The 57,671-nt window shown below is 39.3% G+C and carries 54 protein-coding genes, 9 tRNA genes, 1 pseudogene and 1 riboswitch (1 of these 65 running past the window's edge); of the genes and pseudogenes, 28 read left to right on the top strand and 36 right to left on the bottom strand.

From position 1 onward, the window contains the following. Window positions 1-134 carry the end of a GNAT family N-acetyltransferase gene (locus ACOB82_RS13190; RefSeq protein ID WP_448213437.1) on the top strand. The gene continues 352 nt to the left of window position 1, outside the view, so 134 of the gene's 486 nt are visible here — the last part of the coding sequence; the start codon falls outside the window, past its left edge; its stop codon occupies window positions 132-134. 139 nt (window positions 135-273) lie between these two features. Here the strand turns inward: ACOB82_RS13190 and ACOB82_RS13185 are convergent, their stop codons facing one another. Further along, complete coding sequence (locus tag ACOB82_RS13185; protein WP_448213436.1) at window positions 274-747, bottom strand: RNA-binding S4 domain-containing protein; 474 nt, start codon at window positions 745-747, stop codon at window positions 274-276. Between the two features lie 191 nt (window positions 748-938). Continuing rightward, window positions 939-1,035, top strand: a riboswitch (cyclic di-GMP riboswitch). A gap of 72 nt (window positions 1,036-1,107) precedes the next feature. Here ACOB82_RS13185 and ACOB82_RS13180 point away from each other — a divergent pair. Next, complete coding sequence (locus ACOB82_RS13180; protein WP_448213434.1) at window positions 1,108-1,455, top strand: DUF3718 domain-containing protein; 348 nt, start codon at window positions 1,108-1,110, stop codon at window positions 1,453-1,455. A 540-nt stretch (window positions 1,456-1,995) separates the two neighbouring features. Here the strand turns inward: ACOB82_RS13180 and ACOB82_RS13175 are convergent. The 5 genes from ACOB82_RS13175 to ACOB82_RS13155 all read right to left on the bottom strand — a co-directional run bounded on the left by ACOB82_RS13175 (window position 1,996) and on the right by ACOB82_RS13155 (window position 2,969). Next, window positions 1,996-2,089: transfer RNA gene (locus ACOB82_RS13175), tRNA-OTHER, on the bottom strand. Window positions 2,090-2,510: 421 nt separating this feature from the next. Further along, window positions 2,511-2,586 (bottom strand) — tRNA-Val (locus ACOB82_RS13170). A 32-nt stretch (window positions 2,587-2,618) separates the two neighbouring features. Continuing rightward, window positions 2,619-2,694 (bottom strand) — tRNA-Val (locus tag ACOB82_RS13165). Between the two features lie 76 nt (window positions 2,695-2,770). Then, window positions 2,771-2,846, bottom strand: a tRNA-Val gene (locus ACOB82_RS13160). Window positions 2,847-2,893: 47 nt separating this feature from the next. Next, window positions 2,894-2,969 (bottom strand) — tRNA-Val (locus ACOB82_RS13155). A 267-nt stretch (window positions 2,970-3,236) separates the two neighbouring features. Between ACOB82_RS13155 and gltX the strand changes: the two genes are divergently transcribed. The 3 genes from gltX (at window position 3,237) to ACOB82_RS13140 (ending at window position 6,833) form a co-directional block, all read left to right on the top strand. Next, window positions 3,237-4,649: a glutamate--tRNA ligase gene (gltX, locus tag ACOB82_RS13150; protein WP_448213433.1), complete on the top strand. Its 1,413-nt coding sequence runs from the start codon at window positions 3,237-3,239 to the stop codon at window positions 4,647-4,649. A 163-nt stretch (window positions 4,650-4,812) separates the two neighbouring features. Then, entirely contained in the window at window positions 4,813-6,162 is a 1,350-nt protein-coding gene (locus tag ACOB82_RS13145) for a DEAD/DEAH box helicase (RefSeq protein ID WP_448213432.1), read from the top strand. Window positions 6,163-6,200: 38 nt separating this feature from the next. Beyond that, the gene (locus ACOB82_RS13140; RefSeq protein ID WP_448213431.1) at window positions 6,201-6,833 is read left to right on the top strand and encodes a hypothetical protein; all 633 of its coding nucleotides are present in this window, start codon (window positions 6,201-6,203) and stop codon (window positions 6,831-6,833) included. A 76-nt stretch (window positions 6,834-6,909) separates the two neighbouring features. On the opposite strand, the gene ACOB82_RS13135 is transcribed toward ACOB82_RS13140, so the two are convergent. The 11 genes from ACOB82_RS13135 to ACOB82_RS13085 form a co-directional block, all read right to left on the bottom strand. Further along, window positions 6,910-7,395 carry a nuclear transport factor 2 family protein gene (locus ACOB82_RS13135; RefSeq protein WP_448213430.1) on the bottom strand — a complete coding sequence of 162 codons (486 nt, stop codon included), beginning with the start codon at window positions 7,393-7,395 and terminating at the stop codon, window positions 6,910-6,912. A gap of 27 nt (window positions 7,396-7,422) precedes the next feature. Then, a complete protein-coding gene (locus tag ACOB82_RS13130) occupies window positions 7,423-7,857 on the bottom strand; it encodes a VOC family protein (protein ID WP_448213429.1) in 435 nt (144 codons plus the stop codon). A 31-nt stretch (window positions 7,858-7,888) separates the two neighbouring features. Then, entirely contained in the window at window positions 7,889-8,263 is a 375-nt protein-coding gene (locus ACOB82_RS13125) for a hypothetical protein (protein ID WP_448213428.1), read from the bottom strand. 152 nt (window positions 8,264-8,415) lie between these two features. Then, entirely contained in the window at window positions 8,416-9,282 is an 867-nt protein-coding gene (locus tag ACOB82_RS13120; protein WP_448213427.1) for a 23S rRNA (adenine(2030)-N(6))-methyltransferase RlmJ, read from the bottom strand. Window positions 9,283-9,292: 10 nt separating this feature from the next. After that, a complete protein-coding gene (locus ACOB82_RS13115) occupies window positions 9,293-9,832 on the bottom strand; it encodes an RNA methyltransferase (protein WP_448213426.1) in 540 nt (179 codons plus the stop codon). Between the two features lie 32 nt (window positions 9,833-9,864). Beyond that, window positions 9,865-10,437: a tRNA isopentenyl-2-thiomethyl-A-37 hydroxylase MiaE gene (gene miaE / locus ACOB82_RS13110; protein WP_448213425.1), complete on the bottom strand. Its 573-nt coding sequence runs from the start codon at window positions 10,435-10,437 to the stop codon at window positions 9,865-9,867. Window positions 10,438-10,506: 69 nt separating this feature from the next. Beyond that, window positions 10,507-11,136 carry a sulfotransferase gene (locus tag ACOB82_RS13105; RefSeq protein WP_448213424.1) on the bottom strand — a complete coding sequence of 210 codons (630 nt, stop codon included), beginning with the start codon at window positions 11,134-11,136 and terminating at the stop codon, window positions 10,507-10,509. Between the two features lie 10 nt (window positions 11,137-11,146). Continuing rightward, window positions 11,147-11,554 carry a methyltransferase family protein gene (locus ACOB82_RS13100; protein ID WP_448213423.1) on the bottom strand — a complete coding sequence of 136 codons (408 nt, stop codon included), beginning with the start codon at window positions 11,552-11,554 and terminating at the stop codon, window positions 11,147-11,149. A 59-nt stretch (window positions 11,555-11,613) separates the two neighbouring features. Continuing rightward, window positions 11,614-12,474 (bottom strand): substrate-binding periplasmic protein, encoded by an 861-nt coding sequence (locus ACOB82_RS13095; protein WP_448213422.1) that lies wholly within the window; start codon window positions 12,472-12,474, stop codon window positions 11,614-11,616. A 227-nt stretch (window positions 12,475-12,701) separates the two neighbouring features. Then, window positions 12,702-14,306: an ABC-F family ATPase gene (locus ACOB82_RS13090; RefSeq protein WP_448213421.1), complete on the bottom strand. Its 1,605-nt coding sequence runs from the start codon at window positions 14,304-14,306 to the stop codon at window positions 12,702-12,704. A gap of 163 nt (window positions 14,307-14,469) precedes the next feature. Further along, window positions 14,470-16,776 carry a YgiQ family radical SAM protein gene (locus ACOB82_RS13085; RefSeq protein WP_448213420.1) on the bottom strand — a complete coding sequence of 769 codons (2,307 nt, stop codon included), beginning with the start codon at window positions 16,774-16,776 and terminating at the stop codon, window positions 14,470-14,472. 233 nt (window positions 16,777-17,009) lie between these two features. Between ACOB82_RS13085 and ACOB82_RS13080 the strand changes: the two genes are divergently transcribed. From ACOB82_RS13080 to ACOB82_RS13065, 4 genes are all read left to right on the top strand, one after another. Next, a complete protein-coding gene (locus ACOB82_RS13080; RefSeq protein ID WP_448213419.1) occupies window positions 17,010-18,221 on the top strand; it encodes an EAL and HDOD domain-containing protein in 1,212 nt (403 codons plus the stop codon). Window positions 18,222-18,351: 130 nt separating this feature from the next. Then, window positions 18,352-20,826, top strand: a complete 2,475-nt coding sequence (locus tag ACOB82_RS13075; RefSeq protein WP_448213418.1) for a prolyl oligopeptidase family serine peptidase — start codon at window positions 18,352-18,354, stop codon at window positions 20,824-20,826. Between the two features lie 226 nt (window positions 20,827-21,052). Next, window positions 21,053-21,466, top strand: a complete 414-nt coding sequence (locus ACOB82_RS13070) for a CidA/LrgA family protein (RefSeq protein WP_448213417.1) — start codon at window positions 21,053-21,055, stop codon at window positions 21,464-21,466. Window positions 21,467-21,468: 2 nt separating this feature from the next. Continuing rightward, window positions 21,469-22,191: an LrgB family protein gene (locus ACOB82_RS13065; protein WP_448213416.1), complete on the top strand. Its 723-nt coding sequence runs from the start codon at window positions 21,469-21,471 to the stop codon at window positions 22,189-22,191. Here the strand turns inward: ACOB82_RS13065 and ACOB82_RS13060 are convergent. Both ACOB82_RS13060 and rrtA read right to left on the bottom strand, forming a co-directional pair. Then, complete coding sequence (locus ACOB82_RS13060; RefSeq protein ID WP_448213415.1) at window positions 22,145-22,918, bottom strand: substrate-binding periplasmic protein; 774 nt, start codon at window positions 22,916-22,918, stop codon at window positions 22,145-22,147. The genes ACOB82_RS13065 and ACOB82_RS13060 overlap by 47 nt on opposite strands. A gap of 11 nt (window positions 22,919-22,929) precedes the next feature. Then, window positions 22,930-23,493 carry a rhombosortase gene (rrtA, locus tag ACOB82_RS13055; protein WP_448213414.1) on the bottom strand — a complete coding sequence of 188 codons (564 nt, stop codon included), beginning with the start codon at window positions 23,491-23,493 and terminating at the stop codon, window positions 22,930-22,932. A gap of 119 nt (window positions 23,494-23,612) precedes the next feature. Here rrtA and ACOB82_RS13050 point away from each other — a divergent pair, with 119 nt between their 5' ends. Then, on the top strand, window positions 23,613-24,203 hold the full coding sequence (locus ACOB82_RS13050) for a tRNA-uridine aminocarboxypropyltransferase (RefSeq protein ID WP_448213413.1): 591 nt from the start codon (window positions 23,613-23,615) through the stop codon (window positions 24,201-24,203). A gap of 12 nt (window positions 24,204-24,215) precedes the next feature. Further along, window positions 24,216-25,994: a gamma-glutamyltransferase gene (gene ggt, locus ACOB82_RS13045; protein WP_448213412.1), complete on the top strand. Its 1,779-nt coding sequence runs from the start codon at window positions 24,216-24,218 to the stop codon at window positions 25,992-25,994. Between the two features lie 105 nt (window positions 25,995-26,099). Here ggt and ACOB82_RS13040 read toward each other — a convergent pair whose 3' ends face one another. Beyond that, on the bottom strand, window positions 26,100-26,528 hold the full coding sequence (locus tag ACOB82_RS13040; protein WP_448213411.1) for a hypothetical protein: 429 nt from the start codon (window positions 26,526-26,528) through the stop codon (window positions 26,100-26,102). Between the two features lie 115 nt (window positions 26,529-26,643). After that, window positions 26,644-27,612: a cysteine synthase A gene (cysK, locus tag ACOB82_RS13035; RefSeq protein WP_448213410.1), complete on the bottom strand. Its 969-nt coding sequence runs from the start codon at window positions 27,610-27,612 to the stop codon at window positions 26,644-26,646. Window positions 27,613-27,959: 347 nt separating this feature from the next. Here cysK and ACOB82_RS13030 point away from each other — a divergent pair, with 347 nt between their 5' ends. From ACOB82_RS13030 to ACOB82_RS13015, 4 genes are all read left to right on the top strand, one after another. Further along, on the top strand, window positions 27,960-28,805 hold the full coding sequence (locus ACOB82_RS13030; RefSeq protein ID WP_448213409.1) for an AAA family ATPase: 846 nt from the start codon (window positions 27,960-27,962) through the stop codon (window positions 28,803-28,805). Between the two features lie 5 nt (window positions 28,806-28,810). After that, window positions 28,811-29,983: a vWA domain-containing protein gene (locus ACOB82_RS13025; RefSeq protein WP_448213408.1), complete on the top strand. Its 1,173-nt coding sequence runs from the start codon at window positions 28,811-28,813 to the stop codon at window positions 29,981-29,983. Window positions 29,984-30,030: 47 nt separating this feature from the next. Beyond that, a complete protein-coding gene (locus ACOB82_RS13020; protein WP_448213407.1) occupies window positions 30,031-31,275 on the top strand; it encodes an RDD family protein in 1,245 nt (414 codons plus the stop codon). A gap of 190 nt (window positions 31,276-31,465) precedes the next feature. Next, window positions 31,466-32,020, top strand: a complete 555-nt coding sequence (locus ACOB82_RS13015) for a hypothetical protein (protein WP_448213406.1) — start codon at window positions 31,466-31,468, stop codon at window positions 32,018-32,020. Between the two features lie 19 nt (window positions 32,021-32,039). Here the strand turns inward: ACOB82_RS13015 and ACOB82_RS13010 are convergent, their stop codons facing one another. From ACOB82_RS13010 to ACOB82_RS13000, 3 genes are all read right to left on the bottom strand, one after another. Then, window positions 32,040-32,558 carry a prepilin-type N-terminal cleavage/methylation domain-containing protein gene (locus ACOB82_RS13010; protein ID WP_448213405.1) on the bottom strand — a complete coding sequence of 173 codons (519 nt, stop codon included), beginning with the start codon at window positions 32,556-32,558 and terminating at the stop codon, window positions 32,040-32,042. A 19-nt stretch (window positions 32,559-32,577) separates the two neighbouring features. After that, window positions 32,578-34,941, bottom strand: coding sequence for a carbohydrate binding family 9 domain-containing protein (locus ACOB82_RS13005; RefSeq protein WP_448213404.1), 2,364 nt, complete (start codon window positions 34,939-34,941; stop codon window positions 32,578-32,580). Window positions 34,942-35,115: 174 nt separating this feature from the next. Beyond that, window positions 35,116-37,476 carry a DUF5916 domain-containing protein gene (locus tag ACOB82_RS13000; RefSeq protein ID WP_448213403.1) on the bottom strand — a complete coding sequence of 787 codons (2,361 nt, stop codon included), beginning with the start codon at window positions 37,474-37,476 and terminating at the stop codon, window positions 35,116-35,118. A gap of 284 nt (window positions 37,477-37,760) precedes the next feature. On the opposite strand from ACOB82_RS13000, the gene ACOB82_RS12995 reads away from it, so the two are divergent. Further along, a complete protein-coding gene (locus ACOB82_RS12995; protein WP_448213402.1) occupies window positions 37,761-38,519 on the top strand; it encodes a DUF599 domain-containing protein in 759 nt (252 codons plus the stop codon). Between the two features lie 52 nt (window positions 38,520-38,571). Then, window positions 38,572-39,060, top strand: a complete 489-nt coding sequence (locus ACOB82_RS12990) for a DUF2919 family protein (RefSeq protein ID WP_448213401.1) — start codon at window positions 38,572-38,574, stop codon at window positions 39,058-39,060. 30 nt (window positions 39,061-39,090) lie between these two features. Here ACOB82_RS12990 and ACOB82_RS12985 read toward each other — a convergent pair whose 3' ends face one another. After that, entirely contained in the window at window positions 39,091-39,960 is an 870-nt protein-coding gene (locus tag ACOB82_RS12985) for an MBL fold metallo-hydrolase (protein ID WP_448213400.1), read from the bottom strand. A 122-nt stretch (window positions 39,961-40,082) separates the two neighbouring features. Next, window positions 40,083-40,547, bottom strand: coding sequence for a ribonuclease HI (gene rnhA, locus ACOB82_RS12980; protein ID WP_448213399.1), 465 nt, complete (start codon window positions 40,545-40,547; stop codon window positions 40,083-40,085). Window positions 40,548-40,720: 173 nt separating this feature from the next. Between rnhA and dnaQ the strand changes: the two genes are divergently transcribed. From dnaQ to ACOB82_RS12950, 6 genes are all read left to right on the top strand, one after another. Next, on the top strand, window positions 40,721-41,443 hold the full coding sequence (gene dnaQ, locus ACOB82_RS12975; RefSeq protein WP_448213398.1) for a DNA polymerase III subunit epsilon: 723 nt from the start codon (window positions 40,721-40,723) through the stop codon (window positions 41,441-41,443). Continuing rightward, on the top strand, window positions 41,431-42,813 hold the full coding sequence (locus ACOB82_RS12970) for a TIGR03503 family protein (RefSeq protein ID WP_448213397.1): 1,383 nt from the start codon (window positions 41,431-41,433) through the stop codon (window positions 42,811-42,813). The genes dnaQ and ACOB82_RS12970 overlap by 13 nt, the downstream gene beginning before the upstream one ends. A 163-nt stretch (window positions 42,814-42,976) precedes the next feature. Next, a tRNA-Asp gene (locus ACOB82_RS12965) sits at window positions 42,977-43,053 on the top strand. A 29-nt stretch (window positions 43,054-43,082) separates the two neighbouring features. Continuing rightward, window positions 43,083-43,159: transfer RNA gene (locus ACOB82_RS12960), tRNA-Asp, on the top strand. A 47-nt stretch (window positions 43,160-43,206) separates the two neighbouring features. Next, window positions 43,207-43,283 (top strand) — tRNA-Asp (locus ACOB82_RS12955). A gap of 44 nt (window positions 43,284-43,327) precedes the next feature. Next, window positions 43,328-43,404: transfer RNA gene (locus ACOB82_RS12950), tRNA-Asp, on the top strand. Window positions 43,405-43,835: 431 nt separating this feature from the next. On the opposite strand, the gene ACOB82_RS12945 is transcribed toward ACOB82_RS12950, so the two are convergent. Further along, on the bottom strand, window positions 43,836-44,780 hold the full coding sequence (locus ACOB82_RS12945; protein WP_448213396.1) for an acyltransferase: 945 nt from the start codon (window positions 44,778-44,780) through the stop codon (window positions 43,836-43,838). Between the two features lie 260 nt (window positions 44,781-45,040). Continuing rightward, window positions 45,041-47,503 (bottom strand): acyl-CoA dehydrogenase FadE, encoded by a 2,463-nt coding sequence (gene fadE, locus ACOB82_RS12940; RefSeq protein ID WP_448213395.1) that lies wholly within the window; start codon window positions 47,501-47,503, stop codon window positions 45,041-45,043. Window positions 47,504-47,684: 181 nt separating this feature from the next. On the opposite strand from fadE, the gene ACOB82_RS12935 reads away from it, so the two are divergent. After that, window positions 47,685-48,464, top strand: a complete 780-nt coding sequence (locus ACOB82_RS12935; RefSeq protein ID WP_448213394.1) for a class II glutamine amidotransferase — start codon at window positions 47,685-47,687, stop codon at window positions 48,462-48,464. 136 nt (window positions 48,465-48,600) lie between these two features. Here ACOB82_RS12935 and ACOB82_RS12930 read toward each other — a convergent pair whose 3' ends face one another. Genes ACOB82_RS12930 through purM form a run of 3 tightly spaced genes read right to left on the bottom strand, consistent with a single transcriptional unit; the run spans window position 48,601 to window position 51,126 of the window. Beyond that, window positions 48,601-49,389, bottom strand: coding sequence for a DUF3108 domain-containing protein (locus ACOB82_RS12930; protein ID WP_448213393.1), 789 nt, complete (start codon window positions 49,387-49,389; stop codon window positions 48,601-48,603). Window positions 49,390-49,425: 36 nt separating this feature from the next. Beyond that, entirely contained in the window at window positions 49,426-50,073 is a 648-nt protein-coding gene (gene purN / locus ACOB82_RS12925) for a phosphoribosylglycinamide formyltransferase (RefSeq protein WP_448213392.1), read from the bottom strand. A gap of 6 nt (window positions 50,074-50,079) precedes the next feature. Beyond that, window positions 50,080-51,126, bottom strand: coding sequence for a phosphoribosylformylglycinamidine cyclo-ligase (gene purM / locus ACOB82_RS12920; protein ID WP_448213391.1), 1,047 nt, complete (start codon window positions 51,124-51,126; stop codon window positions 50,080-50,082). 156 nt (window positions 51,127-51,282) lie between these two features. Between purM and ACOB82_RS12915 the strand changes: the two genes are divergently transcribed. Together ACOB82_RS12915 and hda are read left to right on the top strand one after the other, a co-directional pair. Continuing rightward, on the top strand, window positions 51,283-52,371 hold the full coding sequence (locus ACOB82_RS12915; protein ID WP_448213390.1) for a DUF2066 domain-containing protein: 1,089 nt from the start codon (window positions 51,283-51,285) through the stop codon (window positions 52,369-52,371). Beyond that, a complete protein-coding gene (hda, locus tag ACOB82_RS12910) occupies window positions 52,371-53,099 on the top strand; it encodes a DnaA regulatory inactivator Hda (RefSeq protein WP_448213389.1) in 729 nt (242 codons plus the stop codon). Before ACOB82_RS12915 ends, hda begins: the two co-directional genes overlap by 1 nt. Window positions 53,100-53,199: 100 nt before the next feature. Here the strand turns inward: hda and ACOB82_RS12905 are convergent, their stop codons facing one another. Genes ACOB82_RS12905 through ACOB82_RS12890 form a run of 4 tightly spaced genes read right to left on the bottom strand, consistent with a single transcriptional unit; the run spans window position 53,200 to window position 56,050 of the window. Further along, on the bottom strand, window positions 53,200-53,589 hold the full coding sequence (locus tag ACOB82_RS12905) for a DUF2069 domain-containing protein (RefSeq protein WP_448213388.1): 390 nt from the start codon (window positions 53,587-53,589) through the stop codon (window positions 53,200-53,202). Then, on the bottom strand, window positions 53,589-53,930 hold the full coding sequence (gene arsC, locus ACOB82_RS12900) for an arsenate reductase (glutaredoxin) (protein ID WP_448213387.1): 342 nt from the start codon (window positions 53,928-53,930) through the stop codon (window positions 53,589-53,591). Before arsC ends, ACOB82_RS12905 begins: the two co-directional genes overlap by 1 nt. A gap of 25 nt (window positions 53,931-53,955) precedes the next feature. Then, window positions 53,956-55,410: a beta-barrel assembly-enhancing protease gene (gene bepA / locus ACOB82_RS12895; protein WP_448213386.1), complete on the bottom strand. Its 1,455-nt coding sequence runs from the start codon at window positions 55,408-55,410 to the stop codon at window positions 53,956-53,958. Window positions 55,411-55,414: 4 nt separating this feature from the next. Then, window positions 55,415-56,050 (bottom strand): hypothetical protein, encoded by a 636-nt coding sequence (locus ACOB82_RS12890; RefSeq protein ID WP_448213385.1) that lies wholly within the window; start codon window positions 56,048-56,050, stop codon window positions 55,415-55,417. Between the two features lie 103 nt (window positions 56,051-56,153). Between ACOB82_RS12890 and ACOB82_RS12885 the strand changes: the two genes are divergently transcribed. Both ACOB82_RS12885 and ACOB82_RS12880 read left to right on the top strand, forming a co-directional pair. Continuing rightward, window positions 56,154-56,375 carry a sulfurtransferase TusA family protein gene (locus ACOB82_RS12885; RefSeq protein WP_448213384.1) on the top strand — a complete coding sequence of 74 codons (222 nt, stop codon included), beginning with the start codon at window positions 56,154-56,156 and terminating at the stop codon, window positions 56,373-56,375. A gap of 6 nt (window positions 56,376-56,381) precedes the next feature. Next, a complete protein-coding gene (locus ACOB82_RS12880; RefSeq protein WP_448213383.1) occupies window positions 56,382-57,455 on the top strand; it encodes an AI-2E family transporter in 1,074 nt (357 codons plus the stop codon). Between the two features lie 93 nt (window positions 57,456-57,548). Here the strand turns inward: ACOB82_RS12880 and ACOB82_RS12875 are convergent. Then, window positions 57,549-57,671 (bottom strand): annotated as a pseudogene (locus ACOB82_RS12875) (IS1595 family transposase); the annotation flags it as partial.

Raw genomic sequence — 57,671 nt, 5'->3', positions numbered from 1 at the left:
CCGCGAAAATCACGTTGGAAGTGTTAACGGGTAACACAGTAGCGATGAATGCTTATAAAAAGTTTGGTTTTAACGGCTATGAATTAGACCCAGCAATGGGTAAAGCCGAATTTTGGGAAAAGAAATGCCGTTAATCTACCGGCTTTAAATTACCGTTAATTACCTTTACTTAATTAACGGTAATGGAACAACCTAAAGGCACTAGATTGCAGTGCTAGGTTGAGGACTAGGTTAGTTGGACGCGCTGAATTTAAAAGCATTTAAAAACTTGTTCTAAAAATTAATTGCTCGGCGTTTACCTGTTGGCTTTTTAGTTTCTTGCTTTTTATTTTCTTGTTTATTCTTGGGCTGTTTTTTGGTTCTTTGACCGTGTTTAGACTTTCCTAGATTTTGCTGATTTTTACTGCTTCCTTGGTATTGATCGTTTACATTACTAGGTGATTTTTCTTTTATTTCTTGAGGTTCTAGGGGCGTTTTTATTGGGTTATGACTTTGATTGTCAGCATCTGTTGTAACTTCAAGCTGCTCAACAAATTGAACCTCGATAATGTAATCACCAAATTGAATGTAATCACCATCGTATACTTTTTTACGTTTTTGAAACTCCACTTCGTTATTTAATAAGACATAACCTTCGCTAATGGCAACTTTTGCTTCGCCACCACCAGAAACTAAGTCAGCAATTTTTAATAATTTATAAAGCTCGATGGGTTGTTGATCTATTTCTATTAACAAGACATTAGGCATGATTTGGATAATTCGAACAAAAAACTAATAAATTAGTAAAATATTATCATGAATTGTTTAAATCTGCATCGCTAATAAATACGCGGCTTAGCGCGTTTTTTAATCAATTTTAACGATGGGGATTTTATCAAAAATGTAATGTAAATGAAAAAAAGTGTTGTGTAACAATGTGTAATCTGTATAATTCGCCGCGCAAGAAACGGCAAGGTATCTGAAAGGGTATTACGCAAAGCTACCGGTCTAAGACTCGACTTAAAAAGTAAGGGTTATGACAGCGGAGCTACCTAATGCAGCAGGGACCTTTTGCGCGTTTCAAAAATTTAACTTAATTTATTGAATTGTTGTAAAGGATATATCTAAATGAAAAAATTACTTCTTGTTCCTGTTGTTGCATTATTAACTTCTGTTTCTGTAGCTCCTACTGCTAACGCTTCAGATATTGCACAAAGCTTATGTGAATATGTTGCAGCTGATAACAAAAAGCGTTTACGCTCTTTCCTAAAAAGCAATGATTTAAAAATCCGCTCTGTATTTGATTTAGTTCAATGTAATGGCCAAAACTTATTAGAGTTCGCATCAACAAATAACGCTGTAGATACTGGTTCATTAATGATCAGCAAATTACCTAAATCAACAGTTAAAGGTATGTTAGCGTCAATCACTTCAGTAGAGCTTGCAAAAGAAGCTAATGCTCGTGTAAACGGCTAGTAAAAAGAAATTCCATAAAAAGCGAGCCTAGTGCTCGCTTTTTTTATGCCGAAAATTTTATTATTTAAAATAAGAGCTGTTTTTATAACTCTGCCGCTTTAAGTAATCCTTACTAATGTAGTGAATATAGCACCCGAAAACGCTAGTAGCAGTTATTTCTAGGGGGGGTAGTCATACAGTAAAAATATTGGAATTAGTCGAAAATTTAAGTGTTAGTAAAAACAGAACTTTTAGAGAAGTTTGGATAAAGAGTGGTGGGCGATACTGGGCTTAAACCATTTAAATGGCACGGGTTGTAAAAAGTAGAAGGTGCTTGCTTGCACTGACAGCGCTTTATTCATCGTCCACATTGCAGCGTTTGTGAAGCAGATTAATGCTTTGCCTTAGGTCGTCCTCGAAGTCTTTTAGTCGAGGGGCTTCAAGAAAAATTAGGAGATTCCAGCTTAAGAGACCACTGGAATGACGAATATCGAGCCTATAATTCACTGCATTTAAACGCAAGAGTAAATATCACTTAGAAAGATAATCTAGAATGAGTAGTGGTGGACGATACTGGGCTTGAACCAGTGACTTAGTAAGGGTTGTAAAGAGTAGAAGGTGCTAGCCTGCACTGACAGCGCTTTATTCATCGCCCACGTTGCGGCGTTTGTGAAGCAGATTAATGCTTTGCCTTAGGTCGTCCTCGAAGTCTTTTAGTCGAGGATCTTCAAGAAAGATTAGGATATTCCAGCTTAAGAAACTGCTGGAATGACGAATATCGAGCCTATAACTCACCGCAGTTAAACTGCAATAGTAAATATCATTTAGAAAGACAAAATAGAATAAATAGTGGTGGACAATACTGGGCTTAAACCAGTGACTTGCCGCGGGTGGTAAAGAGTAGAAGGTGCTCGCACCTTAATAATTAGTGCAAATGAAATATAGAACAAATAGTGGTGGACGATACTGGGCTTGAACCAGTGACTTGGTGCGGGGTGTAAAGAGTAGAAGGTGCTTGCACCGTAATTAAAGCTGCATTAAAAAATATCACTTGGAAAAAACAATGAAACAAATAGTGGTGGACGATACTGGGCTTGAACCAGTGACCCCCGCCTTGTAAGGGCGGTGCTCTCCCAACTGAGCTAATCGTCCATATCTGGAAAGATAATGGCCGATTAAATGCGTGGTGGACGATACTGGGCTTGAACCAGTGACCCCCGCCTTGTAAGGGCGGTGCTCTCCCAACTGAGCTAATCGTCCATATCATTTAATCAACAGAGTGCTCTAGGTTAGCCATGTTTTCACACTTTGTACATTTGTTTATGCAAACATAAAGTGGTGGACGATACTGGGCTTGAACCAGTGACCCCCGCCTTGTAAGGGCGGTGCTCTCCCAACTGAGCTAATCGTCCAATTTTATGGTAACTAAGAGATGTGTAATCACTTCTAAAAACAGAAGTGGTGGACGATACTGGGCTTGAACCAGTGACCCCCGCCTTGTAAGGGCGGTGCTCTCCCAACTGAGCTAATCGTCCGTCTCTGTGGGGGCGTATTATAGGGAGAAGTAAAAAGCTGTCAACACAAATCACGCGATTTTTAGAAAATTTTAAAGATTTTAATTTAAGTGCAGAAATTTTAGACATCGTGATTATTTTCTAAGCTTTTCTTGGATATATCTCATATTAGTCACAGACAAAAGTGTATTAAAAAATGATTGCCTGATAAAATAGCCGGCAATTTTTTACAGTAATTTAGATTCGACCAAGTAATGGTCGAATGTTTGAAAATTTGGTGAGCTAAAAATGACATTAACAACCCGATTTGCCCCGAGTCCAACTGGTTACCTTCATGTAGGTGGAGCTCGTACCGCGTTATACAGTTGGTTATATGCCAAGAAAAATAATGGTGAGTTTATCTTACGTATTGAAGATACCGACTTAGAACGTTCTACGCAGGAGTCGGTTGATGCCATTATGGACGGTATGAATTGGCTGAATTTAGATTGGACGCAAGGCCCATTTTTTCAAACTCAACGTTTTGACCGTTATAAAGAAGTTATTGATCAGTTAATTGCATCGGGTAACGCTTATCGTTGTTACTGTACGCCTGAAGAAGTAGATGCCATGCGTGAAGAAGCACGCGCCAAAGGTGAAAAAGAAAAATATAACGGTATGTGGCGTGAGCGCACTGATTATCCAGAAGGTAAGCCTTTTGTTATTCGTTTTAAAAACCCGCTTGATGGTAACGTGGTTATTAACGATCAAGTTAAAGGCGAAATTGTTATTGCTAACAAAGAGCTTGATGATTTAATTATCGCCCGCTCTGACGGCAGCCCAACTTATAACTTAACGGTAGTGGTTGATGACTGGGATATGAAAGTGACTCACGTAGTTCGTGGTGATGATCATGTTAATAACACCCCGCGCCAAATTAATATTTTAAAAGCGTTAGGTGCACCAATTCCTGAATATGCTCATATTCCAATGATTCTAGGTGACGACGGTAAACGTTTATCAAAACGCCATGGTGCGGTATCGGTAATGCAATATCGTGATGATGGCTACTTACCAGAAGCATTACTTAATTATTTAGTGCGTTTAGGTTGGTCTCACGGCGATCAGGAAATTTTCTCTCGCGAGGAAATGATTGAGCTATTTGATTTAACTGGATGTAACCGTGCACCATCAGCATTTAATACTGATAAGCTAATTTGGGTAAATCAGCATTATATGAAAACGTTAGACCCTGCTTATGTTGCTGAACATTTAGCATGGCACATGGCAGATCAAGGTATCAATACCGAAAACGGCCCTGCGCTTGAAGAAGTGGTAAAAGTACAAGCAGATCGCGTTAAAACCTTAAAAGAAATGGCAGAAATCTCACGCTATTTTTATCAAGATTTTAGTGAGTTTGATGCAACAGCACTGAAAAAGCATTTACGTCCTGTAGCTGCTGAGCCATTAACTTTAGTGAAAGAAAAATTAACGGCACTTGATGATTGGTCAGCAGCGCCAATCCACGCAGCAATTAACGAAACCGCTGAGCAGTTAGAATTAGGTATGGGTAAAGTAGGTATGCCACTTCGTGTTGCAGCAACAGGTGCAGGTAACTCACCATCACTTGATGTGACATTAGCATTATTACCTAAAGATAAAGTATTAGCCCGAATTGATATGGCGTTGGCGGCAATCGCCGAGCGCGCAGCCAATAGCTAATTAACTATTTCGTTATTTGATGTTAAGAAAGCCAGCTTGTAATTGCTGGCTTTTTTATTTTGTTCTTTCTAAAGATAAATTTGTGTTAACCCGTATTACGTTACTGACCAAATAAAGGTTATAATAACGCGTTATTAGATATCACCGCTATTAGGAGCTTCGCTTGAATTTTAAAGACTTTGGATTAGATAAACGCTTAATGGAAACCATTGAACATAAAGGGTTTACTGAGCCAACTGAAATTCAAGCAAAGGCAATTCCTATTGCTATGGCCGGGCATGATTTAATTGCCTCATCAAAAACCGGTTCAGGTAAAACCTTAGCGTTTATTTTGCCTGCCTTACAGCGTTTAAGCACGCAGCGAGCATTATCGAAAAAAGATCCACGCGTGTTAATGCTAGCGCCCACACGTGAACTGGCAAAACAGCTTTATGCACAGCTAAGATTATTTACTGCCAATACTCAGTTTAAAGCGGTATTGATTTTAGGGGGCGAGAACTTTAATGATCAGGTCAAAACATTAGCAAAAGATCCGCATTTTATTGTCGCGACTCCAGGGCGTTTAGCTGATCATTTAGATCAAGGTCACTTTTATTTACAAGGGCTAGAGCTGCTAATTTTAGATGAAGCAGATCGCATGCTCGACTTAGGTTTTGCTGAACAGTTGGCAAAAATAAATAAGGCGGCCGATCATCGAAAACGCCAAACCTTGATGTTTTCAGCAACGCTAGATCACGCACAAGTAAATGAATTTGCTGCTGATTTATTAAAATCACCTAAACGCATTGCTATTGAGCATGGCCACAGTGAACATCAGGATATTACCAAGCGCTTTTATTTAGTTGATAATTTGGATCATAAAGAAGCGTTATTAAATCACTTCCTCGAACATGAAACTATTCAGCAACTCATTATCTTTACGGCAACTCGCAGCGACACCGAGCGATTAGCTAAAGCCTTATCAGAGCAGGGGCGTTCAGCCATTGCTTTATCTGGCGAGCTAAACCAAAGTCAGCGCAATCAAATTATGGACAGTTTTGCTAAAGGGCGCGAGCAAATCTTAATTACCACAGATCTAGCCTCTCGAGGTTTAGATTTAGCCAATGTCTCCCATGTTATTAATTTTGATATGCCAAAGCATACTGAAGAATTTGTTCATCGTATTGGTCGTACGGGGCGTGCGGGTAATAAAGGCGATGCAATTTCGTTTGTTGGTCCTAAAGACTGGCTAAGTTTTAAAAATGTTGAAGCGTTCTTACAGCAAACCATTAGTTTTGACAAAATTGATGGCCTTGAAGCGAAATTTACTGGGTTAAAACCTAAAAAACCGAAAGTAACGAAAAAGCCAGTGGCGAAAAAGGTTGCAACGAAGAAACCTGCCGCAGCCAAGGCAAAACGCATTAATAAGAAAACTCAGTTTACTCAACAAGACGTTGGCGATATGCCGGTCATGCGTAAAGGGCCAAAGTTAGCGCCGCAAGAAATAGATAGCTTTGATGAAGAGATTGATTAGCTTAAATACGTGACGCAGCTAATGGCAAGTTGATTCAAATGAAGTACTTGATAGCAACCGATATATTTGGTCATACGCAAGCGCTTGATGAATTTATTCAGGCGCTTAATTTATCTGGGCAAGTAGAAATATTTTGTCCTTACCAAGCTGTTACGCGTACCGTCATTAAGCCATGTTTTGAAAATGAGGCGACGGCTTATCAATACTTTACTCAACATATTGGCCTTGACGCATACGCTAATGCGCTATTTGATTATATTTCTAAACAATCTGAACCTGTAAGTTTACTTGGTTTTAGCGTTGGTGCTTCGGTAATTTGGCAAATAGCTGATAAATTGAGTACTGATGGGATTTGTGTTGATGCAAAGTCTGTAGTGCCTACAGTTACTGGCGCATTGTGCTTTTACAGTAGTCAAGTTCGACACATGTTAACGCAAAATACATCAGTACCAATTACCTTTGTTTTTCCCAAAGCTGAACAACATTTTGATGTCCATGCTGTGATGGCGACGTTAGCTGAAAAGCCGCTGGTTAAATGCGGACAAGTGGCATTTAACCATGGATATATTAATCAGCTTTCGGCAAATTTTGATATTGATGGCTATCAACAAGTTATTGTCGCGATTAATCAACTTGCCGATAATGCATCACTGCACCTTGTTAAGTATTAGTATGCTTGGTTTTAGTATATTAGGTTTAAAAACGTCTTAGTTTTAACATACAGGGATAAATTAGAGCCAAATACGCTTATTTTGTCGCTTGTGGAATTTTAGTTGCTTGCCAAGCGACAACTTGCCATTTGCCGTTTCGTTTAACCATAGTGCCGGTATTAAAGTAAGTTTGTTTAATTTCATCGGTATCAGCATTTTCTTTATGCATTAGCTTAAATGCAACTATTGCGGTATTACCATAAACGCGAACATCTGTATTTTCTGCCCAATATACTGGTGGCTTTTCGTTTGTTTCATTTGACTCACTTGCTTGCTGATTAAAGCTTTTCATAATATCGGCTTTACCGAAGCGAAGACCCGCTGAACTCGTATAAATTAAATCATCAGCCCAGAAACTGTCATGGTTAAGCTTGTCATTTTGCACTGAGTTGGCAAGAAAATTATCAAGCAAGGTGTTTACTTCTATGATGGCCGGATCTGGTGTTGTTTCATTGGCATGAATTGCAGTACCAATCAAAGCGGTTAAAAGTAAGACGGTTTTTAGCCATTGTTTGATGTTCATGATGTTACCTTTTTATATTTTTATTTGTTATTTGAACAATTGCTTTGAGCTGTTGTTGTTAAATAGCGGTAAATAGGGCTTTTCTTCCATAATGCCAATTAGATTATCATCAGGATCGCGAATAAAGCCAATCCAAAGTTCGTGATCGGGCATTTTTGCCGCAAGTTGTGGTGGGCGCTCAATATCAATATTTTGCTGGTTTAGGTAGTCAAAATATTGTTCGATATCATTGGTTTGATAGTAAATTACTGAGGTGTGATGATCGTCTGTCTTACCTTGCAACGTGGTGATCATTAGACGAATACCTGCCAACTCAACAAAAACCAGATTAGGCGGCACGTCAAAAAGCAAAGGTAACCCTAAAACATTGCAATAAAAATGCTTGGCGGCATCGATATTATTAGTGGCAATGGCAATTTGTTTAATGGCTGATAGGGCTGGTTGTGCTGATGCATTTGGCATAATGACGCTGTTATATATTAATTTGGCTTCACTACACTTTAGATTGATTTTTAACTAACCACCACATAAACACCAAAATCATACTTAGCCCAATAGCAAATGTTGCTGGGTAGGCTAAGTTGATATGCTCACCAAAAAATAACGCAATGCCCGTTGGCCACCAATAGTCTGCGCCGCCCACCTGTATGGAGGCAGAGATTATCGTAATTGATAATATTCTTAAGAATAATTTTAGCCAATAGTTGTTGATATTAGCGGATAATGCATAGGTTATGGCAAAACTGCCAACTAAGATAAAGACAAAGCCGGGAATAAACAGCACCATAAGGGCATCGGGATTTGCGGCAAAGGCAAACGGTGCAAATAATAAAATGCTGCAAGCAACCAAATAAAGCAAAATATTCATGAGATTCACTCATTGTTATCCTGCTTTAATGCTAGCTAAAATTTAATCAGCGCTAAGTAACAAGTTGTAAGCTAATTTTGCGAATGTTACATGGCAATGCATATTCAGTATTTTAAACTAGCAAGTGTATGCCGTATGCTTATTTAACATGCTTATTCGGCAATCAATTGGCGTAATACTATTGTCGAGAGCTCGTTGCCTAGTAGCTTAACGAGTTCCGGCAAAGATTCAGCTAATAAGTCATTTAATTGCCAAGGAGGATTAACGATAAATAATCCGGTGCCTGTCATACCATAGCCGTCTGAATCAGGCTGAATAAGCAGCTCTACTTGCAATACATTTTTCACGGTACTTGCTTTAAATTGTTGCTCCATGGCATCAATATAATGACGATTAACTACCGGATACCACAAAATATAAGTGCCAGTAGCAAACTTCTTATAGCCGTTAATGATGGCGTCAACCGCATTAGGGTAGTCAGTTTTAATTTCATACGGAGGATCAATTAATACGACTGCACGTCGGGTTGGTGGTGGTAATTGCTTCTGCAAGCCTTTGTATCCGTCTTGATGAAGTACGGTGGCTTGGCGCCAGTTTTGGCAATACTCTTCAAGCAATTTTACATCAGTGTTATGTAGCTCAAATAACTTAGCATTATCTTGTTTACGCAGTATTGCTTTGGCAATGCCCGGCGAGCCAGGATAAACGGCTAGCTCACTTGTGGAATGCTCTAGCGCATGTTGTTCAAGCTGGTTAAGCTGTGTTATTTGTAAAACGTAGTCATTGAGAAGTTCAGGTAATTGAGCTTGGTTGGTAAGTAAGGCAATACCTTGCTTATATTCTCCGGTTTTTTGAGCGTATTCGCTGTATAGCTGATACATGCCAGCGCCAGAATGGGTATCTATATAACTAAAGCCTTTGTCTTTTTTCGTCATATACTCAAGCACATAGCGCAATACACTGTGCTTTAATACATCAGCAAAATTTCCGGCGTGGAATGCGTGGCGATAACTTAACACGTTGTATCCTTTATTCAGCGCTTATGGAAGCGGAGTTATCAGACACTAAAGTCGCTTTCACTTTAGTGCGATTATTAGTGTCTCGGCTAGTTAAAATTAAATGATTTGTGCTTGATAGTGTCGGTAATTTAACTTGTCTATCGTATAACACCACATTTACCGACGCCGCAAGGTTTAAGCAACCTATAGTTGGAATATAGACTACAGCATCTGCTTGATTAATGACTTCTTGAGTTATAGTGCCGTCTTCTGGGCCAAAAATATACAGCGCATTTTCTGGGTGCTGAAAATCAGGTAAAGGTATTGCACCTTCGACTAAATCAACGCAGATCACCTGACAATTACTAGGTTTAGCGCTAATTAAATCATCAACGGCAGTAAGGTTAACACTTGATTTGGCATTGTTAGTATCGGTTTGATACTTAGCGGCACGATCATATCGGCTACCAGTATAAAATACACCCGTTGCATCAAAACAGCCGGCGGCACGCAATACCGAACCAACATTTGTTGGGCCTTTAGGGTTAGTTAAACCGATATAACATGTCATTTGATTATGCTTAGTCGCCAGAATATTAATAGCTAGTGAAGAGCAGCACGATGCGGCAAATCAGCACAAATATTTGCTTCAGCAATTAGAATTTCTTCTAAGCGAGTATCAACATCGGCTTTTTCAAAATATTCATATGCTAGTTCAACAAATAAGTTTTTATGCTTTTCTTCAGACTTAGCAATAGCGACATAGAAGTCTTTATCTTTACCTTCTGGTAGCGCTTGTGCCACTAATGAAAAGCGTTCATGACCGCGAGCTTCAATGACACCTGCAACCAATAAGCGATCCATTAAAAACTCATCTCGACCATTACGAAATAGTTTGCGAATTTTGATGATATATTGATCTTTTTTATCGTCAGCTAAAATAACGTCTCTGGCCATTAGTAACTTTAAAACCTGTTTAAAGTGGATCAACTCTTCCAGTGCTAAGTCAGTCATCGCTTTAACTAACTTAATGCGATCTGGGTAGTGCGATAGCATCGACATGGCCATGCCTGAGGCTTTTTTTTCTGCCGCAGCGTGATCTTGCAAGAAGGCATCAAAGTCAGCTAAAACTGCTTCGGTCCATTCAAAAGGTGTGTGGTATTTTAATTCAAACATCAGGAGATAAAATTACAGAAAAATTTGCCGGCGATTTTACCAGCCTAAGCGCAAGTTACAAAGACCAAGTTACAAAGTTTTATCGATTTTTCCATCGCGAGTCGATGCTATTTTTAACGGGTGTTTTATTTCATTCCATGCGGTAACTTTTCCACCCATATTTATCGGCAGAAAACCTGCGTGATTTATTGGTGGGCTAATTTCTAAAAATTTCAATAATTGGTTAAAACTGCCGTCGTCACTAACATCTATTGTGAGTAAATCATTAGGTCTGTTTGTAAAATACAGTTGAACAGCATCTTGATGGCGCTGATAACAATGCTTAAGAAAGTCATCGCTTTGAATATTAGCTAAAGTTAGCGGTTTAAAAACCTCGTTAAAGCAGCGCTTTAAATAGGGGTTAAAGCCGCCATCTTCGCGTTGAAGGTTAGTGTGCATACGTAAAAGCAACTGACGAATTGAAGGCAGCCAGTTTGTTAATTCACGGGTAAGATTAATAAATTTGCTACCAGCAAAGCGTTGGTCGAATATCGGATAATCATAAAATATCGGTGTGTCGGCAATAACTTGAGCTTGGTTTAAGCAAGTTTGCGTATAACACGTGTGGGCGGTTTTATAGCCTAAGCCAAGCATTGCTTGGCAAACACTGGTAGTTGCCGTTCGTGGGAGGCCGATAATCCAAATTTTCTTGTGGTTCAAATGTATATCCTTATAACCAACGTCTAACTGATTGGCAGTAGCTGTGATATTCATCACCAAATAATTCGGCGAGCATTTGCTCTTCGGGTTTTATTTGAAAGCGGTTCATATAAGCAACAAATAGGGCTAAATACGGTAACGATAAATAGTGTTGGAAAAAGATAACCTCAGCAGTAAGTAATCCTAAAAAACCCAGATACATCGGGTTACGTGTAACCTTGTAAATGTTTGAAATAACTAATGAACTTGATTTTTGAGGCTGGGTTGGATCAACTGTAGTTTTAGCTCGTCTAAACGCAATGACACCCATTAAAATTACAACTATGCTTATTACAAAAGTTGTGGCTGCAATGTAAGTTAGTAATGTTATTTCTATTTTAAATAATGGGAAGGAACGTTGCGTTAGAAAAATTATCATCGCAAAGACCGCAGTAAGTACTAGTGGTGGTATTTTTAGTGACAGCAATCGATAATCCTTTATTTATCGTCCAAATAATATTCTGGGTGTTCGGTTTGAAAATTAAGGATAATTTGTGCAAATTCTCCGGATTCAAACATTGAATTAGCTACTGCTTTCAAGCGATCTATGCTGGTTATTAACGGAGATTTTTTTGAAATTGCAATATACGTTTGGGTGTCTTTGGTAATATGAAAGTCTGCTTTAACTATGCCTGACGCAAATTCTGGCGACTGTGCTAACCATTGTTCACCATAAAAGTCAGTGGTGATAACTGCGTCAACGCGTCCTTTGGCTAGCATAATAAATGCTGCGTTCGTCGAGCTGACTTCTACTTTAGAAAAGAGTTTATCTTCTTCATCAAACGCTTTAAATTGCTTAACGCCCCTTAGTGTGGCAATAGTTAACTGTTTCAGATCACTAAACTTATTGATGGTGGGACCGTCTTTATGAACAAAAAATCGTTTATGGGTCAAATCATCATAAAGTAGCATTTCAAAGTCTTCACGACGCTGCTTAGATTCAAGTAAGCCCACCATAACATCAACTTTGCCTAGTTTGAGCATTTGTATACAGCGACTAAATGGCGTGTCGACAGTAAACGTTAAATTAATATCCAGTTTAGAAAAAAATTGTTTAGCAATCTCAACATTCTCACCGGTTACATTGCCGTTTGGCGTAAAAATTTGGAGAGGTGGGTAATGATCGACACACATAGTCACAGGCTGAGTTTGAACGCCGTGTTTAGCAGCAGCATTTGCTTGATCGACCGTGTTACTAGCAACGGTATTGGTCGCGCTAGTGCTAGTGTATTGAGCTACATTCTGGTTAACATTATTGATTTGTGTTTCACCAAAGCAGGTAACACTGCTTATTAGCATAATGCTAGCTAGGATATATCGCTGACTAAGAAGGTATCTTTTTAACACTTGTATTAATTTTTATAGATAAACAGTTGATAGTTATCAAAACAAATTTTGCCTAATAATACTAGGTCTGTTGAGCTTTGCTGCTTCAATGTCGAAAGCTCAACAGACTCTTTTTTGCGGCCACTATTACTACTAGTGGCGGCTTTGTCTTCATTACTTTTACTTGTACAGAGTGACTTTTACTTGCCTTGAGATGCTAAGTATTCGTCATAAGTACCTGCAAAGTCATTGTAGCCGTCTGCAGTTAATTCAATAACGCGAGTGGCCAAACTTGAAACAAACTCTCGGTCATGTGAAACAAACACTAATGAGCCTTCAAATTGTTCTAATGCCATGTTTAATGATTCGATTGATTCCATATCTAAATGGTTTGTAGGTTCATCCATGACTAAAATATTTGGTTTTTGCATCATTAATTTACCAAATAACATCCGGCCTTGTTCACCACCTGATAATACTTTTACTGATTTTTTAATATCATCAGCTGAGAACAACATACGACCAAGAAAACCGCGCACGACTTGTTCATCGTCATCGGGCTGGCGCCATTGGCTCATCCAGTCAAACAGATTCATGTCTTGTTCAAACTCATGGGCATGATCTTGAGCGTAATAACCAATGTTGTGGTTTTCTGACCACTTGATTTCACCAGAGTCTGGGGTTAACTCACCCATTAAGGCACGGAGAAATGTGGTTTTACCAATACCATTTTCACCAATAACTGCGATACGTTCACCTACTTCTGCCATTAGGTTAATGTTTTTAAGTACGTGTTGTTTACCACCATTTTGATCGTCAAAACTTTTATTTAAGTTCTCAATTTCTAATACGTTTCTAAAGAGTTTTTTCTCTTGTTCAAAGCGAATAAACGGGTTAACACGGCTAGACGCTTTCACTTCTTCCAGTTGAATTTTATCAATTTGCTTAGCACGAGAAGTTGCTTGTTTCGCTTTCGACGCATTAGCTGAGAAGCGGGCAACAAATGATTGTAATTCTGCAATTTGCGCTTTTTTCTTAGCGTTGTCAGACATCAAACGGGCGCGGGCTTGTGTAGCTGCCAGCATATATTCATCATAATTGCCCGGATAAACGCGTAACTCACCATAATCAAGGTCAGCCATGTGAGTACAAACACTGTTTAAAAAGTGGCGATCGTGGGAAATAATGATCATAGTTGAGTCACGTTCATTTAATGTTTCTTCTAACCACTTAATGGTATGAATATCCAAGTTGTTGGTAGGCTCGTCCAGCAACAAAATATCTGGATCAGAAAATAGCGCCTGCGCTAGTAATACACGCAGTTTCCAGCCAGGAGCAACTTCGCTCATTAAACCATAATGTTGTTCAACTGGAATACCAACGCCCATTAATAATTCACCAGCGCGGCTTTCTGCACTATAGCCATCCATTTCAGCGTATTGTGACTCTAAGTCGCCTACACGCATACCATCTTCTTCACTCATTTCTGGTAACGCGTAGATGCGATCTCGCTCAGCTTTAACTTCCCAAAGCTCAGCATGGCCCATAATTACTGTGTCGATTACGGTGTAATTTTCAAAGGCAAATTGGTCTTGTTTTAACTTACCAATACGGTCGTTAGGATCTAAGCTGACATTGCCAGATGTTGGCTCTAAATCACTACCTAAAATCTTCATAAAGGTTGATTTACCACAGCCATTCGCGCCGATTAAACCATAACGGTTGCCATTGCCAAATTTTTGCGAAATATTTTCAAAAAGTGGCTTGGCGCCAAACTGTTGAGTAATGTTATTTGCTGCTAGCATAGTATCCCTTGGATTTCTTTATATCTTTGATTAAATCTTATCTATTTCGTTGCTGACATTTTGATGAGTGTCAGTAACGTATTAAATATCGAGTAGTTATCACGCTTAGTTGAGCTAAAAGTTGAGGTAAAATTAGTCAACCAACTAGCGTGTGTATTTGCGTTTATCTGGGCTTCGCTGGTCTTTTTTTCGGTTTACCGTTGGTAAACTGGTTATCTGAAAAGCGCGTGAGCCCTTGTTTACCATTCCTACCGCTATTATTCGTGCTATGGCTGTTGCGGTTAACACCTTCGCCTTTTTTAAAGCCCTGAGCATTGTTTTTACCTTTGCCCGCTTTTTTGTAATGCTGATAATTGCCGTCACGCACACCTTCTGGTGGTACTAAACAACCGGGTTTAGTGCCAATAAGCTTTCGTGCTAAGCCCATTTTGGTGAGTGCTTCACGAATTAATGGCCAGTTATTAGGATCGTGATAACGCAGTATTGCTTTATGCAATCGACGTTGGCGGCCACCTTTAGGCACCACCACGCTTTCACTGTTCTTGCGGACATTTTTCAGTGAATCAATTTCGGTATGATAAAGCGTTGTCGCGTTTGCCAGTGGCGACGGGTAAAAGTTTTGTACCTGATCAAGCTTAAAGTCATTTTCTTTTAGCCATAGTGCTAGGTTGATCATATCCATATCTGTGGTGCCCGGATGGGCAGAGATAAAGTAGGGGATCAAGTACTGTTTTTTACCAGCAGCTTTTGAGTACTTATCAAATAACTCTTTAAATTTGTCATAGCTGCCCATGCCCGGTTTCATCATTTTATTGAGCGGGCCTTCTTCGGTATGTTCAGGGGCTATTTTTAAATAACCGCCGACATGGTGCTCAGCCAATTCTTTAACATAAGCGGGGTCTTCAATAGCTAAATCGTAACGTACGCCAGAAGCAATCAATACTTTTTTGATGCCTTTAACTTTACGAGCTTTTCGATAAAGATTAATGGTTGGCGTATGATCAGTATCTAAATGACCACAAATGGTTGGCCACACACAACTTGGTTTACGACAAGTTGCTTCGGCCTTTGGACTTTTACAACGCAGCTGATACATATTGGCAGTCGGTCCACCAAGATCAGAGATTACGCCGGTAAAGCCAGGCACTTTTGCTTTAATATCTTCAATTTCTTGTAAAATAGAATGCTCAGAGCGCGATTGAATAATGCGACCTTCGTGTTCGGTGATTGAGCAGAAGGTACAGCCACCAAAACAGCCGCGCATAATATTGATCGACGTTTTTATCATGTCATACGCTGGGATTTTTGCATCGCCGTAAACCGGATGTGGTACTCGTTGGTAAGGTAATCCAAATACGCCATCCATTTCTTGTTCTGATAAAGGATAGGCGGGTGGGTTTAACCATATAATTCTATCGCCATGGCGTTGTACTAGTGGTTTAGCACTGCCAGGGTTAACTTCTTGGTGAAATATCCGTGAGGCATGAGCATATAATACTTTGTTGTCTTTAACCTGCTCATAGGTCGGCAAGTTTATATAAGTTGTTTCCCATGGCTTGTTTTTATCAGCCCAACTTTTATTACGAAACTGGCTATTACGATACTGTGATATTTCAATAGGCTGCGCGGTTTGGGTGATGTCGTTTTCTGGCGTTATGGTTTGTACAGCGTCAGCGCTTTGTTCACTAGCGCAATTTTCACTGGCAGTCGTATCAATGTATGGGTTAGGGATGGGATCAATTTTCCCGGGTTTGTCTATTGAGCGAGAGTCAATACCTTTCCACAACGGCAGCGCTTGCTTAGCAAGAAATGCTGTACCTCGAACATCGGTAATTTCACTGATATCTTGACCTTGAGCAATACGATGGCTCACTTCCACTAGTGGTCGTTCGGCATTGCCGTAAATTAATAAATCAGCTTTAGCGTCAAATAAAATAGAACGTCTAATTTTTTCTGACCAATAATCGTAATGGGCAATTCGGCGTAAGCTTGCTTCAATGCCTCCTAAAATAACAGGTACATCTTTATAGGCTTCTTTACAGCGCTGAGAATATACTAAGCTGGCACGATCGGGTCGCTTACCACCTTCATTATTTGGCGTATAGGCATCGTCATGACGTAAACGCTTTTCGGCCGTATAACGATTAATCATTGAATCCATATTGCCGGCGGTTACGCCAAAATAAAGATTAGGTTTGCCTAAAGACATAAATGCATCTTTCGACTGCCAGTCTGGCTGGGCAATAATACCAACACGAAAGCCTTGTGCTTCTAACATCCGTCCAATTACTGCCATACCAAAGCTTGGGTGATCAACATAGGCATCACCTGTAACTAAAATAATGTCGCAGTTATCCCATCCTAACTCATCCATTTCTTTGCGCGACATTGGTAAAAATGGCGCAGTGCCATAGCACTCAGCCCAATATCTTGGGTAGTCAAATAAAGTGGTTTTAGGTAAAGGGATCATGCATTGAGCCTATATGGTTAGTTGTCGCGCAGTTCACGCTTATTTACCTACTTTATCTCGAATAAAGCGGGCGCGCGATTATAGCAAAACTTGATCACATTTTTAATGTTTATTGTAATTTTACACTGTTTACACCGCGGTAAGTATGAACAGCCTAGTAACAAGTATTGATATCGTTGGAAATTCAGGTATGTTAAACCGTCTAAATTATAAAAATTATTTAATTCAACTTTATGTACAGTACCTATATCGCTAGGCAAGCCATTTTAGATCGCAACTCAAAAACGCTGGGTTATGAACTACTATTTCGAGATAGCCCGAAAAATGAGTTTCCGATGATAGATCCTGATATAGCGAGCTCTAAGATTATTATTCAAAATCACTTACAAGGTGATATTGAAGCTATTACTATGGGCAAACTGGCATTTATTAACTTTACCGAACAATGTTTAGTGAATAAGTTCCCAATGTTGTTTGATCCTAAAACCATAGTAATTGAATTGGTTGGACATAAAGTTGTCAGCGAGCGTTTAATTAAAATCGTCAAGTATTATCATGAACATGGATATAAATTAGCGCTTACCGAATATGATACTGCTGAAAAATGGGATGTATTATTTCCTTATTTGAGCTTTATTAAAGTTGATATTGAAGCGATAAACTCTAAACGGCTATTGGCGGTAAAAACCCGTATTAAACCGTTTAATATTCAATTGATTGCAGAAAAAGTTGAAACAAACCTTCAGTTACTTTCTTTGGTTGAAGTTGGTTTTAATTATTATCAAGGTTATTTTTATCACGAACCGGAAATTATAGAAGGTCAAACCTTAGCGCCAATGAAAACTCAGATGTTGAGTTTAATGGCGGAAACATTTAAGTCGCCACTAGAGTTTGATGTTATTGCCGAAATTATTAGCCACGACGTTCAACTCAGTGTTGGTCTGTTAAAAATGGTGAACAATGTCGCCACCGGAACCCGAGTTGAAATTACTTCATTAAAGCAAGCTGCCTCGTATTTAGGCGAAGATAAATTAAGGCAGTTTGTTTCTATATTGGCATTGTCGAAATTAACCAGTGACAAAACTGAAGAAGCAGCCAAACAGGCATTAATAACCGCTAAGCTAATGGACGCTATTGCAACGCACGGTATATTTACCGAAGTTAAAGACTTTGCCTTTATTACCGGATTATTAAGTGCAATTGAAGTCCTGTTAGGACAGCCAATTTCCGAAATTGTTAAGCACTTGCCATTAGCCAGCCAAATAGAGCTGGCATTGTTAGGTAAAGATGGCTTACTTGGCGAGTTATTATCGCTTGCTCGAGGTTATATTTTGGGTAACGACGAGCAGGTAAATATTTTAATTGATACGTATATGCTTGATTCTCATGATTTACATCAGGAGTTTGTTGCGGCCAGCAAATGGTGTAAAGATATCGTCGGTTAGTGAGCGTAGCAGACAAGTTTAATTGGTCTTAGTTATTGGTTAATTAGTCGTGTAGTTGAGTTTTAGTGGTTAATTTTTTGTAAACTAAAACTTCGATTTATTGTGATTAACGAAACTATTCTACCAGATCATGAAAAAACTTATAATTTCCGCGTCCATCGCGATAGCCATTACTTCATGCGCATCGACAACTCAACAAACAAGCGCTCACAATAGTGCACAACCTGCTGCGGTTGTGCCATTAGCGATTACTTCCCCAAACACTCAAGTTAATAACCCTGAACAGCCAATCACGCTAGAAAAAATCATGAGTGATCCCGATTGGATGGGCAACGCTCCTCAGCAGTGGTATTGGGGTGCAGACAGCCAACATATTTATTACCATCAAAAGCAGCAGGGCAGCCCGTTACGTGATTTATTTCAAGTTTCATTAGCGGCTATTGATAGTGCTGAGCAAGTAAATAATGCTCACTTACATGTGGCTGCTGATCAAAATGGTCAAACGAATGCATCAGGTACTCACCGAGTTTATGTATTTAAGGGCAATGTTTTTGTTAAAGAAATAGCGTCGGGTGTGGTGTCGCAGCTGACGTATACATCGGATGCTGAAACCGATGTGATGTTTTTAAATAACGGTGACGTTGCATATCGCGTAGGTCATAAGTTTTATCGTCATCAGCTAAATGGCAACCGCATCATAGAGCTGGCTAGCTTAAAATTTATTGCCGATCCTAACGCTAAACAAGACAACGAAAGTTATATTGCTAAAGAACAACAAACACTAATTGACTATATTGCGTTAACTAAACGCAATCGTCAGTTGAAAAATGATCAAGCTGAACGATTAAAAGCACAAAATAGTACGATTACCCAAACTGAGTTTTATTTGGGGGATAAAAAACGATTAGTTCATTCAAGTTTATCGCCAAATGGTGACAAACTGTTGATCAGCATAACAGACGATAAACCGAGCCGAGCTGATAGCGATATCATGCCTAACTATATTTCTGAAGACGCTATGGTTAAAGCGGAGAAAGTTAGGGCGCGAGTTGCTGATGAACGTCAATATCAAGAGCAGTTATTGCTTCTGGATTTAACCTCAGGTCAGCAGTTCCCATTAAGCTATGATCAGCTACAAGGGTTTGATCAAGATGTATTGGCGTCAGTAAAAAAAGAAAACGCAGAGCGTGAAGGCAAAAGCTATCAATCAACTTCTTCGTCAAGAAATATTCATGTAATGCGTATGAACCAGCCAATTAAATGGCAAGCAGACGGTAAAAACGTAGCGGTAATGCTAGAAGCTTGGGACAACAAAGACCGTTGGCTTGCATCAGTAAATTTATTGGAAAATAAGTTAGTTCAACAACATCGCTTACATGATGATGCCTGGATTAATTACACATTCAATGAATATGATTGGTTAGGTACAAACGGGCAACTTTACTATTTGTCAGAAGAGTCGGGTTATTCACAGCTATATATCAAAACCATTAAAGGTAAAGCAAAAGCGCTTACTTCTGGCAAATTTGTTGTTAGTAATGTTAGCAAAACATTAGATGGTTCAACGCTTTACTTTAAAGCCAATATAAAACATCCAGGCATTTATGAAATTTATTCTGTCAATGTAACTGATGGCAAAATTACTCAACATACAAACTTTGAAGGGGTAACTGATTACGCATTAAGCCCAGATGAAAGCAAATTACTGTTAGCGTCATCGACAGTAACTATGCCAGCGGAGCTTTTTGTTAAAGAGCTTGGTAGTAATGGGCAGTCTAAGCAAATTACCAATACGGTTTCAGAAGAATTCAAAGCTATGCCTTGGGTTGCGCCTACTGTAGTTGCTATTCCTTCAAGTCATCAGCAAGAGCCAATTTATGCTCGTGTATACTTGCCAAAAGATTTTGATAAAAAGTCGGAAAAGTTACGTGCAGTAATGTTTAGTCACGGTGCTGGCTATTTACAAAATGCCCATTTAGGCTGGTCAGGTTACTTTAGAGAATTTATGTTCCATTCAATGTTAGTTCAGCAAGGTTATGCGGTAATTGATATGGATTATCGAGCATCTAAAGGCTATGGCCGTGATTGGCGTACGGCAATTTACCGTCATATGGGTAAACCTGAAGTGCAAGATATGCTTGATGGTGTTGAATGGCTAGTGGAAAATGCCAATGTAGATCGTAATCGCATTGGTACTTATGGTGGCTCTTATGGTGGTTTTCTTACACTTATGGCATTGTTTACTGAACCTGAAACTTTCCAATCAGGTGCGGCACTTCGTCTAGTAAGTGATTGGGCATATTATAACCATGGTTATACTTCCAATATTTTGAACACACCAGGTGTCGATCCAATCGCTTATGAGCGTAGTTCACCAATTTATTTTGCTGAAGGTCTAAATAAGCCATTACTGATTAATGCGCCTATGGTTGATGACAATGTCTTTTTCCAAGACACGGTACGATTGGTGCAAAGGTTAATAGAGCTTGAAAAGCAAGACTTTGAAACAGCTATTTACCCTGTAGAACCTCACGGCTTCGTTCAGCCAAGCTCTTGGTTAAATGAATATCGTCGAATCTATAAATTGTTCGAGCAAACACTATAAGTAGCCGTTAGCTTTTCAAACATATGAATGTAAAGAAAAGCTATTTAACTTTCGAATAATAGAAGTAAAAACGCGCTATATATTGGCGCGTTTTTGTTTTTAGCAGTTAATAATATCGAGAGGTAAATATTCGCTACAGCGTTTGTGAAAGTCAGTTTAAAGCAATGACTTTTCGCTGGTTTATGATTAAGATGACCTTACAATTTTCCGTTAATTTCAAATCACTTTGTCCCATATTTACAGTGTTTTCGTTATCTTTTTGTGTTTAGCGCTTGGCTATATTACTCAGCATATTGTACCAATAATACCGGCTAGTCTTTATGGTATGTTTTATTTTGCAATTGGTTTAAATACTGAAGTGTTTAAAGCAGACCAGATCAAACAAACAATTGAATGGATAATTAAGTATACAGGGGTTTGTTTTGTGCCAGCAGGTGTTGGCATTATGAACTACTTTGATTTGTTGAAGGCCAATGGACTAGGGTTATTACTGTTTACCATAGTGACGACAATATTGCTGATGGTATTAGTGGGTAAGGCTTACCAATTTAGCTTAGCTAAACAGGAAAAAGCTATTCAAGAAAACACTATTCAAGAAAACACTGAGCAAGAAAAATCAGTAACTAGAGGGAGTGACTAAGTATGCTTTCTTTTAGTGTGACCGCCTTTATTATTTATTGCTTAGCAACAGTTTGTATCTATCAACTGTTCTATATCATTCAACAAAAAAGTCAGCTAATTTGGCTAAACCCAATGCTACTTAGTATGTTGGTGATTATTCCTATGTTAATGAACTTTAATGTGTCGTTTGAACAATATTATCAACAGACTAAAATTTTTAGCTATTTGCTAGAACCAGCAATTGTCGCGCTGGGTTATCCGTTATATCAACAATTGCAGATTATTAGGTCGCAAATAAAACAAGTGCTGATAGTACTAGCATCTACCATAGCTATTACTTTAGTGGCTAATTGCATTTTGGCTGTTTGGCTGTTTAGGCAAACTGATATTGCCGTTTCGTTATCGCTTAAATCTGTAACAACACCCATTGGTTTAGCACTGACACAACAACTAAACGGTGTTGCTGCTATTACTGCTGTCGCTATTATTGTTGCTGGCTTTGTTGGCGGAGCGTTAGGGCCTAAAATATTGAGTGTTTGTGGCGTGCATTGTAAAAAGTCACAAGGCTTAGCAATAGGTTGTGCTAGTCATGCCTTAGGAACCGCTAGTATTACGCCATTAAGCTACGAACATGGCGCATTTTCTTCGCTGGCGCTAATATTGTCGGCATTAATAACGGCAATATTAAGCCCTGTGCTTATTCCTTTGGCTTTTCAAGTGCTTGGCGTTTCCAACGTTGGATAATGGCCTGTTGCTGATCTGATGTAATAAGCTCTGTCAGGGCATTATTGATGGTTGAAACTGTTTCATCAGGTGTTGATAAACTGCACGCGAGATAAAAGTCTAGCGGCTTTTCATTAAGTTTATAGTAAGGTTTAAATAAATCAGGGGATAGCCCATCAAATGCTGCACGGTATTGTACAGTCATGATATCGGCCAAAATCAAATCAATACCTTTACGCTGAACTAATAATTTAAGCAAAGAGTAGGTGTTGTTTACGACGAATAAGTTAACTCCTTCTTCAAAGCCTTTTTTAAGTAATATTTGATGGGTCGCATCATCTCGTATTACCGCAATTTTGTAGCGTTTGGCATCTTCTATAGAATTTATCTTGATATGTTTATCGTCGCTAAGCCCGATAAAGGTCGAGTCTGAATGGGCTATCACCTGTAGCCACTTAAATAATGGTTCACGCTCCGGCGTTCGGGCGATTGAATAGATACAGGTATTTTTGAGCTTTTGCGCCATATTGTAAGCGCGAGTCCAAGGGTAGACGGTAAACTTATAGTTTAGCGATGTCGTTTTTAACGCCGTATCAATTATTTCAGTGGTAAAACCGCCAACTTCCCCTTTATCGTAAATTTGAAATGGTGGTAAATGTTCGGTAAGAAACCGGATCGTGTCGGGCTGCTGCGCAATTGCAGTGTTTGACACAAAAAATAAAATTAAGGTGGCGAGTGTTTTTCTCATTCAACTGCTTTTTAATTATTGTTAGTGCTTGACGAGCTCACATCATTATTAACTGGCGTTAAAAAATAGACAACTAAAAAATAGAGTGTGCCGGCTAGCGCTCCCCATAAATGAGCATCAATGGCGACACTGGCTTCAATTAAATCGGCTAACGCTTGGTTTTCATCATTAAGTTGTTCAAAAACTACTTTTACCCAAAGCCCTAAATATAAAAATATCCCAGTTTTTTCTTTCGCTAAAATATCTTTTAATGCACCCCAGGCAAAAATGCCATGAAGTACGCCTGATAAACCTACATACCGAGAAAGCTCTGAAAATTCTAATAACGCAATACTGATAAAAAGCGAACAAAATATGAATAAACCTAGATAAGTTTTTGTGTGATAAAAATGCCAATGTAAAAATGTTAGCAGTGTTAAACCTGCAAGGTTTAATAGCAAATGAAAGCCATTGGTATGAAAAAAGTGCCCAGTAAGTAAACGCCAGTATTCTCCGGCGAGTATCGCTGTTTTGTCGTATTCAAAGACACCGACAAATTGGTTGAAAACAAAAGTGAGTAGTGCAATAAAAGCCACAAGTGCAGCAGGGAAACAATGATTGACAATTTTGGTTGTTTTTTTCGAAAGCAAAGTGGCTTAGCCTTGTGTATGATCAGGTCTAAAAGAACTAATAAGTGTAAAGAGAAGTAATAGCGATGGCTAGAGCCTATTGCACAAAATGCCAACGACCAGCATCAGTGTGTATTTGCCATTTATTTACTGCGGTGGCGAACGACGTGGAATTAGTTGTACTTCAGCATCCTAAGGAAGTAAATCACCCCAAAGGTACGGTCAACCTATTAACTAATTCACTTAAGAATACCCAGACTTTTGTTGGTGAAAATTTTGATCAGCACCAAGAGTTTCAGGACTTTTTAAATAATACTTCGCGGCAATTATGCGTGTTATACCCAGACCCAAAAGCACTTGATATAACGACATTTGTTAATAGTGGCTCGGTACAATCGTTAGAAAATATCACACTGATTGTACTCGATGGTACTTGGAAAAAAGTCTACAAAATGTATCAATTATCGAGTGGTTTACAGCAACTTAAGTGCTTACGTTTGCCTGAAGGAGTTGAGGGAAAATACTTGATCAGAAAAACGACCAAAAAGGCGGCATTATCAACTTTAGAAGCCAGTTGTTTGGCTTTAGGCTTGTTAGAAAACTCGCCGAACAAATATGATGAATTAGTAAAAAGTTTTGCGCAGTTAAACCAAATTCAGTTATCGTTTAGGAAATAATCTGGAAATTTAATGTTAATGAAATCAAATATTTTACCTTTAGCCGTGCTGATATCAGCATTAAGTGGCTCACTATTATTTTCTGATAATAGTTATGCAACAAGCGCGGGGAAAGTACAGGAAACTCGTGAACCAGAAGCCGCAACGGGTATAACCGAAAAGCAAGTGGTGGTTGGCAGTGAATATATGGTGGCAGCTGCCAATCCTTATGCCAGCCGAGCAGGTTTTAATATCCTAGCAAAAGGTGGTAGTGCTATTGACGCTGCCATTGCCGTGCAGCTGGTGTTAACGTTAGTGGAACCTCAGTCGTCAGGAATTGGCGGTGGCGCCTTTATTTTGCACTGGAATGAGAAAGATCAAACGCTTGAAACGATCGACAGCCGTGAAACGGCGCCTGAAAAAGCCAGTGCTGATATGTTTGTTGAAAAGTCAGGTAAAGCCATTCGCTGGATAGACGCAGTAGTGGGTGGCCGTTCAGTGGGCGTGCCAGGGGTTTTACATGGTTTAAAAACCGCCCATGACAAATATGGCAAGTTACCGTGGAAATCACTATTTGATGAAGCTATCACTCTTGCAGAACAAGGTTTTATTGTTTCGCTTCGTTTAGAAAAGTTGGTGGCGATGCAATTAAATCCAGGTATGAGCAAATTAGATGAAATAAATCGCTATTTTTACCCTGATGGCAAAGCAATCAAAGCAGGTGACATTTTAATTAATAAGCCACTTGCCAAGGCTTATCGTCAAATTGCTGAGCAAGGAATTTCAGCCTTTTACCAAGGTGAAATCGCCCAAGACATTGTTAATGCGGTAAATCACTCAGCTATTGCGCCAGGTGTTTTGTCGTTATCAGATATGGCGAATTACCAGTCAAAATGGCGTAAACCGGTGTGTGGTGAATATCGGGACTACAAACTTTGCGGCATGGCGCCACCAAGTTCAGGTGGCATTGCGGTGATTCAGATTCTTGGGCAATTAGCGCCGTTTAATTTAGCGGATATGCCTGCCAATTCTCTTGATGCCATTCATTTATTTACTCAAAGTTCAAGACTAGCCTTTGCTGATCGCGAGAAGTACGTCGCTGATAGCGATTTTGTCACAGTGCCTACTCAAGCGTTAGTTAGCGGTGAATATCTAGCCTCGCGCTCGGCACTAATTAACCCTAAAAAAGATATGGGGTTGGCAGAAGCAGGGCAACCAGTTAAAGAATTGGTTTACGCCAGTGATGATAGCTTCGAGCGTCCTTCAACTAGCCATATTGCTATTATTGATGGTGATGGTAACGCCATTTCAATGACGACCAGTGTCGAAATGGCGTTTGGCTCAGCGGTGATGGTTAATGGCTTTATTTTAAATAATCAGCTAACAGATTTTGCGTTATCGCCAAATAAAAATGGTCAGCCGGTAGCAAACCGCGTAGAACCATTTAAGCGACCACGTAGTTCGATGGCGCCTATGTTGGTGTTTAATAAAGATGATAGTTTAAAACTTATTGTTGGCTCGCCGGGTGGCAGTCGAATTATTAACTATGTCGCACAAACAATTGTTGGGGTATTAGATTGGCAACTCGATCCACAACAAGCGATTAACTTACCTAAAGTGACTAACCGCAATAAAGTGACAACGCTAGAAAAAGGTACTGCTATTACTGAATTGGCGCCAATGTTGGAAGCTAAAGGGCATAAGGTTCAGATCAGAGACTTAAACAGTGGCATACAAGCAATAGAACTAAATAACGGTCAATTGCGAGGCGGTGCGGATCCAAGGCGAGAAGGGCTAGTGCTGGCGAAATAACCAAATATTTCTTTCATTAAAAAAGCGGCCAAAGCCGCTTTTTCTATTTTCAGATGTCTACAGCGTGCCCCAATAAAACATGAGTGCCCTTATAAAACATGCTTTTTAAAATGGATCTTTTAAAATTTTATCGATAACCCAGCGATCATCAATTTGAACTAAGCTCAGTCTTTTTACTTCTTTTAAGCGCTCGTCATGGTAATAGCCATCGAAGTATAAGGTAACGGTGGCGCTATCTTTAAACTGCTCTCGTACTTTTACGCCGCTGTCATCTGCTTTAATTTCGACTTTGTCATATGACATATTGAATAAGTGACGGCCAACCGCGGTCGGTGACTTATAGTGTAATAAAATACGAGAGAGTTTTGGTGAGCATACAGACGCGGCTTTTTTAACGTCTTTTTGGTTATAAAGCGCATCAAAAAATGCGATGGCAACCAGTTCAGGATTAGGTATTTCAGTGATTTCTTCTTCTGTACTACAGCCAGTTAAAAATAAGGAAAGAGCTGTAACTATACTTATAATAAATTTCATACGGTTAATTCAGTGAAAGTACTTGTTTGTTATATTTTAAGCATAACTACCAATAACTTGCACGAAAAAAGGCGCTAACAGCGCCTTTTTTAAATAAATTAGTCAGTTATTTAAACTACTGTACTAATTCTTTTTCAGTAAAACTATCACCAAACAAGGGGCTTGATAAGTAACGCTCAGCTGAACTTGGTAGAATCACAACAATATTTTTATCAGCATACTCTGGTCGCTCTGCTAAGCGACTAGCCGCTACTACGGCAGCGCCTGAAGAAATACCGGCTAAAATACCTTCTTCCTTCATTAAACGGTGGGCCATCGCCATAGCATCGTCATTCGATACCTGTTCAACAGCGTCGACTAAAGCTAAATCTAAATTACCAGGGATAAAACCAGCGCCAATGCCTTGAATTTTATGAGGACCTGGCGTTAATTTTTCGCCTGCTTTAGCTTGAGTAATAACAGGTGAGTCAACTGGTTCTACCGCAACTGTGGTAATGGCTTTACCTTGAGTATTTTTAATGTAGCGACTTACACCTGTAATCGTACCGCCGGTGCCTACACCTGCAACAAATACGTCAATGTTACCGTCGGTGTCTTGCCAAATTTCAGGGCCAGTAGTTTCTTCATGGATTTTCGGGTTGGCAGGGTTATCAAACTGACCAAGTAATACATAACGCTCTGGATCAGAGTCACGAATTTCTTGCGCTTTTTCAATTGCGCCTTTCATGCCTTTGGCACCTTCGGTTAACTCTAATTTCGCACCAAGTGCCGCAAGTAATTTACGACGTTCTAAGCTCATGGTATTTGGCATGGTTAATGTAATTGGGTAGCCTCTCGCCGCCGCAACGAACGCAAGGGCAATACCGGTATTACCACTGGTTGGTTCGATAATTTCTTTACCTTCGCCAAGTAAATTCTTTTCTTCTGCATCCCAAACCATGCTGGCACCGATACGACACTTGACACTGAAGCTTGGGTTGCGTGCTTCGATTTTAGCAAATACGTTTCCGCTCGTTACTCGGTTTAACTTAACCAGTGGTGTGTTGCCAATGCTAGTTGAGTTGTCTTGAAAAATATTAGTCATGATTAGGTCCTGTTGTTTCTTTGTAAACGGCGCATTTTTAACAGCTCGTCTTAAACACTGTTGATAATAATATAGCATCGTTTCTCTACCTGCCTAGATTAGCGGGTATTGGTAAAAATCAAAGTGCTTTTTCGTTATATCTTATATGCAAAAAAGGAATAAGAAGCTCAATTAAAAACAAAACTAGGTGATAGTAAACAAGGTTTTTATGGCAAAAATTGTCTGGAATAAGCTAATTGGCTGGTTAATGGAAATTATTCAGTTGCTGTTGATGCATTAAATAATTGAATTGTTATAGAATTTAGTCATTACAATTAACTTATTTTTAAAAGGTTTTGGAATTAAACATGTCTCAATTTACCGGTACCGATGAATATATTGCATCAAAAGAATTACAACTTGCTGTTAATGCTGCAATAGCTTTAGAAAGGCCGTTGTTAATCAAAGGGGAGCCGGGCACTGGTAAAACTATGTTGGCAGAACAGCTTGCTGCCAGTTTACAGACCGAGCTTATTCCTTGGCATATAAAATCAACCACCAAAGCGCAACAGGGCTTATATGAATATGATGCAGTATCACGTTTACGTGACAGCCAACTGGGTGATGAAAAAGTAAAAGATATTAGTAACTACATTGTCAAAGGTAAGCTTTGGCAGGCATTTACCCATGAACAACGTCCGATTTTGCTAATTGATGAAATTGATAAGGCAGATATTGAATTTCCAAACGATTTATTACTTGAACTCGATAAAATGGAATTCTTTGTTTATGAAACCCAAGAGCGTGTAGTTGCGAAACAGCGACCAATCGTGATTATCACCTCTAATAATGAGAAAGAGCTACCGGACGCCTTTTTACGCCGCTGTTTCTTCCATTACATTAATTTCCCAGAAGCGGATGAAATGCAAGCCATTGTTGATGTGCATTTCCCAAATATTAAAAAGGCCTTATTAGACCTAGCGCTAGCGGTATTTTTTGATTTGCGAGAAATACCTGGCTTAAAGAAAAAACCGTCAACTTCAGAACTTATTGATTGGTTAAAACTACTGTTAGCTGAAGATATTTCACCTGAAGTATTACGAGAAACTCAGCAAACTAAAGCGATCCCTCCATTACATGGCGCGCTATTAAAAAATGAGCAAGATGTTCATTTATTTGAAAAGCTAGCCTTTATGAATCGTTCAGGTCGCTAAAAGCTATGTTAATTGGCTTCTTCTTAAAGGTAAGAGAATACCGTGTACCTTGTACCATTCGAGAGTTGCTCGACTTAATTCGCGCGCTAGAAAAAAATGTAGTGTTTGCTGATATCGATAGTTTTTATACCGTTAGTCGGGCAATTTTAGTTAAAGATGAAAGTTATTTTGATCGCTATGATCGGGCTTTTGCTGATTATTTTAAAGGTGTTGAATCTCTTGACCTTGATTTATCGAATATTCCAGATGAGTGGTTACGTAAACAGCTGGAAAAAACGCTAAGCGAAGAAGAGAAAGCGGCGATTGATGCATTAGGTGGCTTTGAAAAGTTGATGGAAACGTTAGCTGAGCGCCTAAAAGAGCAGGAAAAACGTCATCAAGGTGGTAATAAATGGATCGGTACAGGCGGTACGTCACCATTTGGTGCCTATGGTTATAATCCTGAAGGTGTGCGTATTGGTCAAAAAGAATCGCGTCATCGGAAAGCAGTTAAAGTGTGGGATAAGCGCCAATATCGCAATTTAGATAATCAAGTTGAAATCGGCACGCGCAATATAAAAGTGGCATTAAGAAAACTTAGACAATTCGCCCGAACCGGTGCCAGTGATGAGTTAGCGCTTGATGATACTATTGCCGCCACCGCAAAAAATGCAGGCTATCTTGATATAAAAATGAAACCAGAACGTCATAACGCGGTAAAAGTATTGATGTTCTTTGATGTTGGCGGCTCGATGGATGATCACATCAAAGTGTGTGAGCAACTGTTTTCAGCAGTGCATACCGAATTTAAGCACTTAGAATTCTTTTATTTCCACAATTGCCTTTATGAGCAAGTATGGCACGATAATGCTAGGCGCTATAACGAAGGTATGGATGTACTTGATGTACTTCACAAATTTAGTCGTGATTATAAAGTGATTTTTGTTGGCGATGCTACTATGGGGCCTTATGAAATTACTTATCCTGGTGGTAGTGTTGAGCATTGGAATCAAGAGCCGGGTAGTGTTTGGATGGAGCGAGTAACCGATCATTTTGATAAAGTTATCTGGCTTAACCCTCAACCTGAACAGGCGTGGCGTTATTATCCATCGATACAAATTATGCAGCAGTTGGTAAATAAGGAAATGTACCCAATGACCATTGCTGGGCTAACACAAGGGATTAAAGCGCTATTGTAGGATTAAAAAAACCGGCGTTAAGAGCATAATTACACATGGACAAAGAGATGAACGATAAAATTCCCGCTAGATCAGTTACTGATAGTTCGTTAAATAAGTCAGTCGATCATAACAAAGGAAGTAAAGCGGCAAGGCCTTCAGATCCGACTGAAGCGCATGCTATGTCCAATGAAGAAACGCGTCAAATCTTAACGCCGTTCGCGTTTGAAATTGATAAAACCCTATTTGGCGTGCCGCTAGCAAAACCTTGGCGTCGCGCTATTGCAATTACCTTTGATATGTTTTTAATTGCTATGTTAAGTGGCGCTCCAGGCGAATTACTGGCGTTAACCTTTGCGATTGTTGCGTATCGTTTAGGGAATAATAAGCGCGCGGAAAAAATGGGCAAGGTCAAGGGCCGACGCAGACGCACAATAATGAGAGCTATTGGTGCCTTTATTTTATTCGTCATGCTGCTAGATGTATTACCTAAAATTATTGCTGAATTTGATCAATCTGCTTCAACTAACGATAGCGCTAATGTTGTAACAGCCGAAGATTTGAGTTTAAGTTCAACCATTAAAATAGCAGCGATTGTCGCTAAGGTTGCTAGCATTAAAAAGCAAAGTGCTTGTCAGTCAATTGATTGTTGGCATGGTGAATTTAACCCATTGTTAACACAAATTGCCGAGGTAGCAGTTAAAGAAAAAATTGATGATCTTGATGATGTTATTGAAGGCATGACTGAGCAAACGAATTTAGAGGCGCCGGAACGCCAAAAGTTACACCAGCTATTGGCCGATGATCTTGGTCAGCAAATAATGGCAGAAGAGTCAGCATCAAATTCAGGGCTAAATAAAAAGAGTAGCAATACGAAGTTAAATAAAGAAAACCTTGGGCAAGCAATCACAAATGATGTCCAACAACAAATTGCTAAAAATGGAATTGAGCCAACTGTTGAACAAGATAATTCTTCCCATTCAATTATTGAGTGGTTTAAAGGCATTATTAACGATCTTGGTTTAGGCTTTGGCTGGGCGGCATTATATTTCACTGCGTTTACCGCTTTATGGCAGGGGCAAACACCTGGAAAGAAATTAATGGGCATTCGCGTTATTCAACTGGATGGAACGCCATTAAGCGTTTGGGACAGTTTTGGCCGATACGGCGGTTATGGCGCAGGTTTAGCTACAGGTTTGTTAGGGTTTCTACAAATTATCTGGGATCCTAATCGCCAAGCAATACAAGATAAAATTTCGTCAACGGTAGTAATAACCAGTACCGGTAATTCAGAAAATCAGGCTAAGCTTTAACTGTTATTGTAATTAAAGTTATTCTGAACCTGTTTAACTAGCTTGGCTTACAGGGTATATATACTTGTGATAATTATTATGGCAATAGTAATTGGTGCAAAAAGCAGTAACAAATAAACTTTTACACGTTAACTTTAACCACGTTAATTTTTATCACGTTAATTTTTACCACAAAAGTAAGGCGGAACTTATGAAGAGATTTGTTAAATTAGCATTTCAATGCACTGTATTTTTGTTTGCTGTTGGCATTTTTAGTTCGCAAGCCAATGATCAAATCGCTAAACCAACATCGTTAGTTGAACCACTCAAAGTCTTTGAACCTTATCTCGGCACATGGGAGTCAAACTTTGCCGTTCAGCCAGGGCAGGAGAAAGTACTTGATGTCTCTAAGTGGGAGCGGGCACTTAATGGCACAACAATACGGACTTTGCACTCTATTAATGAAGGCGCCTATGGTGGTGAGTCATTAATATTTTTTGATAAAAAGCAAAATAAAATCGTGTTTTATTATTTTACTACTGCTGGCTTTTATACCCAAGGCTGGATGGAAATGACAGGCGTGAATAGCTTTATTGCTTATGAGCAAGTTACTGGCAATAAAGATGGCATTACTCAGGTGAAATCAACCAGCTCACTTAACGGAAATACGATGAATATTGCCACCAGTTATTTAAAAAATGGTGAGTGGACTACACCAGAGCAACGCACGTATCAACGCTCAAATAAAACGGTTAAATTTAAATAAACTTATTTAAAAATTGTAATTAACAACCGTCACTCACTATGTCATAGCTTGGTTGAACACTGGCAGATTGAGCTTGGGTATAAAGAAAGTAACAGCCATCGTCTTTTACTTCACCATTGCTGTTAACGTCGTAACCTATGTAAGTGAAATCTATGCCTTGCTCTTCAAAAATAAACGGATCAGATAGCTCTATACGTTTATAGACATCGGTATTATCAAGGTAATGCCACTTTAAACGCACATCGACACCTTTAGCCAAATCGATAATGCCATCGTTATCTAAGTCAATATCGATTAAATCATTGCGACCAGGTACCGGTTGAGTAGTATAGCTGGGCATCTTTGACTTTAACGTTAATAGTTGATTTGCCGCTTTAACCGTCGCTTTAATTTGAGTGAGTACGCTGGCTTTTGCATCGTTTGACAAGTTAATAAATTTAGGTAGGGCCGTTGCCGCTAATACCCCTAAAATCACGATAACAACGACTAGTTCAATTAGGGTAAATCCTTGAGCAGTTGTTTTGCAATACGACTTCACTTTTTAGTAGCCTCTATTATTAGCGCCAAGCGTAACTAATTTTTGAAAAAATAGTACGTTGTGATTGTTTTAATTTACCTAAATAATCGTCTTCAAAACTGTTGTCTGAATAACCTAGGAAAAACACCGTTTGTGGATTGACTTTATAGGAGTAAATTAATTGCGTAGCTAAACTGCGCTCGGTTTCACTAAAGAAATAATACGGATTATTTTCTGGGTTATAGGCAATGTCTTGATACACCATGCTGAGTTTAATTGAGCTGGCAACATCAAAATAATAGCGTATTCGTGCATCGGTTAGGTTTGCGGTAAATACTTCATCATTGGTGCCACTTAAGCTATCCGCATCTAATCGGCTATAGGTATGATAAATATCTATTTCCAAATGTTGATTGGGGTGCCAAGTAAAATTCCCAGTGATTTCGAAGGTTTCACCTAAACGATTGTTATCATAGTCAATTTTGTCGCCAATCGTACTATCAATTGAATAATAGGTGGTATTGGTTGGTCTGATTTGGGCAAACAAATGTAATTGCTGTTCGTTAAAACGCTGGGTGTTTCCGAGAATAGCTAACAAACTACCGTCGACGCGAAGACCAGTTTTATCTGCATCAATCAATGACAGCTCTACACGAGAGAGCATAGGGCCATCGGCATAGAAATAAAGCGTATTGTCGCGATTAATTAATTCGCCATTGTCATTGTGCTGAATACTATATTTTCCACCGAGTTCAAACGTTGACCATAAAGCGTCAGTATCTTGGTAAAATGTTCGTTTAATATTAATGCTATCGTCTAGGTAGTCGATGCGGTTAACAAAGCCAAGATCTGCGCGAAAGTCATCACTAAAGCTCGAGCGCTCAGCAGTTATTTGCCAGTATTCAGATTGGTGGTAATAGCCTAGCTTGTAGCTGTTGCCACTAAAATCGCCATCTTTTTTAGCTCGCAACACTTGTTCATTAAATGCGCAGTCACCGAACTCACAACGTTCAGGTAGTTGATTGCAATCACCCCAACAAAAGTCATTAAACAGCTCGTCAGGATACTCGGTATTACTGACTAATGCTTGGGCGGCAAATAAATTGGCACCATCTAATCGATAACTGCCATCAACGCCAGCGACATAATTATGATAATCATCCGCTTTACGTAACGTAGAAGTTAGACCTATGGTCATATCTTGATTGACATCATATAAATAACGGAATGCAGCAGAATGACTTTCTGTATTGAGTGACGCTATTTGCGCACTTAAGTTACCTGATAAAATAAAGTTGGTTTCAGCGTCATGACTAATAAACGCGCCGTAATTGTGTGCATCTTGGCTACCGGTAATTTTTACCCCGTAGTCAGGATCGGCAATGTTACGGGTGTAGACTAAATTAGTAATCCCTTCAAAAAAGTTGTTGTTCTCTAGAAAGAAAGCACGTTTTTCATCATAAAACAGTGAGAACTTTTTATTAACGCTGAGTTGCCCCGCATCAGCTTCAACGGTAGAGAAATCAGGGTTTATTGTGGCATTAAATAGGGTTTTAGGGTTGATACCCCAACGTAAGTCTAAGCTTGGCTCTACACTGGTATCATCTTGCCAAACAGGCGTTTCACTAAATAAATCGCGTGATTCTTCGTAGCTGGCAACTAGCGCTGGCGTAAGTTGAATATTGCTGCCAATTTTTGCTTGCTCAAAACCTTGTGCCATTGGATATTGGCAAACCCAACAAGCGTTATCACGATCGAGTTTGATATTGGAAAGGCGCAAACGCTTATCACGTGGATATACACGAACTAGTTCAAATGGCCATTGTTTTATCGTTTGGGATTCATCGAAGTTTAAAATATGGTAGGGGATCGCCATTTCAACTTGATAGCCAGTTTGGGTCACCTTGCCAAATGATTGCCAAATACCGTCCCATAACTCATTAAGCTGATCGGTAATTTCGTTGTAAGTTTCATCGTTTTGAACGCCATACGGGTTTACGAAAAAACTGTAGGTGATTCTACGGTTATTTAAGGTATCGATTTTGATGCCGACGACATCATCAAACCATTTGGTGTCACGCTCACCTATCGAAGCAATAATTTGCTCAGGGTTAGGATCATCAGCAATAAACGACAATATGAGCTCTTTACCATTATCGACAATTCGTGCTTCAGTTTTAACTGGGCTTGGGGTGTTGTCATAAGGGCTAGTGACGGTGTCGAGCATGATCACTTTGGCATGTCGCCAAATTTCATCATCTAGTTCACCATCAATGGTTACTGGTAAATCAACATAGGGAATAGAGAGCTGTTGTTGCGCTTGTTGGTCAAACTGGTTAGCAAGTGTTAATGACGATAACCCGAGTAAACTGACAAGTAATCCTTTACAAATTTTGGCGTACATCTTTGAATGCCTTGATTAATTTTTTTTATTATTGATAAAAAGCAGAATGAATAAATATTCTTCAATAATTGTGACAAATTCTTAACCATTAAACAATTGTTAATTAAAAAAGGCCTGATAATCAGACCTTTGTTAGATATTGCTCATGTGCAATTATGCTTAAGTGCAAAAATGTTAGCTAAGCCAGGCATAACTAAACTTCATAAAGGCACTACGCAGGTCTTTTTCCATCTCATTAAATGCATCTTCGCCATACTGATGTTCAGAATAACCGAGATAAAATACTGTTTGTGGATTGATTTTATAGGCATAAAGTAGCTGAGCTGAAAGATCGCGACTATGAGCTGTAATATCTGCAGGATCAACTAGTGGGTTGTTGTCAGCGTTACGGGTTGTGTTGTTGTAGATTAAACTTAAGCGTAGAAAACTTTGCACGTTAAATTGATAAGTTGTTCTAAAGTCAGTCAAACGCGCTGTAAACACATTCGCACCATCGGCATTAAGCTCTCGAAACGTATGGCGTAATTTTAATTCTAAGTGTCGATTAACATTCCAATTAATGGTTGGCCGAACTTCTTTTTTATAACCAAGTCGATTATTTAATAAATCAACTTTATCACCCCAACCGAAACGGGTATTGAGGTACAGCCCAGAAATGGGTTTTACTTCACCAAAAAATGCAAACTCATTTTCTGTAAATAAGGTCGTATTGTTATCAATGGTTAAACGAGAGCCATCTATGCGATTGCCGACTCGATCTCGGTTGCTGTAGGAAAAGTTAAAGTGAGATTCATACATGGCGTTTAGCTGAAAGCTTAGGTCAAATTCTTTTTCTAAAAGCTCACCATTATCATTGTGAGAAATATCCCAGTCGGAATAAATTTTGATTTTATTCCACCATGTGCCCGGTTTTGCATACCACTTGCGATCACCGCCAATGAGAAAACGATTAAAATCTACCTGTGTTATAAAGCCTAGATCACCACGAAAGCCCTTATTTTGCTTATCGTAAGTCACTTTATAGTGCCAATCTCTGTCGTTATGATAATAGCCAAAACGAAATGCATTACCACTAAAGGCATCGTCTTGCTGTGCTCGCAGTACCTTTTCGTTTACATCACAGTTGTTAATAGTACAGGGCTTGATATTTTCCGGTGCACATTGGCTTACATCGTCAGCATCACAAAACTGTTGGTATAAATCTTCTGGGTATTCGGTATTTGAGTATAAGCTTTGAAATTTAACCACATCGAATTGGCTAGCACGATAACGAGCATCAACACCATGCACCATGTTTTGGTAATTTTCGCCACTACGCAGTGTAGATATCCAGCCTAAAGTTAAATCTTGGCTATAACTGTTGCGGTAACGAAAAGCAGCAGCTTGAGACTCTGCTTCTATTTCTGCAACACTTGCTGCTCGGTTACCTGGAATTAAAATATTGGTTGTTTCGTCATCGGTAACGAACAAACCAAATGAATGATTATCTTTTCTGCCGGTTAACTTTGCTCCAGCGTTGGGGGCATTAATATTGCGGGTGTAAACTAAGTTGTAATTCGAATCAAAATAATCGGCATTATCGAGGAAAAAGGCGCGCTTTTCTTCATTGAACAATGCAAAATTATTGTTAATGTTGAGCTGTGCGGTATCAGATTCTACCGTTGAAAAGTCAGGGTTAATGGTGGCGTTTAGCAGAATATCAGGTGTTATACCCCAGCGCACATCAAGGCTAGGTTCAGTTGTATTATCTTTTTGCCAGATACCATCATCATCAAGTTTTTCTGTTTTACCAACAACCAGCGCTGGGGTGATGGTTAGGTTTGCACCTTGTTTAGCGCCAGCAAAGCCAGTAGCGGGGTGCATTTGACAGATTTCACAATCGTTATCGCGATCAAGTTCAATATTGGAAATACGAAGGCGTTCATTACGAGGGTAAAAACGTACTAATTCAATGCCCCAAGTTTGTTGCTCAAGCGCTTCGTTAAAGTTAAGCATACGCAGTGGTAGAGCCATTTCTACAACATAGCCATTTTCGGTTATTTTACCTTTACTGCGCCAAATACCGTCCCATGAATCACTTTCTTTTTTAGTCACTTCACTTTCAATGCCGTCAATTTGCACGCCTAGTGCGTTGACCACAAAACGGTATGCAGAGCGCTGATCGTTGTATGTGTCGATTTTTACGCCAACGATATCATCGCCCCAGCTTCGATCGCGATCTTTAAGGTATGCTCTAATTTGCTCAGGGTTTGGATCTTCTGCAATAAATGCTAAATAAAATTTACCGCCATCTTCCATTAATAATGCTTCAGTGTTGACTGGGCTAGGAATATTCTCGTAGGGGCGGGTGACATTATTGACTAGTACTTTTTTAGCATTTTGCCATTGGGGTTCATTTAGCTCCGCATCGATAATGATTTCACCATTAACTCGTGGAATTTGAAGCGGGGCAGGAGTAAAGGCCAAGCTTTGAAATGACACCATTACTGACATGCTAGTAACGACAATCTGCGCCATTTTCTTTATTAGCTGCATAAGTCTTCCATTGTTAGAGCAAGTTACAAAATTAAACTCGTTACCATAATGAAGTTACAACTTGAGTCAAAGCTAATTCGATAAATAACCAATATCTTAAGACAAGTGCCGTAAGATAAAGAACATAAGCTTATGATGTTACTAACTTGTATCAATTATTGAGTGAGCCAAAAATATAAAATTAGAAAATTTAACGCTATTTTTGTGGCAAAGCGTTTTAAAAAACTGTCTGATGTCATACCCTATCGTTAAATAAAGGCAGTGAGTCAGTTTAAGAGAGTGTTATGCCGTTTAGTTGGTTAGATATTTCGTCAATTTTGGTGTTTTGGGGCTGTTGGGTAGGTTATACAATCTTTGCCCGAAAAAAAGCCAAAACGACAAATTGTATCGCACGTTGTTTACACCAACACCGCATTCACTGGATGTACGAATTAATGACTCGCGATATTCGAGTAACAGAAGCTGCATTATTAGCCAATTTAGAGCGAAATATTGCGTTTTTTGCCTCGACTTCTTTACTGGTAATTGCCGGTGTTTTAACTTTGTTTGCTCAAATTGAGCGCTTAGAAAGTGTGATTGCATCATTACCATTTGCTGATGCCTCAAATCACTTAGCTATCCAGCTAAAACTTGCGCTGGTGACGTTTATTTTTGTAGTGGCATTTTTCCACTTTACTTGGTCAATGCGCCAATATGGTTTTTTAAATGTGATGGTTGGTGCTGCGCCAATTGATATTGATGGTACTAACGAAAATTTGCGCAGTTATGCGAAACAAATGGCAGTAGTGCAAGATCAAGCGGCGCATTCGTACAATTATGGTTTACGCTCTTATTATTTTTCGTTAGCAGTGCTGTGTTGGTTTTTCCATCCGTTGGCTTTTATTGTTGCCAGCTTGTTTGTGGTTTACACCTTATATATTCGAGAGTTTAAATCAAAAGCTGTAAGAGCGATCACCGTAGGCCAAGATTTGTTATGGGATGAGCGAGAGCGCAAATCTGTGCAAATGGCAAATGACAACCCGACTAAAGCATCAATAAAATAAAGCGTCAAATAAGACCTCAATTAACCCTAACCGATCATCTAATAAAATAGTTATGTCCGAGCAGTTTCGAAATTTTAGTGTCAGTGATTTTGACCAATATGATTGCGTTAAGTTGGCGAAAGTGCTTTACGTCGCCATCGCCTTCTTACTGCGAGGTTATTTAGTATGGCTGATGTCAGTCACTAATTTTAATGATCGCATTGGCGTAATTCAGTGGGTATACCCTGATCAACATATGTTTTATGTCAACTTGATATCAGGCAGCCTAGGGCTATTAGTTGTATTGCTGATCAGCCTACGAAGGCCGAACGCTAGTCAATGGGTTAAACGTTTTTGGCCATATACAAAAATGCTGGTTATTGCTGCGATTGCGGTTGATATGATGGTGTTGATTATCGCTTATTACCTTGATTTGTTAACCAGTGCAAGCAATCTGCTTGTGCAAGTAGTGACTGGCGTTATCTGCATTTTGCTAGTTATGACCAGTCAACGGCTCAAGATTAATCTAAGAGAGTTTCCTGAGCCATTACCCGAGCGTTAATCATCGTTTTACTAATACGTAGACTAATTGCTATTTCAGTTTGTCCGTGCCAGATAGTGGTATTTGTAAATAATGCTTATGATTCGATGCTGGCGGCGGTAGTTCACCGGCACGAATATTTAATTGTAGCGAAGGGTAAATTAGCCTAGGAACTGCTAATGTGCCATCGCGTTGTTCGCGAGTTTTGATATATTCTTGTTCAGTAATCTCTACCGCAATCTGAATATTATTGGCTTTTTGCTCGGCCACCGTACAGCAATACGCCATTTCCCGACCTTCAGGCATATAGTCATGACACATATATAAGTTAATGTTATCACCAAGCGCGTAAATTTTTTGGATCGACTGATATAGCGCTTGTGCCGAACCATCGGGGAAATCGCATCGCGCTGAACCAGAATCTGGCATAAATAAGGTATCACCGACAAAAGCATTACCTGCAATAACATAAGTGACACTGTCTGGCGTATGGCCTGGCGTGTCTATCACTTCAAAATTAAATTGCCCTAGTTTAATGGTGTCTCCCTCTGCAACGAGCTGATCGAACTGGCTACCGTCATTAGCAAATTCCGATAAATTGAACAGGGTTTTAAAGGTGGTTTGTACTGAGGTGATATTTTTTCCACAGACTAATTGACCACCTAATTTAGCTTTTAAATAACTTGCGGCTGTTACATGATCGGCATGAGCGTGAGTTTCCATAATCCAGCGCACGCTTAGGTGATTATTTAGCACAAAATCAATAATGCGCTGAGCAAATTCAACATCGAGCTGCCCAGAAAAAATGTCAAAATCAAGTGCAGGGTCGATAATCGCGCACTCGTTGGTTTCAGTACAATGCACGACATAAGTTAAGGTATAGGTATCATGATGAAAAAACGGGGTAATAATAGGTTGCATAGAGACGGTGTCGATAATTTTTGATTTTAGGAATATGTTATGTATTTTCGTTATAAAGCGGTGTAGGTCAAGTACAAATAGTAAATAACCTAAAGTTTAATACCTTACGTAATACTTTATAACTAGCCACCAAACCCTTCATCTACAGGTAAATTCTTACCGCTTGCAGCATCGCGAGCTAATTCGTCACAGCGCTCATTTTCAGGGTGGCCGGAATGGCCTTTAACCCACTTCCACTCTACGTCATGGCGTTGTACTTCTTGATAAAGTGCTTTCCATAAATCCACATTTTTAACTGGTTGCTTACTGGCCGTACGCCAATTATTTTTAATCCAGTTATGGATCCAACTGGTAATTCCTTGGCGAACGTATTGGCTATCAGTGGTAATGGTGACCTGACATTTTTCTTTTAATGATGCTAACGCTTTAATTGGTGCTAGCAGCTCCATACGGTTATTCGTGGTTTCTTTAAAGCCGCCAGAAAGCTCTTTTTTGTGTTGTTTATAAATTAATAGTGCACCATAGCCGCCAGGACCTGGGTTACCTAAACATGAGCCATCGGTATAAATTTTTACGTGCTTTTGCATTTATCTATGCCTTTTCTTTTAACAGAGCTTTTTGGAATATTTTGAAGCGGAATGTCGACTTCTTTTATTATTCTTTTATTATGGAGTCAAACGAGTGTAACCTTGTTATTATCCTATGATTTTTCTTTATAATGCCAGTAATTATATTGGCAGCAAATTAGGCTAGGCAATTTGTGACTGAATTAAACAAAGCGAAACGGTTGGTAATTCTTGATACTGAAACTACCGGTATTAACCCGAAAGAAGGGCACCGTATTGTTGAAATTGGCTGTGTTGAAATGGTTAACCGCCAATTAACTGGGCGTAATTTTCATGTATATATTAATCCGATGTTCCAAATGGAGCAGGAAGTAATAGATGTTCATGGATTAACTAACGAATTTCTTGCTGATAAGCCGTTGTTTCACCAAGTGGCAAATGAGTTTATTGAATTTATTCGCGGCGCTGAACTTATTATTCATAATGCTCGATTCGACGTAGGCTTTATGGATCATGAATTTGCCTTGGCGAACCGCGGTTTACCTATGACTGAAGATATCTGTAGCGTAACCGATACGTTAAAGGTATCAAAAGACGAATTTGGCTCACCTAAAACCCTCGACTTTTTAGCTAAGCATTATCGGGTTGATAAGTTAATAGACCGTACTTACCATGGGGCGTTAATTGATGCCCAGCTATTAGCCTACGTCTACATTGAGATGACGCGTCGGCAAGAAACGCTTAACTTAAGTTCAGATGATAGTAACGGTAATGATACAGCAGGCGCTATTCGTCGGTTAGCCGCAGAGCGCCCGCCGTTAAAGATTATTCAGGCATCGGCCGATGAATTAATAGCACACCAAGAAAGGCTTGCTGTGATTGATGAAAAAGGGGGAGTGCCTATATGGCCAAAATAACCTGGTCAGCAGCAATGATGTCGTTGCTGATTTGTGGTCAAACGTTTGCTCAACAGCAAACAGAAATTGAACGAGTTGACGTTAGCAATTATGGTGCTAGCAATACCAGCTCTCCTATGAAAATGCCTAGCCCAGAAGTTGATTACTACGATGTAGACAATGTGACTAATCAAATACCGTATTTTGATAACAGATTTCGCATTGATGCTCAGCTTGATGAAATCACCTTATTATTTTATCGAAAAGCGGGGTCGCCACCGGTTATTTTAGTGCGCCCAGACGGTAGTAAAATCAAAGTAAATCAACTTGATGATAAAACCGTGCAATGGTTTGATGATCTTACTTTTGACATGATCAACATTAAAAAGCCGATGCCAGGTCCTTGGCAGGCAATTGGTCAAATACAACCTGGCAGCCATATAATGGTGATGTCAGAGGTTCGTATAGAAGTAGAGGCGTTACCTGATATTTTATTGTCAGGCGAAACCATTAAAATTACCGGCAAGCTTTATAATGGTGCGAAGGCGATAGATACGCCAGCCTTTAAAGATGTTATCCGGGTAGATGTAGACTTTTTTAGCACCAATAATTCCGCGTACGACAATTTTGGTGCAGAGCCAGTTAAACTGACTACGTTTCGAGATGACGGGCGAAACCTCGATGAATATGCCAACGACGGAATTTTTACCGGTGAATTTACCTTAAACTTTGCACCCGGTGAATGGGTACCGTTATATTATATTCGTTTACCTATGGCTAGCAGGGAACTTAGACAGAAACCAGTAATTGTTGAGCCATCACCCATAACTTTAAGTGCAGAGCCATCGTTAGATATTGATAAACCGCATAAGCTACTGCTAGATATTAATACTGCATTGGTAGAGCCAGACAGTATGGTATTCCAAGGGAAAATAACTTTTCCAGATCGCCAAGAAGAGCCGTTTTCAATAATGGAAGGTAGCGGGCCACAACGTGTTTTTGATATTAGCTATACAGAGCCAGGTATTCATCGAGTTAAAGTTAGCGCCTTCGGCCACACAGTAAATGGCAGAGAGTTTAGGTTAATAGTGCCTGAGTTTACCTTTAATGTTGAACGAACCGCTGAACAATTAATGACAATAGTTGGTGAAAACGGGGAAATTATCGAAGTAGCACCAGAAAACGATGAAGTTTTTGAGGAAGAGTTGTTACCGCCGAAATTGACACTTGCCGAAGAAATGGAAATTTTTAAGCAAGAACAAGAAGCCAGAAGGGCAGAAGAGCAAAAACAAAGCTTAACCTTTATTGTGATTGCCAACGCAATTGTATTAACCTTGGCAGGTCTAGTGGTAGGTTATATATGGTGGAGCCGTAGAAAGAAAAACGTGTAATCACACGAAAGTAAATGGATATTTGTTGCTAATTCAATCGCTTTGTTTATCTATTGCGCAGTTGAAAAATAATATAAAAAAAGTGGTTGACGGATAGCATTCATCACCGTATTATTCTGCCCGCATTCAACGAGTTGTTGTTGATTAGCAGAGTTTTAAACGCGGAGTGGTAGTTCAGTTGGTTAGAATACCGGCCTGTCACGCCGGGGGTCGCGGGTTCGAGTCCCGTCCACTCCGCCACTTAAAATTCTGTACTTTGCATTATCTGCGGAGTGGTAGTTCAGTTGGTTAGAATACCGGCCTGTCACGCCGGGGGTCGCGGGTTCGAGTCCCGTCCACTCCGCCACTTAATGTAAAGAAGCTAAAATTGCGACATTAGCGAAAGCTATATGCGGAGTGGTAGTTCAGTTGGTTAGAATACCGGCCTGTCACGCCGGGGGTCGCGGGTTCGAGTCCCGTCCACTCCGCCACTATGTTGCAACAAAGCTGACAATATTTGTCGAATAAATACTGCGGAGTGGTAGTTCAGTTGGTTAGAATACCGGCCTGTCACGCCGGGGGTCGCGGGTTCGAGTCCCGTCCACTCCGCCACTATTTATTCAAAAACTTCATTTTAAGTTTTTCTCAAAATACTTCTCTCAACATTTGTTCTCTCAACAAAAATTCCAATACTTCAGTTATTTAAATTTTTGCTTAGCCCTAAGTAAAAATAATTATTCAAATTATTATTTCAAGTAATTATTACAGGTGATTATGTCATTTGTATTGCACGGCTTGTACTTGTTAAATACCTAGGCCTTGGATTCAGCACATTAATAATAGTTGAATTAGGGGGTAGTATCTAAATCGTTAGCGCTGGATTTCGGTATGAGTTGTTTTTTTTAAGGTTACTTTGCGTTTTTTTAGTTAGTACAGCAGATATACCATTCTAAACTAGAGCCTTTCTGAGCTAAGTTATTGAGAAATTTAGCAGTAAGTGTGTGGGTATTATTGTTGAAGCCTTAAAACAAACATACGTTAAGTTACGATGAACTTTGTTGATTTAGTGTGGTTTTAACCGGCGATTCCAATTCGTTTTGACGATATAGTTTTTCGATCACTAGATCTTTTTGTTGCCATTGCTGATTTAACCATGATTGAAATGAGGTCTTGTATACAGGATCATTATCATAATCACCTATTAACGCTTCACTTACTTCAATTTGCTCAACCTGAACAATAATTTTAGTCAAACGGCCACATAACATATCTTTCATCACATGACCTGGATTCTCTGGGTATAACAGGGTGACATTTAACACTTTATCAAATTGCTCACCTAAAGTAGCCAAGGTAAAGGCTATGCCGCCAGCTTTAGGCTTTAATAAATAATTAAATGTACTTTGCTGTTGTTGATGTTTTTTACTGGTAAAGCGAGTGCCTTCTACAAAGTTGATAATGGTTGTCGGATGATCGCGAAAGCTTTGACAAGACTTTTTAGTCGTTTCAATATCTTGCCCTATAAGCTCTGGGTGTTTAGCAAGAAACGCTTTACTATAGCGCTTCATAAACGGCATATTTAACGCCCAACAGGCCATCCCTAAAAACGGTACTTTTTTCAGTGATTCTTTTAAGAAAAACTTAGGCTCAGGTATGGAAGTTCGCGCAAATTCTGCAACCACTAAAATATCTAACCAGCTTTGATGGTTAGCCATTACTAAATACCAAGCATCTTTGTTTAGTTGATCTGCACCAGATACTTGCCATGTAACATTATTGGTTAAGCGAATGATTAATGTATTGTTGTAAGTCCATAAGCGATAAAAGGTATGCATAGGACGGTATAAGATACGGTGAAACCATTTAAAAGGAATAAGGAGCTTTAACAATCCGCCTAAAAAAACGAACGAGCCACTAAAGGCTAAATTGAATGAAAATAAAACAAATGAAACCGGCAAGAGAATAAAGCTAGGTAACCAAGACAGCATGTTTATCACTCCTTAACTTTATGTTTATATGCTTAATTTACTTTCAGCGAATGTTACTTAACAAAAGACTATTTTAACCGCTATTTGTTAATAACTGTACTGTTATGTTTGTTACATATGTACGCTGAAAAATTTGTAATTTCTAAGTTTTATTAATTATTTCATATAAATAAATGAGTACTTCCAACGATGTTTAATCATAAAAAAACCTGCCGAAGCAGGTTTTTTAAATAGGAGCATTTGCTTAATTAGCTATTAAGTTAGGCAGCATGCTCTTGTTTTTGTGATTTTTCATCTAACATGGCTTTATTCGCCGGTAAGTCGTAAGGGTCAAAATCATCAACATCGATAGCGGCTTTTCTACCTTTTTCAGCTCGGATCAGCAATTCTGCTTCTTGCTCGGTAATAGCTTTGGCAGCTAAGCCTTGCTCTGCAACTTCATTTAAACGATAGAAAGGTAATTTCTTACCAATGGCACGGCAAACTTTATCAAAAATTGGCTCTACCGCTAAAATATCATCTAAGGTTTGCTCAAGGATACCAAGCGTATTGCCTTCTTCACGTGTTAAATACTGGCCTTGTCCGATGCGATTACGGGCAGCGCCTGGCGTTTGTAAAATACGTGATACGGCGTGATCAAGCTTGTCTGATGGTTTAGTTAACCAACAGCCAAATGGCAAGATAATCGCACGCAACATAAAGGCAACAGGTTTACTAGGGAAGTTTGCGATTAACTCGTCGATAGCTACCTGAATTTTATATAAGCTATCTTCTACCGCCCATTGCATAAGCGTGACATCGTCAGCTTGACGACCTTCGTCGTTAAAGCGTTTTAATGTAGCAGAAGCCATATATAAATGACTTAAAATATCACCTAAGCGTGCAGATACACGTTCACGACGCTTAAGGTCACCGCCTAAGCTTAACATCGCAATATCAGATAACATGGCTAAGTTAGAGCTAAAACGCGTCATTAATTGGTAGTAACGACGTGTGCTATCGCTATAAGGTGCATTAACAAAACGAGCACCAGAGATTGACATCCATAAGCTACGGAAGATATTGCTGGTGGCAAAACCAATATGACCAAATAACGCATGATCAAACTCATCTAACGCTTTGGTTGCATCCGTGTTACCAGCAGCTTGTAATTCAGCAAGCACATAAGGGTGGCAACGAATAGCACCTTGACCATAAATAATCATACTACGGGTAAGAATGTTGGCACCTTCAACGGTAATAGCAACTGGAGCGCCTTGATAACCACGTGCTAAATAGTTACTTGGCCCCATACAAACGCCTTTACCACCGTGAATGTCCATAGCGTCAGTTACCGATGCACGCATTTTTTCGGTTAAATGGTACTTAGCAATGGCTGAAATAACCGACGGCTTTTCACCTAAATCAATTGCGCCGGTAGACATGGTTGTTACCGCATCCATTAAGTAAGCATTACCGCCAATACGTGCTAACGCTTCTTCAATACCTTCCATTTTACCAATTGGTAATTTGAACTGACGACGAATGCGACTGTATGCGCCAGTAGCTAACGCAATTGATTTAACACCGCCAGCACTGGTTGAAGGTAGGGTAATAGCACGACCAACCGATAAACACTCAACTAACATTCTCCAACCTTGACCAGCCATTTCCGGGCCGCCAATAATGTAATCAAGCGGGACAAATACTTCATTACCTTGGGTTGGGCCATTTTGGAATGGTACGTTTAGTGGGAAGTGACGGCGACCAGTAATTACGCCATCTAAATGCGTTGGAATTAATGCACAGGTAATACCTAAGTCTTTTTCTTCACCAATTAAACCGTCAGGATCATAAAGTTTGAACGCTAAACCTAATACTGTCGCCACAGGTGCTAAAGTAATATAACGTTTGTCCCAGGTAAGTTTCATACCTAGTACTTCTTTACCTTCAAATTCACCTTTGCAAACAATACCGAAATCAGGAATTGCACCAGCGTCAGAGCCAGCTTCCGGGCTTGTTAGGGCAAAACACGGAATTTCGTCACCTTTTACTAGGCGCGGTAAGTAGTAATTTTGTTGCTCTTTGGTGCCGTAATGTTGCAATAATTCACCAGGGCCTAAAGAATTAGGAACACCTACGGTACTGGCTAATACAGAGCCTTGACTGGTGAGTTTTTGTAATACGCGAGATTGAGCATAGGCGCTAAATTCTAACCCGCCATACTTTTTTTTAATAATCATCGCGAAGAATTTATTATCTTTTAGATATTGCCAAACTTCAGGCGATAAATCAGCACGCTCATGAGTGGTTTCCCATTCATCAGCCATTCGACAAACTTCCTCAACCGGACCGTCAAGAAAGGCTTGTTCCTCTGCTGAGAGCCTTGGTTTAGGGAAGTTATGTAATTTTTTCCAATCGGGATTACCGCGAAATAGGTCCGCTTCAAACCAAGTGGTACCTGCGTCAATCGCTTCTTTCTCGGTACGAGACATTTCCGGCATAATGCCTTTAAACAAGTTAAGTAAAGGTTTACTAATAAACTCTTTTCTAAAACTGCTGATGTTTAATGGTAATGCAATCGCGGCGAATATAATCCAGCCAACAATTGATACAACTTGAAATACAGAGCCTACCACCATCAATATAGCGAATATTGTAGTGTAGGTTGTTAGTGCAGCTCGGGTATAAGCCAAAAACCAGCTGATAATGAATACGCTGGCTAACCAAATTAAAGTTTCCACTTTCTTATCCTTAACTGTAAGAGGTCAGACCACATTAGATTAGATCGAACATACAACAAATTCAATCAATATTTCTGCATTGGTTAACAAATAAAATAACCTTGGGCAGTACATAAACATTTGTTCGTGTTATAAGTATAGCTCGTAGTCACGTGAGATAAATTAGGAGATAAATCGCGCTATGTGTGAGTTGTTAGCGATGAGTGCCAACGTGCCAACAGATATTTGTTTTAGCTTTTCTGGTTTAATGCAGCGCGGTGGCAATACTGGGCCGCATCGAGATGGCTGGGGTATCACTTTTTATGAAGGCAAAGGCTGTCGCAGCTTTAAAGATCCAAAGCCAAGTGCTGAGTCAAAAATTGCGCAACTTGTGCAGGAATATCCAATTAAAAGCGAATCCGTGATATGTCATATTCGTCAGGCAAATTCAGGTAAAGTTTGTTTGGAAAATACTCATCCCTTTATCCGCCAAATGTGGGGGAAAAACTGGACGTATGCCCACAATGGTCAATTAGCGGATTTCAAACAACACCTCGCGGTAAAAGCACATATTCCCGTTGGCACAACTGACAGCGAACATGCGTTTTGTTGGTTGTTAGATCAACTGCATTACAAATTTGGTGAACATGAGCCTGACACTAAAACCTTGTATCAATTTATCGCAGAATGCGCGTTAACTATTAATAAACTCGGGGTGTTTAATCTTATTTTATCTGATGGTGAATACCTGTTTGCGTACTGTTCAAACAATTTACATTGGATCACTCGAAAAGCTCCTTTTGGTGAAGCGCGATTAATTGATGCTGAAGTGACTATCGACTTTCAAAAAGAAACAACGGATAAAGATATTGTCACTGTGATTGCAACACAACCACTGACCAATAATGAACAGTGGCATAAAATGCAGCCCGAGCAGTGGCATTTATTTAGGCAGGGTGTAACGGTCATGCAAAGTAGCTAAAGCAGAGTAGCTAATGCAACTCAGTTAAAGCAAAGCTGTTAAAATGAAAATTGACCGAAATACTAATAAAACAAAATTAATAAAGTAATCAAGCTGTGTGAGCAAAGCGTTAACCTACTACTTTATTTTCGGGTAATTAGTCGTTAACTTCGACTGCGGTTAACTGAGCTTCAAACTGCTCTACATTGCCTTTGATTTGATAAAGCTTTACTAATAAGTAGTTTAATTCAGGGGCAAACCAAGCATAAGTAATACGCTCTTTATCGATAACTTCGCGCTTTAATCGAATGGTTTTAACTACGCCGTAAGGCAACATGAGATCTTCTTCACCATCGTACTGATACACAGTATTTTTAATTGAGCCAGAAGTACTAATTACCGGGTAAACAAAGTGCTCCTGTTTAGGGTGAGCAATTAAATGCAGTCGGTTTTGGAAGTGATAACTGAGTTTGTCTTGAATATTAACTGGAAAATTAACTTTTTTAGTACGTTTTCTATCAATGTCTTTAGCAATATTATTTTCGATATCATATTGCCACTCGTAATATTTATCCTTACCTGTACCTTCACGCTCAAAAATGTAGTGATAAGGCGTAACTTTTCCATCATCTAAATAAAATATTGATGTTTCACTACGCTTATCGGAAAAGATCAACCATTCAATATCGGTGGAATAGCTATATTTGCCTTTACCGTCGGGTAGGTATTCAAATGTTCGGGTACCCGTGCCAACAGGCTTAGATTTATGCAATATGCTATAGGTGGCGGTAAAAGGCTTAATAACAGCAGATGTTGTCGCGTTCTTTTCAGTAAGATTCGCAGTTAAGTTTTCTGCAGAGCTATCGGTTACACTTTCTGTTGAGACTTGGTGACCGAAAACCAAAGGGCTCATTAATAACACTGACAAAACTAACTTTTTAACCATCAAGATCTACCTATTTATTATTGTTATTAACTTGGTTTACTCATCATCGTTAGCATAACCTGATGCGGGTAAAACATTGCCATCTAAAATAGCTTGTTTATTGTGCATAGACAAACGGTTTTGACATAACCATTTAACTACCAGTGGATAAATTTTATGTTCTTGCTCATGCACTCTAGCAGCTAAGTCATCAGCTAAGTCACCGTCAAATATTGGCACTTTTGCTTGTAAAATAACAGGGCCACCATCTAATTCTTCGGTAACAAAATGTACACTAACACCATGAACATCGTCCCCAGCATCTATCGCACGCTGATGAGTATTTAGTCCTTGATATTTAGGCAGTAAAGAGGGGTGGATGTTTACCAGTTTACCTAAGTAATGTTGAACAAATGCCGGCGTTAAAATACGCATAAACCCTGCAAGTACGACAATGTCAGGTTGGTAAGTATCGATTGCTTCAATAAGTGCTAAATCATAGTCTTCGCGACTAGCAAATTCTTTATGAGATAGGGTTGTAGTGGCAATGTCTGCCTGTTCAGCGCGCGTCAAACCATAGGCATCAGCTTTATTTGATAACACACCGACAATTTCACCTGGGTAGGTATCTGCATTGCAGGCATCTATTAATGCCTGCAAATTAGTGCCACTGCCGGATATTAATACGACAATACGACTAGTCATCGAAAATTATTCCTTTTCGATAATAACTTGTTCTTCACCTTCAGCTTTATTGGCAATAGCACCGATATGCCATGCTGTTTCGCCGTGTTGATTTAAAATCGCCAAGCTTTGCTCAACGGCTTCTGCTGGTACAACGATAATCATACCAACACCACAGTTGAAGGTACGGTACATTTCATGAGTAGTAATGTTGCCGTTTTCTTGTAACCAGTTGAAGATTGTTGGCCATTGCCATGAGCTTTCGTTGATCACGGCTTGTGCGTCACTAGGTAACACGCGCGGAATATTTTCCCAAAAACCGCCACCTGTAATATGTGATAGGGCATGAACATCAACTTCTTTTAATAACGCTAATACTGATTTAACGTAAATTTTAGTTGGTTCTAATAAGTGCTCGCCTAATGCTTTACCGCCAAGTAATTCGTTAGTATCAGCTTTGCTTACTTCTAACACTTTACGAACTAATGAGTAACCATTTGAGTGAGGACCAGATGAAGCTAAGGCAATTAATTGATCGCCTGCAGCTACTTTTTGACCATCTAGCACTTTAGACTTTTCAGCTACACCTACACAAAAGCCTGCAATGTCATAATCGCCTTGGTGGTACATGCCTGGCATTTCAGCGGTTTCACCACCAACTAGTGCACAACCTGCTTGTACACAACCCTCGGCAATACCTGCAACAACATTTGAAGCAACAGTGACATCTAATTTTGCCGTTGCGTAATAATCTAAGAAGAATAGCGGCTCAGCACCTTGAACGATTAAGTCATTTACACACATAGCAACTAAGTCGATACCTACGGTATCGTGCTTTTCTAAATCAATGGCTAAACGTAATTTAGTACCAACGCCGTCAGTACCTGCAACTAGTACAGGCTCTTTATAACCTGTTGGTAATTGGCAAATTGAACCAAAACCACCGAGTCCGCCCATAACTTCTGGGCGAGTTGTACGTTTAACTGCTCCCTTAATATTTTCAACTAGCTCATTACCAGCGTCGATATCTACACCAGCATCTTTATAGCTTAGGGATTGCTTTTGTTCGCTCACGTGAAACCTCAAAGTGTTCAAAGGATTTTTGAAAACGCATATTCTACCAGCGCCTGACTTTAGATAAAATCTTTATCAGAAATTATTTTTTATAATGAAATATTTGCTCGGTATTGTGATAACATTCGCTTTATGAAATTGATTCAATTAAACAAAATGTTGAAGCCTTTATTTTTTCTTATCTCGCTTTTATATGGTACTTTTGCTTTTGCCGTAGAAGTCACTGATCTTTATCAAGCAAAGGTGCTTGTTGAGGGGCAAACAACCAGTCAGCGTAACATTGCTATTAAACAGGCGATGGCAGCGGTTATTCTTAAAATTGGTGGTCAGGAATCAGTACTGAATGACCCAATAATTAAGCAAGAACTGAATCGTTATAATCAATATGTTACTAAGTATCGTTATGAACGTATTGAACAAGCCCTGTATTTAATCGCAACATTTAATGAAAACAAAATTAATCAGCTATTTCAGCAGGCTAATTTACCTATATGGGGTAATTTACGCCCTCAAATATTAGTTTGGTTGGTGTTAGAAGATAACTTATCTCGTAGTATTTTGTCTGAGTCTAGCCAATCAACGCTACCTGCTCAGATCGCTCAATTTACTGAAAGTCGAGGTTTACCAACGTTATTGCCTTTAATGGACTTGGAAGATAACCTAAAAATAAATGTAACCGATTTTTGGGGGCGTTTTAGCGATGAAGTACAACTGGCTTCAGCTCGTTATTTCGCAGATGCTAGCTTGATAATTCGTTTATCAAATAGCAGCTTAGTCAGATCAAAAACCGATAGCCAAGATTGCCAAGGCGTGATTTGCCCAGACAACGTGCAATATGCCATGGATTGGAGTTTGATAGGTGAGCAGCAACTGTTTGGCTCGTTAGTTGAAGGTAACGACCCTAATGAACTATTAGATATTGTGTTAAAAGAGGTGGCAAATACGGTTTACCAATTCTATGCCAGCTCGACTGAGTTTAGTAATGAATTGCTGATTGATGTGGCTAATATTGATTCGTTAACAACTTATGTTCAGGTTTACCAATTTTTATCTCAGTTGTCTGCTGTCGAGTCGGTAACTTTGGTCCAAGCGTCACAAGAAAAGCGTCGATTCAAACTGTCCTTACTTGGTGCTAAAAAGGCATTATTGGCGTCACTTAAATTAAATGACCAGTTACAGCAGTACGTTGACCCATTAGCTGGCGCTGAGCCAATAGAATATCCATTGTTTTACTGGAGACGCTAGTGAAGCAAGATGCACAATTAGCACTTTCTGTGCAGTTGCCAGATGATGAAACCTTTGACAGCTTCAAAGGACAAACGAATGCATCTGTTGCTAAGATATTGGCTGACTTTGTTGATAGCGCTCAAACTAGCGGTCAAACCAATAATGATGTCAATAGCTTTTACTTGTTTGGTGGCTCAGGTACAGGTAAGTCGCACTTGTTACACTCTGCTACGACATTGGCTGACAGTCTAGGTAGATCGTCGTTATGCTTGGCCATGTCAGACCTAACGGAATTGTCGGTAGAGGTTTTAGAAGGATTAGAGCATATCGACCTAATTTGTATTGACGATATTCAATTGCTTAGCGGCAAGCCACTGTGGCAACAAGCGGTATTCGATTTATTTAATCGTATTAAAGAGCAGGGCAAACAAGTTATTTTTTCAGGCAGTGAAGCGGTGAATACTTTACCAATTGAGTTACCGGATCTTAAATCCCGTCTAAGTTGGGGCTTAACAGAGCAGCTGAAGCAGTTAGATGAAACTGAAAAAATGGACATTGTGAGCTTTCGGGCGCTCAAGCGTGGTTTAACAATACAACCTGAGGTCTTAAAGTATTTATTTAATCACTTTAGCCGAGATATGAATGAGCTGATAGAATATTTAGATACGCTAGATAGACTTTCTATTCGAGAACAACGCAAAATTACCATTCCTTTTGTTAAAGAAGCATTAAAACACCGCGAATAACTTTGCTAAATTCAAAAGCCTAAATTAAAAAACCTAAGTATTAGGTTTTACTTAGGCTTTCGATAATTATTATGACAAGGTGCGTTTAAACTTCAATTTACTATGAATTATCGGTTTCTTTTTTCTTGCGAATACTTAACCCTAATTCTTGCCCGCGGTATTTTGCATAATAAGTACCACCGAAAAACATCATGCTTGCTAGTATCAACTCTATTGCTGGGTACACCTTGTTGGTAGACACCCATAAACTGGTTAAGCTATGTAAAAAATACCACATCACAATAAAGTTTGACCACGCATAGGTGTAAGGATTACCGGCAAGCAGCCCTTTAAGCGGAAATACTAGTGGCAGTACAAATAGGCAAATAGCTAAAATGGTGCCTAAGGAACTTGGCTCTAAAAAAACTAACCAAATCGGCATAAAAATAACTAAGCCAAAATAGCCAGCTAGTGCTATTTTGCGGTAGGTATGAGTTGCAATAGATTTCATTACCCGAATAACACTTCTACATTTTCAGGAGGGCGGCCAATAACTGCTTTTTCGCCTTTGACCACAATAGGACGCTCCATTAATTTAGGCGTAGCTGCCATAGCGGCAAACAGAGTGTCTTCGTCTGCATTTTTAAGATTTTGCTCTTTAAATTCTGTTTCTTTTACGCGCATCATTTCGATTGCTGACACGCCTAATTTATTTGCTAATACGATAAGTTCATCTTTAGCGAGTGGAGTTTTTAAATATTCAACAATTTCACATGCTTGATTAGCTTGTTCAATAAGGGCTAAAGTTTGTCTGCTTTTAGAGCAGCGAGGGTTATGGTAAATCGTTAACATGTTATCTCTCTGTTAAAACAATAAGTTATAAACGGGTTAATTTATCTTGTTGATCTTCAAACTGTAGAATTCTTGCTTTAATTCGTTTTCTAATTAACGGTTGCTCTTCGGCAAAATTATAAGCCGTTTGCAATTCATCAATTGCTTTAGGGTACGCCCCTAAAAGTGCATAAACTTCAGCTTTAGTTGTGTGCATCAACGCAGTTTTCCCCGCTTTTCGGTAAACCTCATGTAGCAAGTCATAGGCAACGAAATTGCCGGGTTTACTGATCAAAAAATCTTGCAGCACATCTTCTGCTAATTGATATTGCTTATCTGTTTGCAAGGCGTTGGCGTAATTCAACGCAACTACTTGGTTGTTTGGCATGAATAGGTTTAATTCACTTAACATGCTAATTGCTTTGTCGTACTTATTAAGTGCGATATAGGTATCTGTAAGTGCATCAACATAAAACAGGTTTTGTGAATCATTTGCTAACAGCAGTTCTAATATTTGTTCCGCTTGTTTAAACTCTTGCGCTTCAAAATAAGATAAAGCAAGCCCGTAATCAGCAGCGGCTCGATAAGCGTATTGATTTTGCTTAATACTGGTTTCAAACAGGATGATGTTATCTTTTGCGTTATTTTGATATCTGGCTTGGATCCTGGCTTTTGTTAACTCAAACTCTAAACTTGGTGGTAATTGAACCCTAGGATAGTTTTGAGCTCGTATTCTAGCTTCACTAATTCGTGCCTCGGGTAATGGGTGAGTTAATAGCATTGCCGGTGGCTTTGATTTATAGCGAAATTGTTCAGCCATTTTTCCGAAGAAATTCGGGGCACCCATTGGGTCAAACTGACTATTATATAGTAACGCGATACCAACTCGGTCAGCTTCTTTCTCGTTGCCACGAGTGTAGTTAAGGCTAGCTTGTTGGCTAGCGGCAATACTGGTACTTAACGCAGCCATGCCGACCGTTGGGTTTATTAGGGTTAAGAGTACGCCACCTAACATGCCTGCCATGGTTAACGGTTGCGTACGAGACTGTGCTTCTAATCTTCGTGCTAAATGTCGTTGAGTAACGTGCGAAACTTCATGCGCTAAAACCGAAGCCAGCTCACTTTCAGTGTCAGCAGCAGTAATTAATCCTGTGTGCACACCTACATGGCCACCAAAAAACGCAAAAGCGTTTAATTCATTGTTATTAATGATAAAGAAATCAAATTTGTAGTTCACATCTTGCGCATGTTTAACCAGTTGGTTACCCAAGTGATTGATATATTCATCTAGCACAGGATCGTGGAGTAGAGGTTGTGAAGCTCGCAGTTGTCGCATCATTGCTTCACCAACGACTTTTTCTTTTTCTATTGAAAGAATACTTGAACCAGCTGCGCCAATGTCTGGTAACTCATTTTTATTGTTTTGTTGGGCGAATAAATTGGTGCCAGTTATGGCTAATGCCATGCCGACACCAAGTATTACTGGCTTCAAGTTGTTCAAAGGGCTACTCTACCTCATCATTGATATTATCTAACATGCCAAGCGGTGCAGTATTATCTTTCCTGCTGTTAATTTCTTGGAAAAACTCGGCAAGGTTATAACCTCTGACCTCTTTAATATCAAAAGATTCCGCAAGAATATCAATTAATTGTTCAACTCTACGGTAGATATACTTAATCATTGCATAATCGGCTTCATCACCTTTTTGCACAATATAAATAACAAAGTTGGCTAAACTGTTGATGCGAAAAAGACGTCTGTCAGCTTCAGGTATCCAAGACTTAAAAGGGCAGTCAGGGTGATTAATCATATTTCGATTAACGCGTTCTCCAAGTACATTGGGGAAACAATGTAATTCGTAGCCCATTTCATTGTATACGTGTCTTAATGAAATCTTCGGCTTATATTGTATTGATATAATACCGTCTTTATCGCGAGTACCGCCTAATTTAGGCAAATTCCATCGCTCTTTATTGAGAATGTTAGTGTAACCACTTTCAAAACCATGGGTCAGAATACCGTCTAATTCGCCGACAGAAGTTGATACCATATGATAAATTGCCGGGACTTCGCCCCAGTTGAGCTTTTTCTTTAAGGCATTAATTTCTTTAAGCTCTGGGTTATTTGATAAATTTGACATAGATGAGAATATTTAAAATTCGAAAAAATTTAAAGTACGACAAAGATTGTATTCAATTGTCGCAAATTAGATAATCAAACAAAAGAGTAGTTCAGTAATAAAAATGAATTATCGTTACGATGCCCGCAAAGAAGTTTGTCCGTTACCTTTGGTAAAGCTACGAGTAAAACTAAAAAAAATGAAAGCAGGTGATAGCCTTACGTTAATTATCAGCGATAGCGGTTCAAAAAGTGACATTCCCAAACTGCTTGATAAGCTCAATCATGTTTATACCTCGACTATTGATGAAAATGGCAATCAACAATTAATAATTAAAATTAGGTAGCATTATATGTTTAAATTTTTTAAAGACTGGTATCAACGTAAGTTTTCTGATCCTCATGCAGTAACACTGGTAGTGATATTAGTTACCGCATTTTTGTCAATTTACTTTTTAAGCAGTTTATTAATGCCGGTATTTGTCGCCATTGCTATTGCCTTTTTACTTGATTTACCAGTCAATCGTTTAAAAAGTATCGGTATTAGTCACACCTGGTCAGTAACGCTGGTTGTTTCAGCATTTGCAGGGGTTTCGTTTGTGACCATTCTTGGTTTAGTCCCGGTGATTTGGCAGCAGGGTACAAACCTTTTACAAGAAGTACCAAACATGGTGCCTCAGGTTCGCAGTTATTTAATGACATTACCTGAAAAATATCCTGAATTCGTACAAGCGGAACAAGTTGAATTGCTGTTAAATTTCATCAAAGTCAAGCTGTTGTCTTGGGGTGAGGTTGCGGTGGAAGCGTCGCTAAACTCGCTGTTCAACTTAGTGGCTCTGATTATTTATCTTATCTTAGTGCCAATTATGATTTTCTTTTTTCTTAAAGATAAAAAAGAATTAATTGCGGGCATTAGCCGCTATATTCCTAAAGAGCGTCGAATGGCATCGCAGGTTGGTAAAGAAATGAACCAGCAAATACTCAATTACATTCGCGGAAAATTGGTAGAAATATTAATTATTGGTACGGCAAGTACTATTGCCTTTATTTTCTTAGATTTACGTTATGCGGTCTTGCTTGGTGTTTTAGTCGGTCTATCGGTACTGGTGCCTTATGTTGGCGCAACGGTGGTGACTTTCCCCGTATTATTAGTGGCGTTATTTCAATTTGGTGTTAGCCCAGAATTTGGTTATGTCATGTTAGCGTACGGTATTATTCAAGCGCTTGATGGTAACTTGCTTGTGCCGATCCTGTTCTCAGAAGCTGTAAATCTTCACCCTGTCACTATTATTATCGCGGTGATTTTATTTGGCGGATTATGGGGGTTTTGGGGAGTATTTTTTGCCATTCCGCTGGCGACATTAGTAAAAGCTGTGCTAAATGCATGGCCGAATACTCATGATGAGCTTAATTTACCAGCAAAATAAATAACCTATCCAGCAAAGCTCATTAATAAAAAAAGCCTCACTGCATTTTATTTCAGTGAGGCTTTTTTAATCTACTTATTAGTTTTCTATTGGCTATGTTCCCATTAACTGTTGTTGAATGCGAAATAGCTTGTTTTCATTAAGGTTTCCAGGAGCATCCATATACCTGAACCAACCAAGGTAATGATCAAGGTACTTTGTGGCGACTCCATGAAA

This window comes from Colwellia sp. MEBiC06753 (assembly GCF_053470325.1).
Note: the sequence above shows the minus strand (reverse complement) of the source record. Positions and strands in the feature narration are given on the sequence as shown.

Coding starts and splice junctions, on each gene's coding strand:
- ACOB82_RS13185 (WP_448213436.1), bottom strand. CDS start 747: ATGCCTAATGTCTTGTTAATAGAAATAGATCAACAACCCATCGAGCTT.
- ACOB82_RS13180 (WP_448213434.1), top strand. CDS start 1,108: ATGAAAAAATTACTTCTTGTTCCTGTTGTTGCATTATTAACTTCTGTT.
- gltX (WP_448213433.1), top strand. CDS start 3,237: ATGACATTAACAACCCGATTTGCCCCGAGTCCAACTGGTTACCTTCAT.
- ACOB82_RS13140 (WP_448213431.1), top strand. CDS start 6,201: ATGAAGTACTTGATAGCAACCGATATATTTGGTCATACGCAAGCGCTT.
- ACOB82_RS13135 (WP_448213430.1), bottom strand. CDS start 7,395: ATGAACATCAAACAATGGCTAAAAACCGTCTTACTTTTAACCGCTTTG.
- ACOB82_RS13130 (WP_448213429.1), bottom strand. CDS start 7,857: ATGCCAAATGCATCAGCACAACCAGCCCTATCAGCCATTAAACAAATT.
- ACOB82_RS13125 (WP_448213428.1), bottom strand. CDS start 8,263: ATGAATATTTTGCTTTATTTGGTTGCTTGCAGCATTTTATTATTTGCA.
- ACOB82_RS13115 (WP_448213426.1), bottom strand. CDS start 9,832: ATGACATGTTATATCGGTTTAACTAACCCTAAAGGCCCAACAAATGTT.
- miaE (WP_448213425.1), bottom strand. CDS start 10,437: ATGTTTGAATTAAAATACCACACACCTTTTGAATGGACCGAAGCAGTT.
- ACOB82_RS13100 (WP_448213423.1), bottom strand. CDS start 11,554: ATGATAATTTTTCTAACGCAACGTTCCTTCCCATTATTTAAAATAGAA.
- ACOB82_RS13095 (WP_448213422.1), bottom strand. CDS start 12,474: ATGCTAATAAGCAGTGTTACCTGCTTTGGTGAAACACAAATCAATAAT.
- ACOB82_RS13090 (WP_448213421.1), bottom strand. CDS start 14,306: ATGCTAGCAGCAAATAACATTACTCAACAGTTTGGCGCCAAGCCACTT.
- ACOB82_RS13085 (WP_448213420.1), bottom strand. CDS start 16,776: ATGATCCCTTTACCTAAAACCACTTTATTTGACTACCCAAGATATTGG.
- ACOB82_RS13080 (WP_448213419.1), top strand. CDS start 17,010: ATGTACAGTACCTATATCGCTAGGCAAGCCATTTTAGATCGCAACTCA.
- ACOB82_RS13075 (WP_448213418.1), top strand. CDS start 18,352: ATGAAAAAACTTATAATTTCCGCGTCCATCGCGATAGCCATTACTTCA.
- ACOB82_RS13065 (WP_448213416.1), top strand. CDS start 21,469: ATGCTTTCTTTTAGTGTGACCGCCTTTATTATTTATTGCTTAGCAACA.
- ACOB82_RS13060 (WP_448213415.1), bottom strand. CDS start 22,918: ATGAGAAAAACACTCGCCACCTTAATTTTATTTTTTGTGTCAAACACT.
- ACOB82_RS13050 (WP_448213413.1), top strand. CDS start 23,613: ATGGCTAGAGCCTATTGCACAAAATGCCAACGACCAGCATCAGTGTGT.
- ggt (WP_448213412.1), top strand. CDS start 24,216: ATGTTAATGAAATCAAATATTTTACCTTTAGCCGTGCTGATATCAGCA.
- ACOB82_RS13040 (WP_448213411.1), bottom strand. CDS start 26,528: ATGAAATTTATTATAAGTATAGTTACAGCTCTTTCCTTATTTTTAACT.
- cysK (WP_448213410.1), bottom strand. CDS start 27,612: ATGACTAATATTTTTCAAGACAACTCAACTAGCATTGGCAACACACCA.
- ACOB82_RS13030 (WP_448213409.1), top strand. CDS start 27,960: ATGTCTCAATTTACCGGTACCGATGAATATATTGCATCAAAAGAATTA.
- ACOB82_RS13025 (WP_448213408.1), top strand. CDS start 28,811: ATGTTAATTGGCTTCTTCTTAAAGGTAAGAGAATACCGTGTACCTTGT.
- ACOB82_RS13020 (WP_448213407.1), top strand. CDS start 30,031: ATGAACGATAAAATTCCCGCTAGATCAGTTACTGATAGTTCGTTAAAT.
- ACOB82_RS13015 (WP_448213406.1), top strand. CDS start 31,466: ATGAAGAGATTTGTTAAATTAGCATTTCAATGCACTGTATTTTTGTTT.
- ACOB82_RS13005 (WP_448213404.1), bottom strand. CDS start 34,941: ATGTACGCCAAAATTTGTAAAGGATTACTTGTCAGTTTACTCGGGTTA.
- ACOB82_RS13000 (WP_448213403.1), bottom strand. CDS start 37,476: ATGCAGCTAATAAAGAAAATGGCGCAGATTGTCGTTACTAGCATGTCA.
- ACOB82_RS12995 (WP_448213402.1), top strand. CDS start 37,761: ATGCCGTTTAGTTGGTTAGATATTTCGTCAATTTTGGTGTTTTGGGGC.
- ACOB82_RS12990 (WP_448213401.1), top strand. CDS start 38,572: ATGTCCGAGCAGTTTCGAAATTTTAGTGTCAGTGATTTTGACCAATAT.
- ACOB82_RS12985 (WP_448213400.1), bottom strand. CDS start 39,960: ATGCAACCTATTATTACCCCGTTTTTTCATCATGATACCTATACCTTA.
- rnhA (WP_448213399.1), bottom strand. CDS start 40,547: ATGCAAAAGCACGTAAAAATTTATACCGATGGCTCATGTTTAGGTAAC.
- ACOB82_RS12970 (WP_448213397.1), top strand. CDS start 41,431: ATGGCCAAAATAACCTGGTCAGCAGCAATGATGTCGTTGCTGATTTGT.
- ACOB82_RS12945 (WP_448213396.1), bottom strand. CDS start 44,780: ATGCTGTCTTGGTTACCTAGCTTTATTCTCTTGCCGGTTTCATTTGTT.
- ACOB82_RS12935 (WP_448213394.1), top strand. CDS start 47,685: ATGTGTGAGTTGTTAGCGATGAGTGCCAACGTGCCAACAGATATTTGT.
- ACOB82_RS12930 (WP_448213393.1), bottom strand. CDS start 49,389: ATGGTTAAAAAGTTAGTTTTGTCAGTGTTATTAATGAGCCCTTTGGTT.
- purN (WP_448213392.1), bottom strand. CDS start 50,073: ATGACTAGTCGTATTGTCGTATTAATATCCGGCAGTGGCACTAATTTG.
- ACOB82_RS12915 (WP_448213390.1), top strand. CDS start 51,283: ATGTTGAAGCCTTTATTTTTTCTTATCTCGCTTTTATATGGTACTTTT.
- ACOB82_RS12905 (WP_448213388.1), bottom strand. CDS start 53,589: ATGAAATCTATTGCAACTCATACCTACCGCAAAATAGCACTAGCTGGC.
- arsC (WP_448213387.1), bottom strand. CDS start 53,930: ATGTTAACGATTTACCATAACCCTCGCTGCTCTAAAAGCAGACAAACT.
- ACOB82_RS12890 (WP_448213385.1), bottom strand. CDS start 56,050: ATGTCAAATTTATCAAATAACCCAGAGCTTAAAGAAATTAATGCCTTA.
- ACOB82_RS12885 (WP_448213384.1), top strand. CDS start 56,154: ATGAATTATCGTTACGATGCCCGCAAAGAAGTTTGTCCGTTACCTTTG.
- ACOB82_RS12880 (WP_448213383.1), top strand. CDS start 56,382: ATGTTTAAATTTTTTAAAGACTGGTATCAACGTAAGTTTTCTGATCCT.